The following is a 57,671-nucleotide window of genomic DNA, read 5'->3' as shown; positions in this document are numbered from 1 at the left end:
GAAGATCGTCCAAATGCCACCATCGTTTTCTGGAGCTTCCGTGTCATGGTCGGTTTAGGCATGTTAATGGTCGGACTGTCTTTACTTGCGCTATGGCTACGTAAAACCAATCGTCTATTTGAAGCGTCATGGTTTCATAAATTTGCCATGTTCATGGGGCCGACAGGTTATATCGCGCTTCTTGCAGGTTGGGTGACAACTGAAGTTGGGCGTCAGCCTTGGGTGGTTTATGGTGTATTACGAACTCAAAATGGCTTATCTCACGCTGTTTCAGCAGGTCAGGTTGGTATTAGTCTCATTCTTTTTGTTGTGGTGTATACCATCGTTTTTGGTAGTGGTATCTACTACATCCTTAAACTGGTTCGCAAAGGCCCTTTAACTTTAGAAGAAATCTCTACAACGCCACATCGCCAAGTGCAAACTGCAATGCGACCTTTAAGCACCGTAGATGAACCTATTGACAATCAAAAAGAATCTCAGGAGAAACATCATGATTGATCTTTCTTTAATTTGGGTCGGCATTATTGGTCTGGGCGTATTGATTTACGTCATTATGGATGGGTTCGATTTAGGTATCGGGATTCTATTTCCATTTATTAAAAGCAGCGAAGAACGCGATGTGATGATGAATACTGTCGCACCCGTTTGGGATGGAAATGAAACATGGATGGTTTTAGGTGGTGCAGGTTTATATGCGGCATTTCCTTTGGTCTATTCCACTGTTTTATCAGCATTTTATATGCCGATTATTCTCATGGTTGTTGCCCTGATTTTCCGTGGCGTTGCGTTCGAGTTTCGTTTTAAAGCACATAGAACCAAAGCATTGTGGGACTTGGCTTTTATCTGGGGCTCAATTTTGGCTAGCTTCTTCCAAGGCGTGATTTTAGGTGCATACATTCAGGGCATTAAAACCTCGAATGGTATTTTTGCTGGTCAATGGCTAGATTGGCTGACACCATTTTCACTCTTTACAGGCATAGGCGTCATTATTATCTATGCAGCTCTGGGTTGTGGATGGCTGATTTTCAAAACCGAAAGCCAATTACAACATGAAATGTTTAAACTAATGCCCAAACTGGTGATTGCACTATTGGTTGTGTTTGTTGGTGTCAGTATTTATACCCCAATGACACATCCAGAAATTGCTGCTCGCTGGTTTGCCATGCCAAATCTGATGTATTTCAGCCCCGTCCCCTTACTGGTGTTATTATTCTCTGTGCTGATTATCAAAGACTGTAAAAAAGAGCAACTCAATGACATCACACCTTTTATTTACACATTGGCGTTGGTGTTTCTGGCATTTACGGGTTTCGTGATTAGTTTGTGGCCGAATATCATTCCACCCTCTGTAACGATCTGGCAAGCTGCCGCACCTGAGTCGAGTCAATTATTTGCCTTAATTGGTGCGCTCATACTCATCCCAATCATTATTGGATATACCATCCTGTCCTATTGGATCTTCCGTGACAAAGTCCGTGTTGGTGATGAAGGTTATCATTAATAGGAGTCAACTGATGAAAAAAATGAATATACGCTTAGGTCAAACACAATGGTTTATTGTACTTTGGTTCGCGGGGTTTCTAGGTTTGGGCGTGATTGCAGGTCTGTTTAAGGTATTATTATATTTTGCTTATCCATAAGCGATTTACTCAAACTTACGTCCATGCTACAACATAGCAAAGACCGTTTTTCATCAAAAGATGGGTAGAGAATTCTATCCATCTTTTTTAAAATTTACAGATATCCTCACCAAAACTTGAATATGTATAAATCTGAACAACTTGCACAACAAATCAGACAACAAATTGAAAATGGTTCATGGCATGCACATGACAAGCTGCCATCGTTACGTGAACAAGTACAATTGTCAGGTTTTAGCCTAATTACCGTGATGAATGCTTATCAGGAACTTGAAGCTCAGGGTTTGGTTTATGCAAAAGAAAAATCAGGATATTTTGTCGCAGAACAAATTCAGTCAAAATTACTCGACCATGCATCCATTGTATCTCTCAACTCTAAAGTTGAAATCAATTCACTGGTTTTTCAATATTTAAAGTCAACTCAATCTCCGTCTATTTTGCCTCTAGGTTCAGCTTTTCCCGATAGCCAACTTCTATACACACCAAAACTTTTACAAATTATGGGGCAACATGCACGGCATCGACTCAGTTATGATCAGGTCGGCAGCCTTCCCCCAGGCAATTTTGCCTTAAGACAACTCATTGCCCAGCGTTACCGTATGCAAGGAATTCCAACCGATGCCGATGACATTGTCATTACATCGGGTTGTTTAGATGCGCTTAATCTGGCACTACAAACGGTTGCAAAAGCGGGTGATTATATTTTATTGCAACAAACTATTTTTTATGGCGCATGGCAAGCCGCAGAGCGTTTGGGCTTAAAAGTCATTACCATTCCCGAACATCCAAAGTATGGATTTGACCTTGATGCCTTCACCAAAGTCCTAAAAACCTATCCAATAAAGGTCTGCTGGCTGATGCTCAATAGCCATAACCCGATTGGCTTTACGGTCAGTGACGAAATTAAATATGAAATCGCCAAGTTATTACACGAATATCAGATCTATCTCATTGAAGACGATGTCTATGAAGAAATGTACTACGGCGGTAAAAAACCTTTACCCATGAAATATTTCGATCAACAAAATCTGGTCTTGCACTGCTCTTCTTTTTCTAAGACATTGGGGGCTGGGTTTCGTGTTGGCTGGGTATATGCAGGCAAATTTTCAAACCATATTCAACATTTACAACTCATGAGTACCATTTCGGTAAATGCCTTAGTCCAGCATGCACTAGTAGACTTTTTATCTAGCCATCATTATGAAAAGCATTTACGTAGTTTAAGGCTCATGTTAGAGCGTTGTAAAAAACAGTTTTATCAATTTTTCAAACAAAACCTCCCTGCCGAATGTGAAGTTTATTATTATCCAAGTGGTTATTTTTTATGGTTAAAATTACCTAAAAATATGAATAGCATGCACATTTATGAACAATTATTACAGCAAAATATTAGCGTTGCACCAAGCCCTCTCTTTAATGTATTGGAGTTACAACAACATTTTTTAAGGGTGAATTGTTCTTTTGAATGGTCAGATCAAATTGAAATGGCAATGAATACACTCATTGCATGCATTCGGCAAAACCATACCTCTACCTTAAAGACGATCAATGAATAGCACATCGTCAAAATGTAGATCTTCTTATGAATCTACATTTTGACGTTTTTAATGAGCTGTGTGCTTTTATCTAAAAATTAAATTTAAGTGATAACTGTGCGGTACGAGGTGCACCTAAAAATAAGTAGTCATCACCTAAATAACCACCAGCATCTCGCCAATATTTTTTATTGAATACGTTATCAACATTGAAACGCAACGCCGTGTCATAACCATACAACTTAAAGTTATATGCAACACCCGCATCAAAAATGGTATAGCTAGGTACACTCACCGAACCTTCTTTATTGGCAAACTTTCGGGCACTGTATTGAAAACCACCCAACACACGTAAACCTTCAATTTCAGGTACGGCATAAGAAAGATGCGTTGCGATTCTGAATTTTGGAGAATTTTGTGTTTGATGGCCTGCAAACGCTGCACGGTCAATATCTGTTAATCGAGAGCGTATCCACGCGGCAGAAGACGTAATCGACCATTGTTCTGTCAGATCTCCATTGACCGATAATTCAACACCACGGTTACGTTGTTTACCTTGTGCAATAAAGATTTGTTCTCCATCAGCAAGACTACTACTGTATTGGTTGTCCTGTGTTAAATCATAAACAGCAGCTGTCACTAAAAACTTTTGGATTTGCTGTTTAATACCAACTTCGTACTGTTCAGACTGAATCGGGGCTAAAACTTCATTCACATTATTTTGCGTATACAACGGTGCTTGACCACCATCTGCCAATCCTTTTGCATAGGAAACATATAAGTTGGTATTGTCTACAGGACGGTACATCAGGGCAACTTGTGGTAAAAATTTGTCCATCTGAGTTTTACGGGTCTGGATGCTGTCTTTGTCATATGCTTTTTCATTCACATGCACCCATTTTCCCCCAAGTAATGTCGACCATTGTGTATTGAGCTGGATTTGATCCTGAATACTCAAGGCAGTTTGTTTACTATCAAGTGATTTATAATAAGGGCCTAAATCATTATCTGCTGTTTGATAATCTGGAGTATCTGTGTAAATGCTTCCACTCATTGGATTACCATTGGCATCCAAATTCGTATTCACCCCTTCATATTGTTTCTGCGTTTTATTGGTTTGCGTTAACCCAAGCATGACATGATGCTCAAGCTTGCCTATACTAAAATGTCCCTTCACGACTGCTTTATATTGATCTGTATTGCGTGCATCATCTGGGCTTTGATAATCATAAAGATCATAAGTTCCATCTGCATAATATCCATATGGGAAAGCAGAATAATCATCAATTTTAGCTTTACTGTGCGATGCACTTAGGCTTGCTGTCCAGTCATCATTAAACGTATAGTTATATTTTAAACTGGTATTCAAACTATTGATGGTGACAGGTTTCCCCCAACTTTGATAACCCAGTAATCGTTTCCAACTAACATCAGTTGGTACAGTTTGACCATCTAACAATTGATATCCCGGAACAGAACGCTGGCGTTGGCGTTGCGATTCAAGATCAAACTGTAACTGTGAGTGATCTGACACATTCCAGTCCAATGCCACAGAACCAAATGTTCGCTGACCATTGGTATGCTCTACATAAGGATGTATTTTTTCCTGAGCAATATTCACCCGATAACCAAATTGCTTTTGTGCTCCAACAAAGCCGCCTAAATCTGCCGAAATGGTATTATCACCATAACTATCGACATCAAATCCAATAGCATGAATGTCTTTTGGATGTTTGGTCACAAAGTTCACCACACCACCGGGTGTAGACATATCACTTTGAATAGCAGAAATACCTTTTAAAATTTCAACTCGTTCTTTATTTTCAAGGGCAATATTCTGCTCGCCACGCACCAAATTACCATTAATCAAATAACTCGACGCCAAATCTAGGCTAAAACCGCGTGAAACAAAGTTCGGATAATATCCAATCGGTGCATAACCATCACCCATTGAAGCATCATTTTTGACGACGTCAGTCAAAAGTTTTGCATGCTGATCTGCAATGCGTTCCGCCGTAATCACAGAAACCGAAGCAGGTATTTGAGCAAGTTGCTGTGTGCCAAAACCTGTCAAATCGACTGTTTTTGCAACATATCTTTCTTTTGATACGTCATTGGCATGTACCGTAATGGTCGAAAGTTGCTGTACATTGTCTTCTGCATGCCCTTGGGTTGCAGCTACAGGAGCCAACACAACCAACGCAAGAGATTGATACAAAGCATGTCGCTTGAAGTGCTTAGGTTTCATGAAAACAGGATCAATAAAAAGAAAGAATATTAAAAGGTTAACTTAAAGAAAGCCATAGTCTTTTATATCGGGTTAGCTAATGAGCGATCTGCAAACAACGTATCCATCATTGATTTTAATTTATCACTAAACACAATCCCCTGTGGGCTGCAAAACCATTTTGTATGTCCAAGTAACCAATCATAATAAGCTGCATCTGCATGTTGTTGATTTTGCGTAATCGCAATAAAGTATTCCAGCTCGGAAAACGCAAAATCCACATGAACAATTTTCAATAATTCGGGCACAATTTTAAGTTGTTCTAAATCATCAGACTCAGCTGCATAACCCTGAAGGAATTTTGCCAAACCAGCATAATCAATCACAATTTCAGAGCTTTCAGTTAGCCCAAGCCAATCTATAAAGTTACGTTCAATTGCGACTGCAACATCATAAGCAATCGAAGTTCGGTCACATAATCCAAAATCAATCACAGATGCGACTTCTGCATGTTTTGTATCTGAATGCCAAAGTAAATTGGATGCATGAAAATCGTTATGTGTCCAAATTTTGGGAAACTGGCGTAAAGCATCAACTATTTTTTTATGAACCTGCTTCAATTGATTCAATACAGTTGAATCCATTTTTTTATCAAGAAAATACTGTGTCAAAGCGATACTATTTTTTATTCTGTCATCTAATGTCTGAATAATATCGCCACTTTCCAATAAATCCTGATTGGAAAATAAATAACGTGCTGTTCTTCCTACAACAACGTCATAATCCTTTGCTGCCAAATGAAGTTTTGCAAGCATCTTCCCTGCTTGCAAAGCATGTTCAGCATAAAAAAAAGGTTTCCATGAAGGCGTATTAACATATAAATCTATCGCAGATGAATGGAGATGAATTTCATAACTCCAGTCTCCAATTTCAACAGCCGTCATGCCTGTCTGTGCGGTCAAAACCTGAGGCACATGAACGCCTTTTTTCGCCAAATGTGCAATGAAAAGATGTTCTTGCATTAAATCCTGCGCAGAACGAAATGAACGATGGCTTCGCTTCACAAAAAAAGTCTGCTGTGCAACCTGAATGAGTGCTGCTGAAGAAAATGGTCGGGGGCTATTCCATAAAATAGAAAAATCACCGCTTAATGCCTGATAATATTTTTGTAAATGCTCAATATCCCTTACTATCAAATATTGCCAATCTTTTTCTTCAAGTGCTATGCCCATGCCATGACCCAAGCTAATTTCTGCTGCAAGCATCACCTTTTCCACGCCATCTCACTGTTCATCTATTCAGGCGTCTATTTTAAAAGATAAAAGGACTGACGGGGTTGATTTTCTAAAATAGTTTTCTTTGGTTATTCATTATTTAAACTAGAAACTGATCATGATGCATAAATAAAAGAGACATAAAAGAAAAACGCTCCTTTTGGAGCGTTTTATGTGGCTTAATCAATTAAGATTAGTCAAGAGGCTGAACTGCTTCCGCTTGAAAACCTTTTTGACCTTCAACCACGCTGAACTCAACACGTTGGCCGTCACGTAAAGAACGGTGACCATCACCTAGGATAGCGCGGAAATGTACGAATACATCGTCGCCACCGCTACGTTGAATGAAACCAAAACCTTTAGTATCGTTAAACCATTTAACTACGCCTTGTTCACGTACTGTCATTAGTTAATCCTCAGTGATTCAAATAAAGGATTCCCCCGGTGTTGCAAACAGTAAAGCGAACAAAGTTTAAAAATAGTTATTATTTTTAAGCTTATGACCATTTCTGTAAAACTATTAACAAATTCCGGTTATATCCACGTTATCACAGGAAAATTTCAACAATTACTTGTTATCAACATTCCTGCAATCCGTTCCCGAGATTAGCACGGGTAATATAGAATTGGTAGTAAAATTTTCCCTATTCGGTGGATTTTTTGTTGATAATCATTTCATAAAATCAGTAAACGCCTTGCTCTTTTTTCAATATGCAATTTTTGTTAAAATTTTTGTCCTATAAAAATTCGTGTTTGAAAGATGACTATCGATCAAGTAAAAGATCATTCTGCGATTGAAATTGATGCATTGGGAAAGCCTTGCCCAATGCCATTACTCATGTTAAAAAGAGCCATTAAATCTACAACAGATGCACAATATTTTCACCTCAAGGCATCAGATCCGAACAGTGAAGTCGATATTTTACGTTACTGCCAGCTCAATCATTTAAGTTGCGAAATGACTCAGATTTCAGAGAACGAGTTCCAATATTGGATTAAAATCTAGTCATATGTAATATTAAATATACGCTCTTGCATATTTTTTTACATTTCTCTACCCTTTTTTCCTTAATTATGTAATCTAAGCGGATTATGATTAAAACCAATGGTCTTGATACCAAATATCCTTATAAGGAGTATCCATGAGTGACAGCAGCAATCAATTGATGCCCCTGTCATTGTCTGCGCCTGGTATAAATCTCGGTGCATACATTAGTACGGTCAATCAATTACCTATCCTTACTGCTGAACAAGAGAAAGAACTTGCTGATCGTTATTATTATGATCAGGATTTAGACGCTGCAAAAATGCTCGTCATGTCACATTTACGCTTCGTTGTTCATATTGCACGTAGTTATGCAGGCTATGGACTTCCTCAAGGTGACTTGATCCAAGAAGGTAATTTAGGACTCATGAAGGCGGTGAAACGCTTCGATCCTAATATGGGTGTGCGTCTAGTTTCTTTTGCTGTCCACTGGATTAAAGCCGAAATACATGAATACGTTATTCGTAACTGGCGTATCGTTAAAATTGCAACAACAAAAGCTCAGCGTAAACTCTTTTTTAATCTGCGTAGTTTAAAAAAATCAAGTAAAAGGCTGACTCTTGAAGAAGCCAAATCCATTGCAAACGACTTGAATGTAACACCCGAACAAGTCCTTGAAATGGAAGGTCGTCTCACCGCATATGATGCTGCTTTCGAAGCACAAAATGACGATGATGATGAAGGCTCAGTACATGTTGCACCTGCTTTATATCTTGAAGATAACCGATACGACCCTGCGCTTCTTGTCGAAAATGAAGACTACGAAGAACAAAGTAATGCCGCTTTACATGAAGCGATGAACCAGCTAGATGATCGCTCACGGAATATTTTACAGCGTCGCTGGTTAGATGATGATAAATCCACATTGCATGAGCTTGCGGCTGAATATAATGTTTCTGCGGAACGCATTCGCCAGCTAGAAAAAAATGCAATGGAAAAAATTAAAGTTGCAATGTCATCCAACTAATTGATTTTTATAAAAAGGCTGAATAATCGGCCTTTTTATTTGCAGAGCCATTTTGTTTGTTTAATCCAACTCAAATTTTATGGTAATGTATATGGCAAAATTATGACGGAATATCGCAATGTGGCTTGCAATTTCTGCTATCAATCTGGCCATTGCCGTAATACTTGGGGCATTTGGCGCACATGGGCTTAAAAATACAGCAAGCCTAGAACAGCTGAATTGGTGGCATACTTCAACTGAATATTTCTTCTACCATGCCTTAGGTTTATTGGCACTCTCTATTTTAGCCAAAGCCATTCCCCTATTCCCTATTAAAAGTAGCTTTATCCTCATTCAAATTGGAATTATTTTTTTCTGTGGATCGCTTTATGTTATGGGGCTAGGCTTGCCACGCATTTTAGGTGCAATTACACCAATTGGTGGTGCATTCATGATTCTAGGTTGGCTCACTTTAGCGTGGAATGCATTTCGCTTCAGCAAGTAAGGATACACGCATGATTTCTTTCTTTTTGAATGGACAAGCAACCGAAACAGCTTGTCAAAATCTTTTACAATTGGTTCACTCAATGGGTTTAGAAAATAAACGGTTTGCTGTCGAACTCAATGAAATGATTATCCCAAAATCACGATTGGAAAATACACTTATTCAGCCTAAAGACCGCATCGAAATTATTCATGCTGTAGGCGGTGGTTAATTACAGGTAGTTATCATGCAAAATACATCATTTCAAGATTCACCTTTAATCATTGGTTCACGCCAATTTTCATCTCGTTTACTTGTGGGGACAGGTAAATATAAAGATCTGGATGAAACTGGCGCTGCTATTCAAGCCAGCGGTGCCGAAATTGTCACGGTTGCTATTCGTCGGGTGAACATCGGTCAACATGCTGATCAGCCTAATTTGCTTTCAGTTATACCACCTGAAAAATATACCATTTTGCCAAACACAGCAGGCTGTTTCGATGCCAATAGCGCGATTCGTACTTGTATGTTGGCGCGTGAACTTTTAGATGGGCATAATTTAGTCAAGCTTGAAGTTTTAGGTGATGAAAAAACACTTTACCCAAACATTGTTGAAACATTAAAAGCTGCAAAAACATTGATTGACGATGGTTTCGAGGTCATGGTTTACACTTCTGATGACCCAATTGTGGCGCAAGAGCTTGAAAGTATGGGCTGTGTTGCGATTATGCCATTAGGTAGCTTGATTGGTTCTGGCTTGGGAATTTTAAACCCGCATACAATTTCAATCATTAAAGAAAATGCGAAAGTTCCAGTGTTGGTCGATGCAGGTGTCGGAACTGCCAGCGATGCGGCTCTTGCAATGGAACTGGGTTGTGATGGAGTGTTAATGAATACTGCAATTGCTGCCGCACAACGCCCTATTTTAATGGCATCTGCCATGAAAAAAGCGGTTGAAGCTGGGCGTGAGGCCTTCCTTGCTGGGCGTATGCCACGCAAACGTATGGCAAATGCAAGCTCACCAGAAACAGGTTATTTCTTTAAATAACCCTAAAAGAAAGAGTGCTAAAAAGCACTCTTTCTTTAAACCAGAAAAACTTAAATCAGTCCTTCTTTTTTCATTGCCACTTGTACCGATGGGCGTTCAGCCACTCGACTGCGTAATGCCAATATATGAGAAAAAGCTGATAAATCGTGATGTGTGAGTTGCGACCAGTTTGTAATGACAAATAAATAGGCATCCGCAGGCCCAAAACTATCCCCTAACAAATAGTCTGTATCCGAATTTTTAAGATGCGCTTCAATAAAACCTAATAACTTATCGATATTCTTATGTGCGTCTTTTCTTTGCTCGCTACTAATGTCTTTTGCAAAAAGCGCTGAATATGCAGTATGTAATTCCGAGTTTAAATACCCCAACCATTCCAGAACTTTCGCCAACCCTAAACCCGAAATTGGAATCAAGTTCTGTGATGGGTCATTTTGTGCAATAAACGGTAAAATGGCAATATTTTCAGTTAAAACCAATTTAGGGTCAATTTCCAAAGCAGGAACATAACCTTTTGGGTTAATCTGATAGTAATCGCTCCCTTTTTCTGTCAGATGTGTTCTGATATCAACTTTTTCCAGTTCATAGTCAGCATTAATTTCATTCAGAAGAATATGTGCAGCTAATGAACATGCACCAGGTGAATAATAAAGTTTCATAGGTTGTCTATTTGTCCTTGTCGTTCCTATAGAAAGTTTTAGAGTAGTTAGGCGGTCGATTCAAGTGCTGTTTATTAAGAATTACAAAAATGGTTATTGAAGGCGATTTTTAAATGACAAAAATGATGGCATTAGAAATATTTATGGCTTTTTCTCAAAAGATTTGACTTAGATAACTCAACACTTACAATAACGTCTTTGTAATACAAACTGAATGACTCCAACGTTATGACCAACGATATTATCGAAGAAACCCAAATTGTTGATCTGGACAATTTACATGAACACCGTGAAATTGTGACCTTTATGCGTCGCTCTGCGCCCTTAAATACTTCACAACGGACAGCGTTGGAACAACATCAAGATTTTATTTTAGAATATCCAGTTGGGGATTTACGTCAGCATTTTGCGCATCCTGAACGTCCATTAACTGTCGAAATTGGTTTTGGTATGGGGCGCTCGCTTGTGCTTATGGCTCAGGCGAACCCTGAACGCAACTTTGTTGGTATTGAAGTTCATGTTCCTGGAATTGCCCAATGTGTATATGAAGCAGGTCTGGCAAACTTAGAAAACTTAAAAGTTTTAGATGCCGATGCAATTCAGGTTTTACGTGAAATGCCTGACCAAAGCATCGACTGTTTACAACTTTATTTCCCAGACCCTTGGCAAAAGAAACGCCACTTCAAACGTCGTTTTGTAACGCATGAGCGTATGGCACTGGTCGAACAAAAGCTAAAACTTGGTGGAACTTTCCATTCTGCAACAGATTGGGAACCGTATGCAGAATGGATGCTGGATGTACTCGACAACCGAGAGAATCTAGAAAATTTAGCTGGTAAAGGAAATAGCTACCCTCGTCCTGAATGGCGTCCTCTGACTAAATTTGAAAATCGTGGCATAGAATCTGGCCATAAAATCAATGATTTTATCTTCAAGAAAATCAAATAATTGATCATAAGATTGCTAGAGTCAGTGCTCTAGCAATCTCCAAGCAATGCCCCACATCAACACCCCAATCCCCAAATTCAAATAGCACCATGTCTGTGCTTTTTGAACCCAAGGCAATAAGAACCTTGCACCATACCCCAGTGAAAAAAAGAACATCCACGAAGATAAAATCACGCCTATAGCAAATAGAGCTTTTTGCTGAAACTGAATGGATATTGACCCAATTAAAAACAATGTGTCTAAATAAACATGTGGATTTAGCCATGTAAATGCTAAGCAAATCATCATAGTGCGAAATAATGATTGCGTCTGCTCCGAGCCTAATGCCAATTTATCCTTATTTTGAATCGCTGCAATAAAATGTAATACGCCATAACAAAAAAGGAAAATGACCCCGACATATCTCGCAACCACAACAATTTGAGGAAAATCCGAAACGACTTTTGCCATTCCAGAAACACCCGCGGCAATCAGCAATGAATCAGACAAAGCACAAATGAAACATACCCAAAAAATATGTTGCTGTTTTAACCCTTGCTTTAACACAAAAACATTTTGCGCTCCAATTGCAATAATGAGTGAAAACCCTGTACTTAACCCATAAGCAAAAGCCTGCATAATCTTCTCTATCAAAATAAAATCACTTTTCTTGGAGGTATTATCTGTTTTCTTATTTTTAATTCAGTAAAATTTAAAATATCTTATGGAAACTAAATTATTTTTAGGAAATGCTAGACCATAAACAATCAGATGCTTTTTTAGCAGTCATCGAAACAGGTTCTTTTGAACATGCAGGACTTAAACTTTGTGTGACGCCTTCGGCCATTTCACTTCGGGTTCAAGCATTAGAAAAAGAACTAGGGCAATTACTTTTAATTCGTGGGCGACCTTGCACCCCTACACAGGCAGGTCTTCAGGTTCTAGAATATCTACAACATTGCCAACGGCTTGAACAAAATTTACTCCACCACCTAAAAGGTAAAACCGAACAGCAATTTTTTAAAGTGATTCTTGCCACCAACGCAGACTCTTTAGCAACATGGCTTTTACCACTACTACAACCTGTTATTATTCGTGAAAATATTACGCTAGATATTAAACTAGATGACCAGTCTCGTACCTATAGCTTATTGGAAACTGGCGCTGCAAATGCCTGTATTTCGATAGAAAGTAAACCCATGAAAGGATGTGAAAGCCAGTTACTCGGTATTGTTCGATATAAAATGGTTGCCACACCACAGTTTTATAAAAAATGGTTTAAATCAGGTGTGACACGTCAAGCACTCCGCGCAGCACCTGCTATTATTTTTAATGATCACGATCAAATGCATATCAATATTTTATACAAATTATTTGGTCTGGCAAAAGGCACATACCCCTGTCATTTTATTCCTTCTTCTGAATCATTTACGCATGCTATCCAACTAGGATTAGGTTATGGCATGGTACCCGAATTCCAACTTAAAACCGCATTAGAACGCAATGAATTAATTGAAATTCTCCCTGAAGCACTGACCGAGATGGAGCTTTACTGGCACCACTGGAAACGCCAGTCTGCTCCACTGGCTAAATTGACGGAACATCTTATTCAATATGCTCCCACAGTCTTAAAATAAAGCTTTCAAATTAAGACTGATCAATAAATTAGTCATACCTAAGTTTTTAAACGGTTATTTTTAGGCATGTTTCTCTATGCCCTGACTCATTTGCTGATAAACATCCAGTAAATCTGGTAAATTTTGCTGTTCGAGTAACTGTTGATGTAACGCCAAAATATTTTGGTCATGACGTTTCGCAGGTCCTGTTTGAACCTCTCTTGGCGTAAATTGAGTCGCTTTATTTGCCGTTTCCAAAATCAATGGATGAAGCAGTGAAAAATCAATCTCGGCCTGTTCTGTAATCTGATTCGCCATGTCATAACAATAATTACTAAAATTACAGGCAAATACTGCTGCCAAATGTAGATTTAAGCGTTGCGTTGATGAATAATGATAAATCTTTTTACTTAGGCTATTTGCTAGTGAATGAATATGTGACAAGCCTTGTGTTGTATTTCCCTCAATAAGCAACGGAACATCTGCCCACACCACTTCTTTTTCAAAACTAAAGGTTTGTAACGGATATAACACACCACTATTGGCATGGTGTTCGGTTAATACTTTTAAATCTGTACTACCCGACGTATGCACAACACACACATCTTTAAATGAATCTGGCAATATTTTGATGATGGATGCAATCGCTTGGTCATTGACTGCAATAATCAATACATCTATTTCAGGATCCAACCTTTGAAGTTGATCAATGGCAACAGCATTGACCTTGTGTGCAAGTTGCTGTGCATGATGAGGACTATATATCTGAAAAATCTCATGCCCAACTTTTTTGAAAGCACACGCCAGATGGGTTGCCACACGACCAGAACCAATAAAGCTTATTTTCATTTCTAGGTATTTCCATAAATCCAAACTGAAGCGATAAAAAAAGCGCCTCATTGGCGCTCTCTTTATGTACAAAAATTATTTTGCTTCTGGTGCTGGGCTGTACTGTTCGATTAAAGGTTGTAATTCACCTTTTTGGAACATATCAAGCATGATATCACTACCACCAATTAACTCACCATTCACCCAAAGTTGTGGGAATGTAGGCCAGTTTGCAATTTTCGGTAATGTCGCACGAATATCTTGGTTTTCCAAAATATTCACATAAGCAAATGGACGGCCGATTTGACTGAGCGCTTCAACTGCACGTGCAGAAAATCCACATTGTGGAAATTGTGGTGTACCTTTCATATAAAGGAGTACTGCGTGTTTAGCGATTTGATCACGAATTAATGCTTCAGTATCTCGTGCTTGTTCAGTCATAGATATAAGTCCTCAACGATTATCCGCCTATTATACCTAAATCTTTTCAATATGGTGCGAACTGCTGTAATTTTTCTATTTTTCTTTAATTATTCCTTTCCATCTGGTCAAGATTTTGTTTATATAAAAAGCTTTTGTTCTAACTAGATTCATAAGAGATTGCAATGAACCAATTTACCCTTGCGCCTGTCGAAACTGATCAACCTTCTCATATTATGGCAACTTATGGTCGCCAACCGATCAGCTTCGTCCGAGGACAAGGTTCTTATTTATACACCGAAGATGGCACAGCATATTTAGATGCACTCACGGGCATTGCCGTTTGTGGTTTGGGCCACTCACATCCTGTACTGGCTCAAGCGATTGCTGAACAAGCACAAACCCTCATCCACACCAGTAATTTATTTGAAATTTCATGGCAGACTGCCGCAGCACAAAAACTGGCTGAAGTTTCAGGCATGGAAGAAATTTTCTTTTCAAATAGTGGCGCTGAATCAAACGAAGGGGCGATCAAGATTGCACGTAAATATGGTCATCAACAAGGCATAAATTTCCCTAAAATTATTGTTGCAGAACATTCTTTCCATGGTCGTACTCTAGCTACCCTTTCAGCAACAGGAAACAAAAAAGTTCAGGATGGTTTTGCACCTTTAGTTGAAGGTTTCTTGCGTGTTCCTTTTGGTGATGTAGATGCAATTGAAGAATTGGCACTCATTCACCCTGATATTGTTGCGATTTTAGTTGAACCTATCCAAGGTGAAGGAGGTGTCAACACTGCACCTCAGGGCTTTAAATATCTTGAGCAAATCCGTGAAATCTGTAACAAGCATTCTTGGTTAATGATGCTAGATGAAGTTCAAACTGGAAACGGACGTACTGGTAAATATTTTGCATATCAACACACCGACGCTGTACCAGATGTGCTGACCACTGCCAAAGGTTTAGGAAATGGCTTCCCTATTGGTGCTGTCATGACACAAGGTCGTGCTGTGGGCGTATTACAAGCGGGAAATCATGGTTCAACTTACGGTGGTACACCACTGGGTTCACGCATTGTCTATACAGTCATTGACCAAATCCAGAAAGAAAACCTTGTTGAAAATGCAGCACGAATTGGCAACTATATTGTTGATCAACTCCGCGCACAGCTTGAAGGTGAAAATGTCGCTGTACGTGGTTTTGGTATGATTATCGGGATTGAATTACCAAAACCGTGTGGTGAACTCGTTCACCTTGCACGTGACCAAAAACAATTAATTATTAATGTGACTGCTGGCAATGTGGTACGTTTACTGCCAGCATTGAATCTAACTCAGAAACAGGCAGATGATTTAGTTACACGCCTCGTACCATTAATCAAAAACTTTCTACACGCTTAATCTATCTTGATTAAATGCAATAAAGCCAATCATTTGATTGGCTTTATTTTTGGTTCATATATAAATTATTTTAACTTGCTTCCTTCAAAGCCTTACGTCCTGAAACACGTTCAAAGTAAGCTTTTAATACATCCAAACAGCGTTGAATACGAATTGAATGAGGGTCGCTAACAACAGCGTACAACGTATATTGTGGCAACTTCCAATCTGGAAGCACGACACTCAATTGACCGCTAAACAACTCTCGCTGTACATCTAGAGACAACATTTGTGACAAACCTAATCCATTCAAACACAATGACTTAACCACTGAAATATGGTTTTGAACTTGTCGTTTGGGCATTTCAATATAGGTTTTTTCATCCGAAATCATATGTCTTAAAAATAAAGGCTGAGTACAAAATACAAATGCATCTGGATAAAGCATATGTGACTGTAAATCAGTCGGATTTAAAATATGATGTTGTTGTAGATAGGCTGGCGAAGCGACCAACAATTGCTCTATATCCGCTAATGCAATTTCTCCATCCTGAGGCATCTCATTTTGTAGACGGATTTTTAGACCAATATCAGTGGCTGGATGAAAAGATGGATCGTGCCCATCAACTTCAAATTGAATCTTGAGACTTTGATGAGTTTCCATCCAGTGTGAAAGTGCTGGAATAACATGATGAGCGATAAGATCAGCATTTGCCGCAATTCTTAGATCTCCAACGAGATCATCACGTAGTTCATTAATACTTTTTTTACCACGTTCGGCAGCTTCAAGCATTTCTTTACAACTTAAGAAAAATACCTGACCCGCCTCTGTTAGACTAATTTTCCGTGTCGACCGATACAGTAAGGTTGCTGCTATTTCCTGCTCTAACGAGCGGATTTGTTGACTTACAGCACTTGTTGTTATCCCTAATTCTCTAGCAGCACCACTAAAAGAGTTCTGTCTGACAACACAAGCAAATATTCCCATTGCTCGAAGCTGATCTAACATAACCTTCCCTCGGTATAAAAACATATAATGTAGCCATCATATAGGTTAATACTTAAGGGAAGTATTCAACTTTTGAATTAGATGCACCAATTAAGGGCGTGGAAGAACCAACATCGGATCGATAGGTTTACCATCGGCACGAATTTGGAATTCAAGCATGACCCGATTTACATTCCCTGTTGAACCCATTTCGGCAATTTTTTGACCCGCTGTTACACTCGTACCACTTCGTACCAATAGCTTACTGTTATAAGCATAGGCACTAATGTAGCCATTACGATGCTTGATTAAAATCAAGTTACCATATTCTTTTAACCCATTGTCTGCATATACAACCTGACCATCGGCTGCTGCAAAGACTGGATCACCTTGTTGACCTGCAAAACGAACACCTTTGATATTATTGGCAAGATTAAAGCCTTCAATCATTGCACCATTTGCAGGTTTAACCCATCTTAATGCGGTAGATGGATTTGTGATCCTTGGTGCTGGTGTATTGGAAATCGCACTTGGTGGCGCGGACATCGTATTTCTACTTGGTAACGGAATATGCTGACTTTGCATCGATGGTACATTTTGCATCGGCTGCGTTACAGCGGTGGATGTTGCGGCAGCACCTTTTAACCGCAGTGACTGATGAACATAAATCACATAAGGTGGTGATATGCCATTCATCTGTGCAAGCGTTAAATAATTCAGACCATAACGGTTCGCAATACCACTTAGCGTATCTCCGCTACGAACCGTATAGTAATTCGGTGCTTTCATCGGATGCGTCGTATTGACCTGAGGTTTTGAAGCACATCCTGTCAAGGCGACAAACGCCAATGCTACAGCAGATAACAACAGTGGTTTTAACATCGGAACTCTTTCTTCTTTATTCAAAAAATGCGATTGCGACAATGCCATCCAACATCCTCTCCCTAATAAAATCAAACTTTTGAATCTAGGTCGCTAAGGTTAACAAAATTTTTATTGAACAGCCTGAATTTACGGTCTTTGTCACAAAGTCGCTACACAGGACAACACTTTTCTAACTTTCAGTGCTGATCTGTTGATCTAATTGCTGCAAAATATCGTAATTCGTCGCATCCATTTGAATTGGCGTAATACTCACAAAACCATGATTCACGGCATAAAAGTCCGACTGTAACCCCTGCTGCATTTTTTTAGGTTCTGCAACAGCCTCACCCGACAAACCGATCCAGAAAACCTGATGCCCACGTGGATCCACATGACTTGAAATAGGTTTTGACTGACTGCGTTGACCTTGGTATGTCACCATTGCCCCTTGCAACGTTTTTACATCTGGAATATTAATATTCAGAATATGACGTTCTGGAATACGTGGCAGACCTTGTGCAATAAAGTCATGTACCCATTGCGCGGCAACCTGATAGTCTTGAGGAGATTGATATTGGCGGACATCACTTCCTGCCAGTGAAACCGCAATAGATGGGTAACGCATTAAACGTCCTTCAAATGCAGCTCCCACTGTACCCGAGTACAGCACATCGTCCCCCAAATTTGCACCACTGTTAATTCCACTAACAACCAGATCAAATTCAATATCAAATAAACCATTTAATGATAAATATACGCAATCTGCTGGCGTACCATTCACTGACCATACATCAGGCATAATTTGTACTGGGCGTAATGGTCGATCTAGAGTTAATGCACTTGAAAAACCACTTCGTTCTGCTTCGGGTGCAACAACAATTACTCGACCAAGTGGTTTTAATGCCCGTGCTAGAGCCTGTATTCCCGGTGCAAAAACACCATCATCGTTCGCAATTAATATATTCACAAAAATAACTCTTTTAAATCATTTAGGTAGCTTCATCTGTTTTAATATAACCATGAACTTACGCTGAGCCACTATTACAAATTTGTTAATCCTGAAATCATTTTTTCTAACTTTGTTAAAAGAATACATCTTCATAACAGTTTCCTACTGTTATTCTAGAAAAAACAAGGTAATCTTTCGTAATAATTTTATTTTTATTTAGTTTTATCCGTATGAATCGATTGATTACAAAATTTATGCTTGGCTTATGTAGTGCTTCTATTCTATGTGTTTCGATGGCACAAGCAAAACCCAAAGATGTCGAACCTGCAAATACTGATTCGGAAAATATCGAAGTTACACCAGATCACACTTCTGTTACCTCTGAAGAACTCGCTGCTATTTATGTACTTTCAAAATTATGCAAAAGTTATGGCTTCAAAGATCAGCAATATAAAGATGGATATGCTGCATTAGTCAAAGAAAATTTACCTGACGAACAAGATCCTGTCAGCGCCTTAGAACATCGTGCAAAGCAAAAAGAGTTCAAAAAATATATTACTGAAGCTGAACAGGATGCAAAAAAAGCAGGCGATGCACAAAATAAAGAAATTTGTCAGGAAATTTCTACTCTCAGCAACACTAAAACCTCGTAACTTCGTTACAATACTCATGAGCGTTAGGCTAACAGCTCTATGGCAGTTAGCCTTGCTTTATCCTACAATGCTAGCCCTATAGCCTCTTATAACGATTGGAAATACCACGAATGAGCCGAAAAAGCACCTTTGCTGCCCTATTGCTTCTACCTTCCTTTTCTTATGCAGCAACTGTCCTATCTTCGCCACCAGATTTAAATAACAAATCCTATGCTTTAATGGACTATGACACGGGCCAAATTCTTGCGGCAAAAAATGAGAACGACAAATTAGCCCCTGCTTCAATGACCAAAATGATGACCAGCTACATCATTGAGCAAAAACTATTAAAAGGACAACTCACCGAAGGTGAAAAAGTCCGTATGAATGAATCTGCTTGGTGTCGTGGCAGTAGTACAGAATCGTGTATGTACGTTCCTTTAAATGGCACGGCAACCGTATTAGAAATGCTTCGTGGTATCATTATCCAGTCAGGAAATGACGCATCTAAAGCCATGGCTGAACATATTGCAGGCAATGAAGGCACGTTTGCTTACATGATGAACCAAGAAGCAAAACGTCTGGGTATGAACAATACGCATTTTATGAATGCAACAGGTTTACCAGCAGACGGCCATTATTCATCTGCAAAAGATATGGCAATTTTGGCACAGCATATTATCCATGACAGTGCCAAATATTATCCAATTTACTCTGAAAAATCGTTCTCATTTAACGGCATTAAACAAGGCAACCGTAACCCACTTTTATACACCGACCCAAGTGTTGATGGTTTAAAAACAGGTCATACCAATGAAGCTGGCTACTGTTTAACTGCGTCAAGTAAACGTGGTCCAATGCGCTTGATTACGGTTATCTTTGGTACACCAAGTGTCAATGAACGTGCAAATCAGACGCGTGCATTATTGGCTTGGGGATATGCCAACTATGAAACAGTCAAAGTACAACCGTCAAATCAAACATTAAAAAATGTACGTGTTTGGTTTGGTAAAGACAACGAAGTTCCAGCAGGTTTAGCTGAAGATTTTAATGTGACAATGCCAAAAGGTCAGGCAAGTAACATTAAAACTCAATTCCAAGTTTCACCTGAAGTCAATGCACCTCTACAAAAAGGTCAGGTCATTGGTAAAATGGTCGCAACTTTAGATGGTAAAGTTATTGCAGAAAAACCTGTTGTTGCCTTAAAAGCAGTTGATGAAGCAGGATTCTTCTCACGCATGGTTGACTACGTGAAACAGTTCTTTAGTAAATTATTCTAAGATTAAAGTCTGTTCATTCGGCATTCATACCATTGCGTATGAATGCCTTTTATTTGTTCTCATAAAAATCTATTGATCCTTTATTTATGGTCATGTAAATATATATTTTAAGATAGTACAAACATAAAAGATGAGATTTAATCATCAATACAAATTTCATCCCATCGTTGTAATATACCTTTCTTCTCCCTTTTTATTCTGACCCTCATTATGTCGAACAACATCCGCCCTTATTTAGAACACCATCCTAAAATTGATTCAAGTTGCTATATCGATGACATGTCCGTTGTCATTGGGGATGTAACACTCGCTAAAAATGTCTCTGTTTGGCCTTTTGCCGTGATTCGTGGTGATGTTAATTCGATTCAAATCGGTCAAAACAGTAATATCCAAGATCATTGCATGTTACATGTTAGCCATAAAAATCCATCCAAACCCAATGGTTCCCCACTGGTCATCGGTGAAGATGTAACCATTGGTCATCATGTGACTTTGCATGGTTGTACGATTGGCAATCGAGTTTTGATTGGAATTAACACGGTTGTATTAGATGATGTGATTATTGAAAATGACGTGATGATTGGCGCAGGAAGTCTTGTTCCTCCACGAAAAGTTTTAAAAAGTGGCTATCTTTATGTGGGCAGCCCAGTACAACAAATTCGGTCCTTAACCGAAAAAGAAATGGCCTTTTTACCTTATTCCGCACATCATTACGTCAAAGTAAAAGATCATTATAAAAGCAGTTAAAAGAGATTCTACCGTCATAACTCAAAAAGATGGTTTTCTCACCACAAAGATGCGCCGAAACAGCACCATACTGTAAAGATCACCCATAGCCAAAAACCTGTAAATTTTGTAGAATACGTTTTTTAATGCCTTTGGTGCTTTTTTATGACGGCTTGGACAGCACATGTTACTGTTGCGACTGTTGTTGAAAAAAATGGTAAGTTTCTGTTTGTTGAAGAATATTCGGAAGGAATTAGTCATTCGGTGTTTAATCAACCCGCAGGTCATGTAGAAGCAGGTGAAACATTAGTTGATGCCGCCATTCGTGAAACCAAAGAAGAAACAGGTCACGATGTCGAAATCGACCATCTTTTAGGGGTTTACACTTATACCCCTCCTATGTTTCCAGATCGCACCTACTTTCGCTTCTGTTTTTTGGCACATGTCATTAAAGAACATCCAGATGCCAAGTTAGATACTGGTATTATCCAAACGGTATGGATGAGTTTTGATGAATTACAAAATTCAGCACGCGCCCGAAGCCCTCTGGTCATTAAAGCTTTAGAAGATACGATAAAGGGGCAAAAATTCCCATTATCCCTGATCTACGAACATCCTTTTTATCCTAAACCTATTTCCCAATTGGACGCTTAATCCTATGCAACAACGTGTCATCGTCGGTATGTCTGGTGGTGTGGATTCTTCTGTTTCCGCAGCACTCCTTCTTCAACAAGGTTATCAGGTTGAAGGTCTTTTCATGAAGAACTGGGAAGAAGATGACGGTACAGAATATTGCACAGCTTTGACCGATCTGGCAGATGCTCAGGCCGTAGCAGATAAGCTTGGGATTAAATTACATACAGCCAATTTTGCAATGGAATATTGGGATCGTGTTTTTGAACATTTCCTTGCCGAATATGCCGCAGGTCGTACACCAAACCCTGATATTTTATGTAATAAAGAAATCAAGTTCCGTGCTTTTCTAGATCATGCGCTTACATTAGGTGCAGACTTTATTGCAACAGGACACTACACCCGTCGTGGTCAGACGCAAAAAAATTCAAAGGGTGATGAATATGCACCTTTGTTACGTGGTTTTGACCAAAATAAAGATCAAAGTTACTTTTTACATGCCGTACACGGGCGTGAGATCAACAGAACATTGTTCCCTGTCGGTGAAATCGAGAAACCAGAAGTCCGCCGTATTGCGGCTGAGCTAGATCTTGCGACAGCCAAGAAAAAAGATTCGACGGGTATTTGTTTTATTGGTGAACGTCGTTTTAACGATTTCTTAAAACAATACCTACCTGCTCAACCGGGTAAAATTGTGCTCGACGATGGAAAAGTGGTCGGCGAACATCATGGTCTAATGTACTATACGCTAGGTCAGCGTGGTGGAATTGGTCTTGGCGGCATGCGTAATGCTGAAGAAGGCGCATGGTTTGTTTTACATAAAGATATTGAAGGCAACCGTCTTGTTGTCGGACAAGGGCATGAACATCCTCTTATGCTCAGCACACAACTCTGGAGTGAGACGATTGATTGGGTTGCAGGTGAACAGGACATTCCAGCGCAAGGTCTGCGTTGTACTGCCAAAACCCGCTATCGCCAACCAGATCAGGCATGTACAATTTTCCGTGACGATAGCACTGAAAATGGCGTTCGTGTTGAGTTTGATGAAGCTCAACGTGCAGTAACACCAGGACAAAGTGTTGTATTTTACATTGATGATAACTGTTTAGGTGGTGGTGTGATTCATCATACCAATGCACCTAAACCTGCTTTTTTGTAGGAATAATCAGGCATGGTTGACCTTCCCTTTCAACAGCCTCAACTTCTGACTGTGCGACAAAATCGCGTATTGGCGTTAGCTGGGGTCTTTCAGGCTGCCCAGCTCACCCATATGACAGCCATGAAAGGCTTAAACAGTATTGGCGAAAGTGGTAACTTCTATTTTGAACATCTCATTAAGGCCAGTCTGAATATTCGACCTGTTCAAAATAATGCCTGTAATACCCTCGATTTTTTTCATCAACTCACTGATTTATCGCTTGGTTTAAAAACATTAGAACAAAACATTACCCAACCTTTTAGCCCCTTACCTAAAAGTAAAATTCCCAAGCTTGCTGCAACAAAACTTCCGATGAGTTATGCGATTGCACTGCTTCATTTAGAAAAGAAAGTTTATCGTAATCCTGAATTTGTTAAACTCATTGAACAATCCCAACAAAAAATTCTAAAACAGCTTTCTTTTTTCGATCAGAATTATTTACATCCGAGTATTTTGGCTAATCTGGCTCAAACATACGTCGATACAGCAGGCCAAATTAATCCACGTATTTTGGTTCGTGGAAATGCTGAGGCCTTTAAAGATTCTCAACATACCAATCGCATTCGTGCCTCATTATTTACAGGTCTGCAAATGGCACACCTATGGCGGCAGATGCATGGAAATTCTTTCCAGCTTATTTTTGGTAAACGTAAACTTCTGCAAGATGTTCAGGCACTCGCTCGCCTGCAATATCAAGTCAGTGGATTGTAAATCGGTTTTGTTTTAGGTGTTTTGCACCATATTGAAGGAAACTTTATGAACGCTTTAACTGCACTCTCTCCATTAGATGGACGCTATGCGAGCAAATGCGATGCTCTACGTCCTTATCTGTCTGAGTTTGGTTTAATTCATGCCCGCGTCACTGTTGAAGTACGCTGGTTACAAGCACTTGCAAAACATCCTGAAATTTTGGAAATTCCAGCATTTAGTGATGCCACTAACCAAGCATTAGACGCAATTGTAAGCTCTTTTTCTGAACAAGATGCTTTACGCATCAAAGAAATTGAACGTACAACTAACCACGATGTAAAAGCAGTTGAATATTTCCTTAAAGAAAAAATTGCTCACATCGATGAATTAAAAGATGCAGGCGAATTTATTCACTTTGCATGTACATCTGAAGACATCAATAACTTGTCACATGCCCTAATGCTGAAACAAGGTCGTGAAGTTTTGCTTGCTAACATGAAGCAAATCGTGACTGAAATTGCAGCTTTGGCAACAACACATGCTGAACAACCAATGCTTTCTCGTACACATGGTCAAACTGCTAGCCCAACAACTTTGGGTAAAGAAATGGCCAATGTTGCGTATCGTTTAGCACGTCAAATCAAGCAATTTGAAAATGTTGAACTTCTAGGCAAAATTAACGGTGCTGTAGGGAACTATAACGCTCACCTTTCAGCTTATCCAGAAATCAACTGGCCTGCTCATTCTCAAGCATTTGTTGAATCTTTAGGATTAACGTTCAACCCATATACCACACAAATCGAGCCACATGACTATATGGCTGAATTATTTGATGCATTACGTCGTTTCAATACAATTCTAATCGACTTTAACCGTGATGTTTGGGGTTACATTTCTTTAGGTTTCTTCAAACAACGTCTTAAAGAAGGTGAAGTTGGTTCATCGACTATGCCTCATAAAGTTAACCCAATTGACTTTGAAAACTCTGAAGGTAACTTAGGGATTGCAAACGCTGTACTTGCACATTTAGGCGAAAAACTTCCAATTTCTCGCTGGCAGCGTGACTTAACTGACTCAACTGTTCTTCGTAACATGGGTGTTGGTTTTGCACAAAGCTTAATCGCTTTTGAAGCTTGCTTAAAAGGTGTTGGTAAACTTGAGTTAAATGCAGCACGTTTATTTGAAGATCTTGATCATTCTCAAGAAGTGCTTGCAGAACCGATTCAAACGGTGATGCGTCGTTATAACATTGAAAAACCATACGAGAAATTAAAAGCATTGACTCGTGGTCAGGCAATGACTCGTGAAATGATGGTGAACTTTGTCAACAGCGATGAATTGGCTCAGGTTCCTGCTGAAGAACGTGCACGTTTAGCTAAATTAACACCTGCAACATATACAGGTAATGCTGCTGAACAAGCAAAACAAATCAATGTCTTAATTGAAAAAATCTAAGCATTGAGAATAAGAAGGCGGGGTTACTTACTCCGCTTTCTTATATCTAGGTATCTAAAAAAAGACTTTATAACAGAACTTACCTAAAAACACATTCTCAGTTTTAGACGACTTTCGATTGTCATTTATGCCATGCATTAGCACTTGATAAAAAAGAAAATTTTCTATTTCTCACCCCTCAAGCTAAAAAAGGAAATAAATCATTCTTTCTGCTTAATTCCTATTACACAGCTTACATCTATAAAATTTATTAGAATGAGCCAATAAATTTTTGTATAGACAAATTAAACTGTTCAGGTTGTTCAATATTGGAATATATGTAACGTAATGCCAACCTAGACTTTAAAACCGAATTTACTATCGCGGTGGCGACATGGATATCGCCCCGTTGAACAGGGAGGCAAGGAAGCCTCCTCTGTTCAACAAAGGATTGTTGTTACTTTTTATCCCTAAAAAGTAAAGTATTGCCTATACAACAAACTTTTGCTTTAGCCCCTAATTTGTGGCTGTGCAAACTTAACCTTGTGTTGCATCAATCAACTTAGCACCTGTCAAATCTTGTAACTCGTCAAACGATAGTCCTTCAACCTTCTCTATCACCTTCAAACCATCCTTGGTCACATCAATCACACATAAATCAGTATAAATTCGGTCTACACAATGTTTTCCCGTCACTGGATAGCTCAGTTCAGTCACAATCTTCGGTTCACCTTGTTTTGTAACATGGTCTGTGGTGATAAAGACTTTCTTCGCACCTACCGCCAAGTCCATCGCACCGCCAACAGCGGGTATCGCATCCGCTGCACCTGTATGCCAGTTGGCTAAGTCTCCATTGGCTGCAACTTGAAAAGCACCAAGTACCGCAATATCAAGATGACCGCCTCGCATCATGGCAAATGAGTCACCATGATGGAAAAAAGCACCGCCTTGTAACATGGTCACAAATTCTTTGCCTGCATTGATCAGCTCTGGGTCTTCTTCTCCTTTGGATGGTGGTGGGCCAAAAGCCAAGAGACCATTTTCTGAGTGTAAGAATACTTCTTTGTCTTTGGGTAAGTAGCTCGCTATTTTTGTCGGTAAGCCAATCCCTAGGTTTACGTATGCGCCATCTGGAATGTCTTGTGCCACACGTTCGGCAATCTGGTCACGGCTGAGTTTTTGGTAGCTCATGTTCATTTCCTTATGTTGTTATTGCGCTGGTTGTACTTGAATAACGTGTTGTACAAAGATGCCCGGAGTGATGATGTGTTCTGGGTCAAGTGCACCGAGTTCTACTACGTCAGTGACCTGTGCAATTGTAATGTCCGCTGCCATCGCCATAATCGGACCAAAGTTTCGCGCAGATTTTCGGTAGACCAGATTGCCCCAGCGGTCGCCTTGTTGGGCTTTGATTAAGGCGATATCTGCTTTGATTGGATATTCTAAAACGTAGTCTTTTCCATCTATGTGACGGGTTTCTTTGCCTTCTGCAAGCAAAGTACCAAAACCTGTAGGGGTAAATACTGCACCTAAGCCCATGCCTGCCGCCTGAATCCGACAGGCCAAGTTGCCTTGTGGAACAAGTTCCAGTTCGATTTTTCCAGCTCGGTATAATTCGTCAAATACCCATGAGTCAGACTGGCGTGGGAATGAACAAATAACTTTTTTAACCGAACCTGCTTTAAGTAGCTTTGCTAGACCATAGTCCCCATTGCCTGCATTGTTGCTTACAATGGTTAGGTCTTTTATGCCAAGTTCAATTAAACCATCAATCAGTTCTGCTGGTTGTCCGGCTGTACCAAAACCTCCGATCATAATCGTCATCCCATCTCGAATTTGAGATACAGCCTCTATGAGTGACGTCGAAATTTTGTTTACCATATTCTGCCCTTACCAATATAAAATCGTATTCAGTACCAACCATGTAGTCATCAAAACTACTTAAACTCATGATAGGGTCCAGCTATCCCTGATCACCACCACCTACAGGTATTACGCTCCCAGTTATATAAGAAGACTCGTCTGAGGCGAGAAATAAAACCGCATTCACCTGTTCATCAATCGTGCCATAACGCCCCATAAATGAACGATCTTTGGTTTGATCCACCACTTGCTGCATCCATACGTTTTCATTTGCAGTTAAAGCGTGATCATTACGGGGGATTTTTCTTGGTGGAGCTTCTGTTCCACCTGTTGCAACTGCATTCACACGGATCCCATCTTGGGCATGTTCAAAAGCAAGCGATGCCGTCAAAGCATTTACCCCACCTTTCGATGCAGAATATGGAATACGGTTAATACCACGTGTGGCAACAGAGGAAATATTTACAATTGTTCCCTTCTGATTCTTCATCATCTCAGGCAAAACAGCGTGACAGCACCATAAGGTTGGGAACAGAGAGCGATTTACTTCCTTGATGATTTCTTCTTCAGAAAATTCTTGAAAAGGTTTCATCCAGATCGCACCACCTACATTATTAATCAGGATATCAACCCGACCATAGTGTTCAATGGCTTTTGCAACAACGGCTTTTGCACCTGCATAGGTTTCAAGGTCTGCGTTAATGGTGATCGCATCACCACCAACACTTTGAATTTCTTTGAGCACTTCTTCAACATATTCAGAGCGGTCAGCCATGATGACTTGTCCACCCTCAGACGCGACTTGTAGGGCAACACCACGGCCAATGCCTTGTGCGCTACCTGTAACAATTGCCACCTTATCTTTAAATCGGAGTCTTTGTGTCATTTCTACTTTCTCCACTTTAATTCGCAGAGAATTTTTCAAACAAGAAATTAGCCGGTTTGATATTTTCTGTTTCTAACCAACCACGTACTGCTTCTACCATTGGCACTGGACCACATAGATAAACATCAACATCGCCAGCATTTAACCATTCAGTTTCAATATGACCAGTGACATAGCCTTTGCGTTCATGGTTGCTTTCAGGGCTTGCAACCACAGTACGATATTCAAACCACGGGAATTTTGCTTGTAATTCATTGAGTTTTTCTAAGGCAACCAAGTCAAAATCATTGGTTACGCCAAAGACTAAACGAATAGGCTGTTCTGAACCTTTTTCTTCGAGTACTTGTAGCATCGACATAAATGGCGCAATACCTGTACCACCTGCGAGCATCAATACAGGTTTTGTCACATTACGGAGATAGAAACTTCCAAAAGGCCCAGTAAATGTCATTTTGTCGCCAGCTTGAGCATTTTTACTCAAAAACTCACTCATTTTGCCGTTCGGTACGTTACGTACTACAAAGCCCGTTAAGCGGTTGCCCGGTTTGGAACTAAATGAATAAGAACGTGTTTCTGTGGTATTTGGAATCCCTACATTGACATATTGCCCTGAAAGGAAATGAATCTCAGGCTGCCCTTCATCTAACTGAATATCAAATGTAATGGTTGAGTCTGAAAGATTTTCAACACGTACCAATGTCCCCTGAAATTCATGAATCTTGGTTTTACATACTTCAGAAGATGCCTGAATTTGAAAGACCGCGTCTGAAGTAGGCTTGCACTGGCAGGCTAAAATATAGCCTTTCTCTGCTTCTTCTTGGCTTAACGCATCTTCAATATAATTGTCTGCTGGCATGTCATAACTGCCTGACTCGCAAAATGCACGACATGTACCACAAGCACCTTCACGACAATCAAGTGGAATATTTATTTGTTGACGATAAGCTGCATCAGATAAAGTTTCACCATCGGAAACGCGAATAAAACGAGTAACACCATCTTCAAATTGAAGTGCGACATTATGGTTTGACATAGCAGAAGTCCTATAAAATTATTTGAGCTTGATCCCTCAGTCAATCATCCATTTAACTAAGGTGGGTACAGACTAGATGTGATAAACATCAATCACTTGGTTGATGTAGTCATTTTTCAAAACGACATACTTGCTCAAGATTTTTGGTTGATCACCTGAAAAATCAATTACATAACGTGACATACCAAAATAGCTGTAATTGGTTTTGTAACGGAAACTTAATGTGTTCCAGTTAAATCGCACAGCAACTTGCTCACCATCTACAGCTTCAATCTCAACATTACTAATATTATGTACAGTACGAGTGTCAGGCATGGTGGCAGATGAACGCTCTGTTTTAATCCGAAATACACGATCTTCAAGTCCTTGACGGTCAGGATAATAGATCAATGAAATTTCGGTTTGTGGATTTTCAGTCAACTTGTCATCATCATCCCAAGCAGGCATCCAGAATGTTGCCTCTTGTGCATAGCACTGTAGCCAATCATCCCATTGCTCATCATCCAAAAAACGTGCTTCACGATAGAGAAATTGCGTCACACTTTCTAAACTGATTTTGTCCAAAATCATCGAAGCATTCATACCGTTTCTCCTTGATCTTGAGCAACTTGTTTTTCTGACTGAATCGCATTTTTCATGGTTCTTAACCAATACTGATGTTGCGCAAGATACAACCCCTCATCTTCCGTTTTAACACCACTGATCATCGGTTTTAAACCAATTTCATTGGCAGCTTCATCAGCGCCAAAAATCCAGTGTTTTGAACCACGACACATATCATTCCATTCAAGGTCAATCCCTGCGTAACCTGCCTGACAAGCACGAAATTCTTCAAGATCATCGGGTGTTGCCATACCTGAAGCATTAAAGAAATCTTCATATTGGCGAATACGGCGCGCGCGGGCTTCGGGTGCTTCACCAACAGGTGCAATACAGTAGATGGTCACTTCCGTTTGGTTCACTGAAATTGGACGCAAAATACGAATTTGTGAACCAAACTGATCCATCAAGTAAACATTTGGATAAAGACATAAATTTCGTGAACGCTCAATCATCCATTTCGACATCGCCGCGCCATATTTTTCTGTATATTCTTCGGCATTTGGATAATTTGGACGATCTTCTGGATTTGCCCACTGTGTCCAAAGCAACATATGTCCATGCTCAAACCCATAGGAACCACCTCCTTGTTTCCCCCAAGCACCCGCACTCATGGCACGAATATTATCGCCTTCCTCTTTTTCTTTACGGTGCTGGGTTGTTGCAGCATAGTTCCAGTGTACCGCTGAAACATGATAACCATCTGCACCATTTTCAGCCGTTAATTTCCAGTTTCCTTCATAGGTATATGTTGATGAACCACGCAAAACCTCAAGCCCTTGCTCAGACTGATCAACAATCATGTCGATAATTTTTGTGGTTTCACCTAAAAATTTTTCAAGCGGTTCAACATCTGGATTTAAGCTACCAAACAAAAAACCTTTATAACTTTCAAAACGGGCAACTTTCTTGAGATCATGCGATCCATCCTGATTAAAACAATCCGAATATCCCGCATCTGATGGGTCTTTTACTTTTAACAACTTACCAGAGTTATTAAACGTCCAACCATGAAATGGACAAGTATACGTTGCTTTATTACCCCGCTTATAGCGGCATAGCTGTGCACCACGGTGTGAACATGCATTAATCATTGCATTAAGTTCACCGTTACGATTACGTGCAACAATAATCGGCTGACGACCAATATAAGTCGTGTAATAATCGTTATTACTTGGGATCTGGCTTTCATGTGCCAAGTACACCCAGTTACCTTCGAAGATATATTTCATTTCGAGGTCAAATAAGGCTTTATCCGTAAAAACTGAGCGATGAAGTTTGAACTCGCCTGTATCAACATTATCAACAAGCAGCTCGTCAATACGGTCAAGATGGCTAATATTAATGGCAGATATACGCGACATATCCTTTCTCCGACTTTTCTTGAACCGAGGAAGTCACCAAACCGTTTTTCTTTTACAACACGGCTTGGCCTCCTAATTTATTTGAATTAAGCGCTTGCCCGACGACGATCAACTTCAGAAGAAGTGGCATTTGCTTTTTCATGAACAAGAGCAGCATTAAATGTAATGTGCTTAAATGGTTTATTTAAACCTTGGCGTTCAATTTCAGCGGCATCTGTGACATCAACTGCCGTCGCAACCAAGCCATCACGCGTAGCAAAAGCAAAGTCATCCCAAAGATATTTATCACCCTCAATATTAAACTGAGTCGTTAATTTGCGATAATTTGGTGCTGAGATAAAATAATGAACATGTGAAGGTCGGTTTCCATGACGCCCCAATTTGTTCAATAAGAACTGGGTTGTACCTTCTGGTGGACAACCATAACCCACAGGCATCGTAGTTAATGCCACATATTTACCATCTGTATCGGTAAAAATAGTACGGCGCAAGTTAAAGTCAGATTGAGTCTTGTCAAAGAATGAATAATTTCCTAATCCATTAGCATGCCAAATTTCAACTTTGGCATTTGGTAGAATATTACCTTCACTATCAGTCACCGTACCTTCAATAATTAAAGTATCAATTTTGTCAGACTCAGAACCGTCATCCATACGCGCAAAACCGACTGATTCAGGCGCACCAGCAACATAAAGAGGCCCCTCAATAGTACGAGGTGTTCCGCCTTTAATCCCTGCTTTTGCATCGGCTTCATCCGAGCGTAAATCTAAATAATGTTCAAGTCCTAAACCTGCTGCAAGTAAACCCAACTCATTGGCTTTTCCTGCATCAGTAAAATATTCAATCCCTTTCCAAACTTCCGATGGCTGAATATCTAATTCTTCAATCGCATGGAAAAGATCCCCTAAAAGGCGAACGACAATTTGTTGCACACGTTCATCGACAGGGCTAGTAGCAGTGTCTACGTTCATTTTTTTTACGAGTGCATCGATTTCTTGACGGTTCATACTATTACTCCTTAAGTATGTATTCGACGATGTGGCAAGCGTCACCTTGAATTATTTGTGCTGGCATCCTCTGCTGGCCACATTCCTTGTTTATTTATGTCCTGCTCTATTTTTCACTGCGAACAAACAGTGCTTTTAGGTGTCATCATCTCGGATTGAAGATGGATGACGATTGAGTGGCATCACTTCAATATCCATATAGGGATAAAGCGGTAGCCCCTGTAAAATCGTGTGTAATTCTTCATTACTCGCAACATCAAAAATACTGATATTTGAGTATTGACCTGTAATTCGCCAAATATGTCGCCATTTTCCCTGACGTTGTAAATCTTGCGAATAGGCTTTTTCGATTGCTTTAATCTCGTTGGCTTTTTCCACGGGTAAATCAAGTGGAATATGCACATCCATACGAACCTGAAATAACATTTAAGAATCTCCTTATTCTGTTTAGCGACGGCGCAATTGATCTATTTTGTCTTCATCAACTTCTATACCCAGTCCAATCTCATGCGGTACGACCAACTCAAAATTTTCATATTGAAGCGGTGTTTTTAAGATTTCTTGCGTAAGTAGCAATGGACCGAACAGCTCTGTACCAAAAGCCAAACTTTCAAATGTAGCAAATGCATGAGCCGAAGCAATCGTACCCACTGGACCTTCTAACATTGTTCCGCCATACAGGTCGATACCTGCTAATTTGGCAATGTTTGCAACTTCACAGGCCTCAATCAAACCACCTGATTGTTCGACCTTCACAGCAAAAACATCAGCACCTTGAACTTTAGCTAAACGGTATGCACTATCAGGACCAGACAAAGCTTCATCTGCCATAATTGCAACATCAAAACGACGTGTTAAACGTGCCATTGCATCAGTGTTTTCAATTGCACAAGGTTGCTCAATGAGGTCAATTCCTCCTTCTTGCAGCTGCTGAATTCCTTGAACAGCTTCACGCTCAGTCCATGCACGGTTAACATCCACACGAATACTGACCTCTGAACCTAATGCTTTTTTAATCGCAATAACGTGATCGACATCCTGTTGTAATGGATTCGCACCAATTTTTAGCTTGAATATATTGTGACGTTTCAATTCAATCATTTTCTTTGCTTCGGCAATATCTTTCTCGGTATCACCAGAAGCTAAAGTCCATAAAACAGGTAAACGATCTCTTAAACGCCCACCAAGCAATTCACTTAAAGGCACACCTAAACGTTTCGCTTGAATATCAAGTAAAGCCGTCTGAATCGCACACTTAGCAAAACGGTTTCCATTAATCGTTTTACAAATAAACCGGAGTGTTTGTGCAATATTTTGGTTTTGGATAGACTTTAACAATGGTGCAAAATAAGTATCAATATTGACTTTGACACTTTCAGGGCTTTCCTCACCATAATTCAATCCAGCAATGGTTGTGGCTTCCCCCCAACCTTCAAAACCGTCCGTGGTTGTCACTTTGACTAAAACCAAGGTTTGTGTTTGCATCGTTGCAACGGATAACTTATGTGGGCGTATTGTTGGAATATCAACAAGTATGGTTTCTACTGATTTATACATCGTTCCATCTTCGAATCAGCTATTTCTTGTTTATACCTTAAAAGAATGATTTAATAATATCCAACACATTATTCGTATAATAAAATACCTTTGGAGTATTTTAAATGGAAATTAGACATCTCCGATATTTTGTCGCAGTCGTAGAAGAACAAAGTTTTACCAAAGCCGCAGATAAACTTCACATTGCCCAACCTCCTTTGAGTCGTCAAATTCAAAATTTAGAAGAAGAATTAGGTTTGCAACTACTTGAACGTGGAAGTCGTCCAGTAAAGACCACTACAGAAGGACTGTTCTTTTATCAACATGCGGTTAAACTTTTGTCGAATGCTGACCAAATGGTGTCCATGACAAAACGTATCGCCGCAGTTGAAACTACCATTAAAATTGGTTTTGTCGGATCTTTATTGTTTGGCTTACTACCAAGAATCATCTACTTATATAAACAGGCACACCCCAATTTAAAAATTGAGCTCATCGAACTTGGAACAAAAGCTCAAATTGAGGCACTGAAAGATGGGCGTATTGATGTTGGATTTGGTCGTTTAAAGATCAGTGACCCCGCTATAAAACGTACACTTTTACGCAATGAACGCCTGATGGTTGCTGTCCATGCCAGTCATCCACTTACTCAGATAAGCGAGATAGGTATTCATCTTGCCGATGTAATTAATGAAAATATCTTGCTTTATCCATCTACGACCAAACCCAGCTTTGCCTCTCATATTCTTTCTATGTTCTCCGAACATGGTCTAGAACCGACCAAGTTCAGCGAAGTAAGAGAGGTACAACTTGCATTAGGGCTTGTTGCAGCTGGTGAAGGCATTTGTATTGTTCCTGAGAGTACACAAAGCCTGCAACTTACAAACCTTTGTTATATTCCTCTACTTGACCCAAGTGCTATCAGTTCTATTTTTCTTGCAGTACGAAATATGGAGCAAAGCGCGTATATCTATTCATTATTTGACACTATTCGTCAAATTTATGACTACGAAGGCTTTACCGAGCATCATTTTTAACAAAAGAGTATCCATATCCAATGGGTTTACCCACGTTCATTTAAGTCAACAAAAACCATAAACCAAAACCGGTCATCAGGCCAATCACACCCCCAACAATTCCCCATTCTTTCCAAGAAAAAGGCTGATTTCCCCAGAACATTTTTTTAAACATGATTTGTTTAGTCACAAAACTATTGATCAGGATTGCTGCCAAATGCCCAATCACCACAGCGAGAAAGAAATTAGCAAAGAAGTCATGTATTTCTTTTATGTCATCTCGCCCTGTGGTTTCAGTGATATAACCTAAAATAACGGTGACTGGTAATACCGTAAAAATCAGTAGAATACTCAGTTGTAGTAGTGCACCACTCAAAAACTGAAGCGCTTTTTGAGACTGTATAGGTTGCTGTTTTCCAAGTTTAAAAAAATTCAGACCAATCTGCTGCCGCTTTACCCAACTAAACGGCTGTGACTGCACCAGTTTCATGGCTAAAAACTGCCAAAGAATCCGTATGCCTAATGCGATTGCCAATAAATATCCAAAAAGCATATGAACTTGATGTAACTCGAATACATCGCCTGTAAAATAAGCACCCGTAAAGCTCACCAAAATCACAAGGTGAAGAAAACGAATCATTCTATCTATATTTGTTTTTGCAATAACCGTTTGCATACAAGCCCTTATCTCATTATTTTCCATTCATTGTGCATATCATGGATTAAGACTTTATTAGGTTTTTCTTTAAAACATCATCATGTTAAAATTAGAACGATATAGTGTTATTTTTAAAGTTTAACCATATTTATAACATGATAATATTGACCTCAAGAAAGAAATACCCTCTTGTAGGAGAAATAAAATGACGACAACTTATTTACACCGCAGCGAAGACCGTGGACATGTAAAAGGCGGCTGGTTAGATACTTACCATAGCTTTTCTTTTGGCAGTTGGTATAACCCTAAATATATGGGTGTAAGTGTTTTACGTGTAATTAATGATGACACCATTGCCGCACATAATGGTTTTGGTACACATCCACATGACAACATGGAAATTTTGACCTGTGTGTTAAAAGGAAGTATTAGCCATAAAGACACTATGGGCAATGAAACTCGTATTTGTGCTGGTGAATGGCAGTTGATGAGTGCCGGTACAGGTATTCAACACAGTGAAGTTAACAACGGCGATGAAGCTGTCCACATGTTACAAATCTGGATTCATCCCAATGTACGAGATGCTGAACCGACCTATCAGCAAATTAAACTTGACCCGCGTGAACAACCGAATCAATGGCTTTTGATTACTGGCCCAAATGCGAATGCACCTATGACCATTCGTCAAAATGCTGAAGTAAAATCAGCTTATCTTGAAGAAGGTAAAACATTGACAGCTGAAGCAACGCAGACCTTAAACTATGTACATGTGATTTCAGGTAAAGTGTTAATTGGGAATGAAATTGTCAGTGCTGGCGATGCACTCCTGTTTGGTGATAAATCAGAAATTCAGGCATTAGAAGATAGCCAAATGATCTGGTTCGATTTACCTGGCATTAAACCATAAATAAGTGTATTGAACTAAAAGCGAGGGAGGTCATGACTTCCCTCGCTTTTATTATTTGGCAGACTCCTCATCTGAATCCGACTGCCAGCCACCGCCCAATGTTTTATATACATTAAGCATATTGTTGGCCTCTGCCAAATGCCCAATGACGGCTTTATCCTGTAAATCTTGTGCATTAATCTGCGCCAATAGCACTTTATCTAAAGTAATGTTGCCATATTTAAACAATTGATTGGCCTGACTCACCTGATGATTGGCTTGCTGTACGGCTTGAACCAAATCACGATTTTGCCGCTTTAAACTGATTTGGAGCTGATAAGCACTGTCTACTTCTGCCAGTGACTTTAAAACCAGTTGATCATAATTCGCAACAGCCGCTTGCGTTTGAGCATCATGCATTTCGATGTTGCGTTTGATTCTTCCCGAAGTAAAAATAGGTAAGCTCACCCCTGCACTAATCAAACCACCCAAACCTTTTAATTCAGGTAAATTACTGTCAAGGCGGATCTGCCCTGTTTGTCCTAAAAAATGAAGATCAAAACGTGGTAATAAATCGGCTTTAGCACTGGCAAGTTGCGCACTTGAGGCCTGAATAATAGCGTGTTGCTGCCGTACATCTGGACGACGATTTAATACAGATAAAGGTGTTTCACCTGATGGTAAAGCAGGTATCCGATTTAAAATATCAACTGACGTGCCTAAATGAAATGATTGAGGGCTCTGTCCCGTCAAAACTGCAATATTACGTTCCAATGCGTCTTTTTGTGCCTGCAATGTTGCAAGCTGCGCCTTCAATGTACTGCGCTTAATTTCAATGTCTTGAACATCATAACCTGTCACTTGCCCTGCCTTAAAACGACCATCAACATAACGCCGCAAATGGTCTAAACTAGACAAAGTATTTTGCCCAATCTGAATCCGTTTTTGTAAACTGCGTACTGTAAAATAGTTTTCTGCAATATCGGTAGCTAGCAACATTTGTGCCCCATACCACTGCTGCATAACCGCAATGCTGGCATATTTTGCAGCATCTGCATCGCTACGTTTTCCACCAAAAATATCAGGTTCCCAACTTGCTGCAAATGCCACATGTTCACTATGTCCAGACACATCTAGTGTTTTATCTCCCAGTGGAGAGCCAGAATGAGATAAAGCTGAACGATATGAACCATCTATAGGGTTATCTATTCTAGCCTGATGTGCACTTACACCTGCCGATACACCTGCGGTTGGCCCAAGATTCGCCAGTGCTAAAGCGGCATTGGCCCGTGCTGCTTGTAAATTGGCGCGAATAGCAGCCAAGTTATGGTTCGCTTGTAACCCTTGTTCAATTAACTGGGTCAAAATAGGGTCATGCCATGATAACCACCAACGTGATAAATCAGTTGAATTTGCCATTTGAGGCATTTGTTCAAAGCTTGCAGGTACACCAACCTTTGAATCTACTTTCACTTGCAACGGCGAACATGCTGCGACAAAAAGACTGACTATGGAACAGCTTAATATTATTTTTTTCATTTCTAACCCTAACCCTGACTTGCCAACATTGAACGGAAACGTTTTAAAGCAAATGCTAAAAATGCCGCACCCATCATGCTCATAACAAGTAATCTTTTCCAAACAATGTCGAATCCTGCGTTTCTAAATAAAACCTCTTGTCCAAACTGCATATATTGTGTGACAGGCGAATACATAGTGATATGTTGAATCCAGTCTGGCATGCTTTCAATAGGTGATTCAGAACCAGACAATAGACGTGACACCATATAAATCGGTAAGCACAACAGTCCGAATTGAGGCATGGTCGGTGCAACCGTTGCCAAACAAATCCCCAATGATGCAACTGAAAATAAGTAAATACTGGTTCCCAATACATACAAACCAATTGAGCCATTAATTGGGACTTGTAACCATGTATGCACCACCAACCAAAGTGATAATAATGCAGCAATGGTAATCACCAGACCATTGGTCAAAATTTTTGAAATCGCAATTTCACTGGCACGAACAGGCATAACCAGTAAATGTTCAATCGTGCCATGCTCTTTTTCCCGAATGACTGCTGCACCAACTAAAATCATTGCCAATAATGTAATGTTATTCAGCACCTGAGCAACGCCCGTGTACCAATGCGTCTGAGTGTTTGGGTTATACAGCACTTGTACAACAGGATTTACAGGTAACAATGAAGCGGTAGATTGATGACGAAACTGACCAATTTCATTTTGCACAATCTGATTTAAGTACATCGTCCCTATACCTGCTTGTGTCACCGCAGTTGCATCCGCTAAAACCTGTATGGAAACAGGTCGATTAGCCAAAACATCTTTTTCAAAATTGATAGGAATGGTGATGACAAAAACATAATCACCCTTGTCCATCGCTTCATCGACCTGATCAGGCAAAATAGCAACAGGTTTTTTAAAATAAGGTGTTTGCAAGGCGTCACGGATGCGGAATGAAAGCTGAGATTGATCTTCATCAATGATTGCAACCGAAGCATTACGAACTTCTGTGGTAATCCCTTTAGCTACGGTATAAACCGCAACCGATAAAAACACCACAATTAATACCAATAAAGTCGGGTCACTGAATAAACTTTTCAGTTCTTTTAGACTTAATACCCAGACATTTTTAAACCAACGTCCCATTTAGACCTCCTGCTTTTTCAGCACAAGACCCGCAACAAAAACATAAAAAATTGCGAAGCTAAATAAAACAAGGTAATACGGCACAAAGTTATGAAAACCCAGCCCTTTGGTAAAACCACCAATACTAATCAATTGAAACCATGCTGTTGGGAAACACCATCCAAGCCAGTACTCAACACCCGTTAACGTAGACAACGGATAAAGTAAACCTGAAAAATTCAGTGCAGGAATCATCGATAAAATGGCTGAACCAAAAATGGCAGCAACTTGCGATTTTACAAAACTTGAAATAAGCAAACCAAAAGATGTGGCAGCACAAATCAGCGCGAAACCACCCAACACCATTGCAAAGAAGCTACCCTTTACAGGCACACCCAACGCCACAATGGCTAACCAAATCAGACACAAATAACTGACCATCGCCATTGCAATATAAGGTAACTGTTTTCCAATGAGAAACTGTCTGACAGAAGCAGGAGATGTATACAAATTGGTAATTGAGCCAATCTCACGTTCGCGCACTACTCCCAAAGCCGTCATCATCACAGGAATCAACATGGTCGCGAGCATAATCATGCCGGGTGCAATGGCATTAATACTTTTAAAGTCCTGATTATAAACATAACGCGGTTCTATCGTGACAGTATTCCCCATATCAAGCGGGTAACCACTGGCTTTGATTTTATCTTGCAGATAATTGCCCATAATTCCCAAGATAAACCCTTTGGTATTTTCAGCAATAAATGGCATAGAACCATCAATATAAAAACCAATTTCAGGCTTTTCGCCTTTGACCAGTTTCTGTCCAAAATATGGCGGGATTTCGATGACCAGTCGTGCATCTGAACTTTGTAAAGCATGATTAATCTCATGATTACTGTCTAAATATCGAGTCAGAGTAAAATAATCCGATGCAGCAAAATTTTGCACCAGTTCACGACTTTCAATGGTCTGATCTCGATCCAACACTGCAAATTTGATTTTTTTTACATCAAACGAAACCCCATACGCTGCGGTTACCATTAAAATGATTGGCCCAAACAAGGCAAAAAATAACCGAATTTTATCCCGAAATAATTCTTTCCCCTCACGAATGGCAAATGTCCACACTGTCGCAAACCAATATTGAAATCCCTGTGCCTGAGCTGAATCTAAAATTGCCAGATGGGGTAAAGTAATGGTGTCCTCTTTTTCAGGTTCATTTTTCAAATCTGATTGTGCTGTTGCTTCTTTATCTACAACCGAAGCCTCTTCTAAATAGGCAATAAAGGCAGTTTCCAGATTGGTTGTATTCTTTTGCTGGCAAAGCTGCTCAGGTTCACCTATGGCCAAAACCCGACCACGATGCATAAATGAAATCCGATCACAACGTGCGGCTTCATTCATAAAATGCGTTGAAACAAAAATCGTAATTCGATCATTTCGGGACAGTCGCAATAAATGCCGCCAGAACATATCTCGGGCTGCGGGGTCAACACCCGAGGTGGGTTCATCTAAAATCAACACCTCAGGATGATGCAAACATGCTGCTGCAAGTTGTAACCGCTGACGCATTCCCAATGAAATATCGCTTGGGTTGGTATCGGCAATTTCTGCTAAGTCAAATTCCTGCAATGCAGATTCAATCCGTTTAGGAATATCTGCTTCAGGCATTTGATACAATTTGGCATGTAAAATCAGGTTCTGACGAACAGTTAATTCTTCATATAAAGAAAAGGCCTGAGACATATAGCCCACACGCAATCGTGTTTGCATATCTGTACTTTTTATTTCCGTTCCTAATAGTTTTGCACTGCCTTCAGACGCTTCAAGTAGACCCGTAAGCATTTTCATTGTGGTTGATTTACCACAACCATTTGAACCTAAAAAACCAAAGATTTCTCCACGTTCGATGGTGAAATTAACATGATCTACTGCAACGAAATCACCAAACTGCTTGGTTAGGTTCACAGCTTCAATTGCAGGTGGCGAGTTCGGATCTTTTTTAAATGGCGTAAGTTGCAAACCTTCCTGATCCGTTTTTTTATTATCAGGTAACAGTTTAATATAGGCTTGTTCTAGGGTTTGACTTTGAGTCTGTTGCAAAACCTGTTTAGTCGGTGCATTGGCTAAAATTTTGCCATCATCCATCGCCAGCAAATATTCAAAACGCTCAGCTTCATCAATATAGGCCGTTGACACAATTACGGTCATGCCCTCATTTTCGGCACGTAGACTATCGACTAAACTCCAGAATTGACGTCTGGACAAAGGATCAACCCCTGTGGTCGGCTCATCTAAAATCAATAACTCAGGTTGATGAACCAATGCACAGCACAGGCTCAACTTCTGCTTCATTCCACCCGATAATTTCCCCGCTGGGCGATCAACAAATGGTGCAAGCCCTGTTGCCTGTAATAACCGTTGAATTTGCTGGGTTCTTTGCTGTGACTTTAATCCAAACAAACGCGCATGGAAGTCAACATTTTCATAAACAGATAAAGTCGGATACAGGTTATGCCCCAATCCTTGTGGCATAAAGGCAATTTTATGCGATAGTATCTCTCGGCATTTTTTCTGTGCGATATCTTGCCCAAAAATACAGACTTTCCCCGTCTGAATAATTTTAATCCCTGCAATCAGACACAATAAAGTCGACTTTCCCACACCATCTGGTCCAATCAGACCAACCGTTTTTCCTTTTGGAATTTGAATATTGACCTGATCTAATGCCATCTTTTTCCCATAATGATGGGAAACAGCCTCTACATGAACCGCAAGGTCTGACGTATTTTCTTGTTGTTTTGGCATCATACTGTCCTATCATCTAGATACATTTGGAAGTTGAATTGCCCATTGCTGTGGCCATTGTTTTGTTGTATCCAAACGCACATAACCATTGCCTGTCATGCCACCTTTTAGCAACTGGTTATAACGAACAGCAATATTTTCAGGAATCGTCAATTTCACTTTATACATGAGCTTTTCGCGCTCATCTACAGTTTCAACGTATTTCGGAGTAAACTGTGCCTGATCTGCAATAAAGGTGACTTTTGCAGGCCAAACAGCATTTAAACCATCTAAAATAATCCGTGCTTCATCTCCAACCTTGAGTTTACCAACCATATTCGTTGGCAAGAAAACCATCATACTGACATCTGTCGGATCCAGTAAAGTAATCACCTTACTGCCTGCTCCCAAAACATTACCCACTTCAGCAATCCGATACTCCACGCGCCCCGCTTTGGGTGCACGAATGAACATATCCTTTTGTGTTGAATCTGCGGCATGAATTTGCGCCTGTGCCTGATTGACACCTGCTAAAGATTCGGCTTTTGCGGCTTCTGCAGCTTGAACTGCTGCCACAGCGCCATCATAAGCTGCCTGACGGCGATCTAATTCAGCTTTAGAAACCAGTGTTTGTTGATAAAGTTGACGTGTATTGTCAAGGTCAAGTTTTGCAACTTTCACTTGCTGTTGCTGTGCGTGAATTTCTGCATCGGCACGGGCAACGGTTTCCTGTGCTCGTGTTTTGGTGGCTTGCGCTGCCATCACCTGACTATTACTTTGCTCAGAAGACAAGGCTGCCAAAACAGTATTTGCCTGAACACTATCTCCTTCATTCACAAAAATTTGGCTGACACGTCCCGCATATAAGGTCGCAACATCTAAACGCTGTAACTCAAGACGACCATTTGAAGTGGCAAAACCATCGGGAAGCTGACCTTTACTTTTATAATTTATCCAAAGTGCGATACCAACCAACGCACAAACCACAACAACAGCCAACCCTTTTTTTAGCATCTTTTGATCACCTATTATTCTATTTACTATGGGTTAAAATATATCTATATATTTCAGTCTAGTCGTAATAATGATCAATTATAAATGAATAAAATTGATAACCAATAAAAATAAAATCATAAAAATCGATAATAAAATTCTTATAATTTTATTATTATTCAATAACTTAAAAATATTACAACTTATAAAAATGAAATCAGTACATGATTAGATTTATCATATCCAACTTTGTTTTTATTTTTTAAAAACAGTTCAAATTAGACACAAGACACTCACTCAAAGTGAGTGTCTACTTACAGCCATACTTACCACTTCATTTCACCAGTATTCACTTTAGCGCTGATTTCTAAAGAATTCTCTTCAGCCAAATGCGGGTATTTTGCTTTCATCACTGCAATAACTGCCGCTGAACTCGAATTCGTTTTTAAGATTTTTTCAAAATCAGTAAGATATTGATAGGTAAACTGAATTGCAGCTGTGCCTTTTGGAATATCACCTACGTAATGCCCAGGAATCACATTTTTAGGGTGCAATGCTTGCATATTTTTTAATGTATGCAGCCATTGTGAACGCTCCTTTTTAGTTTGCGTATCCGCAGACCACACATAAATACCCGAAGATACGCCTACACCACCTAATATTGTACGGTCTTTAGGAACCCATAAATAAGCTGCATAAGAATTTGTATCTTTAAACTGAATTTTTTGGTTCTCTAATGTCAACGTTTTTAACGTCGTTGCTTTGGGTACAAACAGTTGTGTTGGCGCACCATCTTTTAAGATAGGACTCCAATATGCCAGTTTTTCTGCTTTGGTCTGTTCAATATGTTCTACTACTTTAGGCGTTGCAATAATTTTTGCTTTTGGAAATGCTTTTACAATCGGTTCTAAACCAAAGTAAAAATCTGGGTCACCTGCTGTAATCACGATATATTTTAAATTTTTACCACTTTTTTGGATGATATCCACCAATTGCTCGCCATCTTTCACACTAAATTGTGCATCAACGAGTACGGCATCATGCTGTCCAGTAATCAACGTTGAAGACACTGGAAAAACTGCATTTCCTTGAGGATTATACGTTTGATATTCTAAAGGCGCGGCAAATGCTGTTACGCTCAATAAGCCCATACCCGTTAAAAGTAATAATTTTTTCATTTTTAGTTTCCTACATTAATTTTCATTCATAATTAAAATAAAGCCTAACTTTAGTTACTCATCTCAGCGCTTTAAAAGCCAAAATGAGCTCGACAAAGCGGGCTTTTTTATATATCAATTATCTTCATTTCAAAACAAACATTAGGTAAGCAATAACCTAAAAAGTTAGTTTATGATTTTATATAAATTTTATTCAAAATTTAAACAATTAAAGTTTATCTTAAACAATTAAAATTTCAAGCACATCATATTCTATTTTTTTAATATATTTTTATGTAAAAAATTATGTGTCTGTTTATATTATATATTCGCTAAAACTGATATCTTGTTGATCTTTTAGACCACAATCATTGGTATACTATCGCAGTTGAATGGGTTAAATAAAAAGCCATACTATCTTTATAATTTCACACTTATTTTAGGGCATTTGTAATGAATCAAGAATATATCTCGATGCTGGCACAGCAATGGGAGGACTTTTGTAATCGATATTCAACAAATGACTTAGATTTTATCTCCAAATTTATTCATCAACATACAGTCGACCTTGTAGATGTTTTTTATGCAAACATGATTCAAGAAAAAGAAGCCAGTAAATTTTTAAATAATGAACTTATACAAAACAGATTAAAATCTTCGCTTAATCAATGGATGAAAGAAACTTTTGATGCGCCATTCAAAAAAAACTTTGAAGAAATTGTTCAAAAACAGCTTAATATCGGCAAAGTTCATGCGCGTATTGGCATTCCTTCATGGTTAATTATTCGAGGTATACGCCAAATCGAAGATAAAATTTATCCTCTACTAACCGAAGAAAAAGAAGGAAATTACTTTTTTGTCCTCAACCATGTCATGAATATCATGAGCTTTTCTGCTGAGCTGATGTGTAAATCTTATGAGCATAGTGTCGATGAAAATAATAATACTAAACACTCCTATCGTTTATTTTCTGCCATGCAGGATATTTCAGTTCAAAAAGACAAACAACGTAGTTCGCTACTTGATTGGGAAAATGAACTGATGTTTAAAGTGTTTTCAAATGGGGTTAACATTACGCATCCGACTTTATCTAAATCTGAATTTGGGCTTTGGTTTATTCATAAAGCAGCCTATGTTTTTACGGGTTCAGACCAAGTAAATATCATTATTGACACTATTCATGAAGTTGACCAACTAAATCAGCAGATTTTACAAAGTGCCAATCAACAACAAGCCATCAAATTAATTCAAATCATTCGAGATAAAAATCGGGAAATCACGATTTTAATGAATCAATTATTCCAACTTGCTGAATATATTGATTCAGGCAATGATCCATTGACCCAATTGCTTAACCGTCGTTATTTAAATACGATTTTAACCCGCGAAATTACGCTAGCTAAATCAGGAAATACGCCTTTAGCAATGCTTGCACTTGATGTAGATTATTTTAAAAATATTAATGACCAATATGGTCATGCTGTAGGTGATACAGTACTGAAACATATTTCTTCAATTATTCTAAAATACACCAGAGCAAGTGATTATGCCTTTCGTATAGGTGGTGAAGAGTTTTTATTATTACAAATTAATTGTGATGAAAAAGCCGCCCATAGTATTGCAAATCAAATCCGCCATGAAGTTGAAAATTCAAACCTTATTTCCCAAAATGGTAATCCAATCTGCTTTACTGTTTCAATTGGGGTCACATTATATGATGGGCACCCAGACTATCAACGCTTCATTGATGCCGCCGATATGGCATTGTATTCTGCAAAACAAAATGGTCGAAACAATGTTGTCTTTTCTGATTAACACACAGTCAATATAAGTTTTAATTAAAATGAGATGAGTTTTAAATTAAACTCACCTCATTTTAGATACATCAATTCGCGAACAGCTTGCGATAGATTCTTTAGGCTTATCTATGTTTATTTCATAAGGCAAATACATCTTTTTCTATCAAGATCGTTTATCCTTTTTTGTCTTTTAAAAGAAGAAGTATATTTTATTGTTACTTAAATATACCAAAAATAAACTATGAAATATTGTTTATATATAAATGTTAACTGATTCTATAGTTAAGTAAAATCTCTAATGGCTGATTTTTAATTGGTATTATTCTCTAAAATAAAAAATATAACTATTGAGAGCATCGTATTTCCAATTTTAAAATTTCATTACTCAGTTCAGATAAAATAGATCTTCAAATTTTGTTTAATCGACTTTTCATTACTGACTATTTTTAAAATATCAGTCAATCCAATCAAATATACGCTACATCCATGCTTGATCAAATGCGTCAATTAGTCTTTGGTTCAACTGTTTTTGTGCCACTTGCCACAAGGCAATATCATGAGAGACAGCTTCACTTTGCCCATCCGACGCACTAAGAAAACGCTTAAAATAACTTTGATAATGATATGCAGAAACATCTCCCGTAATATCAGCACCGATTAACTTTCCTTCACTATGGCGAATCAGATCCTGCAAATGATGTTCAAGAAAATGTCCTTGATCCCAATTGGTCATCACAACTTCTTTGGATAATACATCCTTATCAATCGATAAATACATCGGCAAATGAATAGAAGAAATTTCTGCTAAAAATGCTTGCATTAAATCATCAGCATTTTGAAAACTATGCCAAGCAGAAGATGCGCCAATATATTTGGTCCAACTGGCATCTTGCTGAATGCTCCAATAATGAAGTTTACCATTACGCAATGGCGACCAATGATTTTCCCAAGCATGTTTTAAACTAATATCATTCGAGCCAATACCAATCACATCAATACGTGCGACTTGTGGTAACAAACTTGCCCAATATACCCATGAACCACAATGAATTCCAAATGGATAACGCATATTATCAGGGTGATTATCACACACAATTAAATGAAATGACTGAGTATCGTCAAATCGATTTAAAAGATATTGTGTAAGATGGTGATAATCACCGCTACCGATTAATACACAGCCTAACTCTGTATTTAAAGGCAACTGATGGTTTAAATATTCTGATAATTGATTAAATTGATTCCATTTACATCCAAAACGAATGGTTTCTTGCCATGAACTTAGATCGAGATTGAGCGCACCTTCAGGAATACCCGTAGAGTCATCAAAATTCAGAACAACAGTTTGACGTAATGGTTCCATATTCATGATTTTGACTCCTGTGATTGCGTATACCAATGTGTATCTGATTCAAATAAATGACGCAGTCGTCTTAGGATAAAGCGTAATACAGGTTGCTTAATCCAAACCAAATGGCGCGTAAAGGTAAAGTTCGCCCCCAACTTTGATTTCACTTCAGGGTCTGTCCAACCTGCAACATAAAATTTTAAATTTTGTTGTTTCGCATAATCCAAATTGACAAACCAGCTAATAAAATACAAATTATATTCCATCGCCAAGTCATAATTTAGACCAATATATTTATCAATTAAATTATTTTTATATTCATAACATATATTATAACCCACTAAAGTAGTGTCTTTCCAATATAGAAAAACTCTTCCTCCACTGTGCTCATTTTGTAAAATCTCATCAAAAAAATCTACCGTTAATAAATCAAAATGGATTTCACTTTGTTGATAAACCGCCAAATAAAGTTGATATAAATGCTGTCTAAAGGCATTGTCTTTAAAAAGTTCAGCACCTGTATCAACAATCTCTAAAGTTAATTCATCTAAGCTTTTTAACTTTCGCTTCAAGTTTTTTCGACGACTTTTAGAAAGCCTAGACAGATAATCTTCACGATCTGTAAAGTCAATGGGTACATAAGCTAAGGCTTGTCCTTCTACAGAAAGAAAACCTGCTTTTTCCGCTGCATTGATTAAGTCTTGACTAAATTGGTTTTCAAAATCTGTAAGCAAAGGAGAATTTAAAGGTAAATCTTTAATAATAGTTAATGTATTCTTCGCAGCACTTTTTTTTAATTTCTCGACAATTTGCTGGACATTAAAATCTTTTGATAAAACAGTATATTCAGTAACGGTTGTACCAATAAAACAGGTTGAAAGATGTAACAATTTACCCCAATGCTGGTATCCAATGATCGACTCAATTTTTTTACGAACAGGGATATCTAGTGTCGTTAATAAATTAAACTGCGTTGTAAAATATGATAATTTTTCGTTGGAATCTTGTACATTGAAGGTGTCAGGAGGATATTTTAAAAAAGCATCAATCAAAGATTGTGGTTCTAATTGATTTAAATTTGTTTTTACATTCATATTGGCTCAATTCGTCACAATCCAGCATCAATACATCCTCGGCTCTTAATGATGTATCAAAACGAAACTAATTAACTTAATATATTATCATTCATGATAAAAAGGAATAGCCAAATAAATTCAGCTATTCCAGATAATAGCGACCTTTTGACTTCACCATTCATCGAATATGATGAATAGCGAAATAAAGCGGTTAGTTCATTTCTTTTTTCGCACGTACTAACACTTGCTCTAACAATACCATTGCTTGATCAATTTCAGCTCTTGAGATTTCAAGACTAGGTGCAAAAGTAATGACGTTTTTATAATAACCACCAACATCTAGAACTAGACCACATTGGTTACCTTGATATTCAAGCGTACCAGACAAACCAATATCAACCATTTTGTCTAAAAGATCTTTGTTTGGTGTAAAGCCATCTGTTTGACAGATTTCTGCACGAAGTGCCAAGCCTAAACCATCCACATCACCAATTTCAGGATGACGTGATTGAAGATCTTTTAAGCCTTCAAGGAAGTAAGCACCGCTTTCCATGATTTGTTTTTCATAATCTTTTTCAGCAAGCATTTTCATCACTTCCAAACCAACAGCTGTACCCAATGGGTTTGAAGCGAAGGTTGAATGTGTAGAACCTACAGGGAAAACTTCTGGGTTGATCATTTCTTCTTTCGCCCAAACACCTGCAAGTGGGTTTAAGCCATTGGTCAATGCCTTACCAAATACAAGTACGTCTGGTGTAATACCGAAATGTTCAAATGACCATAATTTACCTGTACGGTAGAAGCCCATCTGAATTTCATCGACAACAAGCAGAATACCGTGGTCATCCAGTACTTTTTTCAATTCAGGATAGAAGTTCATTGGTGGAATGACATAACCACCTGTACCTTGAATGGTTTCAATATAGAATGCCGCAAATTCGCTTTCACGTACTTTTGGATCCCAAACACCATGGTATTCGTTTTCAAATAAACGGCGGAATTCTGCAACAAGTTTGACTGCATATTCTTCAGGTGTCATTCCTTTTGGACGACGGAATGGATATGGGAAAGGAATAAATTGCGCACGTTCACCAAAATGTCCATAACGACGACGGTAGCGATAACTAGAAGTGATCGATGAAGCACCTAATGTACGGCCATGATAACCACCTTCAAAAGCAAACATACGACTTTTGCCTTTACAGAAGTTACGAACTAGCTTTAGAGAGTCTTCAATTGACTGAGAACCGCCCACGTTATAGTGAATACGCCCTTGAACACCTGTTTTTTTCAACATATCTTCAGCAAGAATCTTGCTGAGTTCAATTTTTGTTGGGTGTAAATATTGGCTCGCAATTTGTGGGAGTGTGTGAATTTGATCAATTAATGCTTGGTCTAATCGTGGATTTTTATAGCCGAAGTTTACAGCTGAATACCACATTTGTAGATCTAGATAAGGTGTACCATGATCGTCAAAAACATAACTTCCTTCACAATTTGTAAAAATTTTAGGCGGATTTACGTAGTGAACAGTATCTCCATGGGAGCAATACTTTGCTTCATCCGCCAATAGTTGAGCTTCATTAATTGTCATTAAAACTATCCTTTTTTAGATAAGTTATGTACTGCCATCGTTACAATATAATTAAATAAATTTTAGTCGTTTTTACTCAAACCAATTAAAAACGACTTCCTTTATTTCACGGTTGCCCAGTTAAAAATAATTTTCTGAAATTAATCTTAAAATTTAAAGATGAATCCCAAAGATGGTGAAATATCAAGACGATTTTTTACCATCGGGCTATTATATTGTTGTTTGGATAAATAATTTATATCCACCCCACCCACAATATTCCATGTTTTTGTCAAGTCATAGCTAAAATTTAGACTCGCATAAGGCTGTATACTGTCTTTCGGTGTATAAACAGACAAACCACTATTTTCAGCTTCAGACTGACTGATGCCATAGTAATATTGATTATATTTTCGATCATTCCATTGATAACCAATTTCTGGATATATCGACCATTTATCAATATCGAGTTCCGCCAGATAAGATAACGTAGCGACTGTTCCCTTACTCCGCGAAAGAATATCTGTGCCAATTTGGGCTTTAAAACCACCAAATGGTGTGATCCGCATGTAACTTGCTCCAGACATCACAGACCATTTTCTGGTTTTTAATGCACTGACAGCACCCGATGGTTCAAAATAACTTCCATCATAATAAGCATTTAATCTAAGTTGGTTTTTATCATCATTTAATAGATAAAGTCCTAACTCACTACCTTCAATATACTGTTTTTGATTATCATAGAACACAACAGGTAACAAACTCGATGTTGTCTTTTTACCTTTATATTGTTGAAAATCCAACGAATAATTGAGCCCGACTTTTAATTTCTCTGAATCGCCTGCATAGCTGATAATCGGACTGAATGACACAATAACAAGTAAACTTATTTTTATGTTTCTTAAGCTTTTTTTAGTCATATGCAACTATCTCATTTTAGGTAAAAATAGAAATATTCCTATTTGTTTAAATTTTACAAGCATTAGCTGCACATTATATACAACAAGCTTTTTTATTGTAAATTGTATAGAATACTTTTCAATGCTTTTCCTTAAAAGACATTCTTTATTCTGATATATTCAGCAGTCAAATTATAGAAACTGCTTTTATTTTATCCAGCCTATGTCAATAAGCTAAGCTTTGTTTAATATTCAAACAATATTATTCGCCCATATTCTTCGGAAAACGAAGAAAACTTGTTTTAAGATAACCCGTGAGGCTTTTATGTTTCTGATCAGTCACGATATCCCCCCTTCAGTTCAATGGCATATTTTATGTGACTTTGATGGTACAATCAGCCTAAAAGATACAACAGATCACCTTCTGGAAACTTTTGCCAAGTCAGGTTGGGAAGAAATCGAACAAGAATGGGAACAAGGAAAAATTGGTTCCAGAATCTGTATGCAGCGCCAAATTGAGCTGCTTGACATGTCTGAAAAGCAATTACATCAATGTTTGGATGGAATTGAAATTGATCAAGGTTTTCTTGAACTGGTGAAATTAGCCAGCAAGCATCATATTCCATTAACCATTGTCAGTGATGGCCTAGATGTCGTAATTCGTTACATCCTAAGAAAATATAATTTGACGCATTTGCCAATTATTGCCAATCGACTTGTTCAAATTGATACCCAAAGTTGGACACTTGAATTTCCAAATGCAAATCCACGCTGTATTAGCCAAAGCGGCACATGTAAATGCAAAGTTGCAGAACAACATTTTCAGGAACAAATCATTTTAATTGGTGATGGTCGTTCTGATTTTTGTCTTGCAGAAACTGCCGACTATGTATTTGCTAAAAAATCATTAATTCAGCATTGTCTGCATAAAAATATCCAACATGTTGCTTTTGAATATTTTTCCGATATTCAAAAACCGTTAATGAAACTACTTCGTAGTGACCTAGAACCAAATAATGCAGATATGGTGATCGCATGATTTCCGATAATACTTTTTTTCTTTCAGGGAATCGTATTGGTATTTTGCTGGTTCATGGTTTAACAGGTACACCGAATGAAATGCGTGGCATTGCCAGATCCTTTCATCAGGCAGGTTATAGCGTTTATGGCGTTCAACTTGCAGGACATTGTGGTGATATTGAAGATCTTGTTCAGACACGTTGGGAAGACTGGTACGCCAGTGTTTGTGATGCTGCAGAAAAGCTAAAACAACATGTCGATGAACTCTATGTTGCAGGCTTATCTATGGGCGCGCTCCTTGCTTTAAAATATGCATCGGAGCATCCAGTCAAAGGCGTTATCAGCTACAGCCCTACTTTCAAATATAACGGCTGGAGTATCCCACTCTGGTCAAAAGTTGCAGCACCTATCGCACTGCCACTGGTTTATCATTTGAACATTGGTCGCCACAAAACATTTGATGAAGCAGAACCTTATGGTATTCGCAATGAAGCTTTACGTGCCCGTATTGTCAATGCAATGAATAGTGGTGACAGTAGCGAAGCAGGTTTACCTGGAAATCCTTGGCATTCGTTATATCAGCTACAACGTCTCTCTCGTGATGTTCGTAAAAATTTGCATAAAATTACTGCACCATCTCTATCACTTCATGCTTACGATGATGATATTGCACACCGTCGTAACAGCCAACTGGTCTATGATCGGGTTTCTGGCACAAAACAACTCATCTGGCTTGAAAATAGCTACCATATGATCACCATTGACAATGACCGCAAAAAAGTCATTGATGAATCATTAAAATTTATTCAGGATACACATCAAGATCCAGAAAAAAATCCAGTTGCATGTATGGCTGAGTCGGCTGAACTCGACAAAGAATTGGGTCATTCAGTATGAGTCTATTGGTTTTTGGTGCATGGATTTTAACAATTCTGATCGACACGATTGGTCAATTGGCCTTTAAAGCAGCCGCATCTGAAAATACCGAGCATTCGGGACTTAATCATTGGAAATCCATGATTAAACGTCCTTGGTTATGGATTGGTATTGTCAGCTATGTGTTTGAATTTGTCGCTTGGCTAGCATTTTTATCTTTAGTTCCTCTGTCTGATGGAATCATGCTAGGAAGTATCAATATCGTCGTGATCATGATTGCTGGTCGTTTCTTCTTTAATGAAAAACTTTCAAGAAATCGATTAATCGGCGTTATTTTAATTTCTATTGGCGTGACTGTTGTAGGATTAGGCGCATGAGATCCTTTTATATTATTGGTTTTTTAGTGCTGATGGCGTTTGATACATTGGCGCAAATCAGTTTTAAGTTCGCCTCAATACATGCGATGCCACTTTCATTTGATTTACCTTGGCTGATTCGGGTATTTTCCCACCCATGGATTTATGGTGCATTTGTTGGCTATATTGGTGCTTTTTTTACGTGGATGAGTTTACTTAAACACGCACCTGTGGGCCCTGCTTTTGCTGCATCGCATCTTGAATTGATTAGTGTCACAATATTGTCTATGTGGTTATTTAACGAACCTTTAACTTTAACCAAAATTATTGGCGCTCTATTTATCATTTGTGGTGTGTTCTTTTTAGCCAAAGATGAATCGCAAATGGATGCTGAACAAATTCCTCACAATATTCATTCCTAATGCTACGCAAAGAAATCCCACCAACAGATGGCTTGCCGATTTTATGGAAAGATCTTCTTCCTTGGCAGCATAAAACCAATTTGGCAAATGCACTAGCACATCTGTTACATATTCCTGTGCCTGCCCTGACCTGTTCAGGGACAGTAGCACTGATTATTGCATTAAAAACCTTACAATCGATACACCCTGAAAAAAAACAGGTCATTATTCCAGCTTGGACATGTCCTTTAGTCCCTTTAGCAATTGAAAAAATTGGACTGACTGTTGTTTTGTGTGATGTGAAAAAGAATAGTTTTGATTTTAATCTGACCGAATTAGCCGCAAAAAGTTCTGCCAATACTCTTGCAATTTTGGCAACACATATTGCAGGTTTGGTGTGTAACTTAGAAGCGATTAAACACATTGCCGATCAACATCGGGCTTTTATCATTGAAGATGCCGCCCAAGCAATGGGGGCTCAATTTCAAGGCCAAAGTGTCGGTTTATATGGTGATATTGGTTTCTTTAGCCTTGCCTTCGGTAAAGGATTAACCAGTGCTGAAGGTGGTGTGTTATTCAGTAAAGATCCTGAGTTACATCAAAAATTAAACAAAGCCAGCCTAGATTTACCAGTGCTTAAACACTGGGAAATTAAACGTACAGTCGAGTTATTGGGATATACCTTTTTATATCATCCCTCCACTTTAGGTTTAATTTACGGACATTCTTTACGTGCTGCACTAAAAAAACATGATGACATTGCCGCAGTAGGTGACGATTTTGATCAGGATGATATTCCTGTACATCAGCTTGGTCTATGGCGAAGCCGAGTTGCGGCGGCGGCTGTATCTCGCTTACCTGAACATTGGTTAAAAGCACAAACTCAGGCCAAAAAGCGCATTGAACGGTTGAAGCAATTGCCACATATTCGTGTTTTTGAAGAAAGTACCGACCATCTTTCAAATTTTCCGTTTTTATTACTCCTGACAGACCAAGCAGAAATAACAACCGCTATTTTAGATGCGTTATGGACACATGGTTTAGGGGTCACTAAGTTATTTGTTCGAGCTATTTCTCAATACCCAGCTTTAAGTCATTTAAAGGAAAATACACCCGAAGCCAACAGTTTTGCCCAAAGAAGTTTGAGTATTTCAAATTCGGCTTGGTTAGATGATGATACTTTTGACATCATTTACACCACCATTAAAAAGATTGTAGAAACAGATAAATAGAGTTTTTACTCTACAATTTTATTTCACCCTAAGTCTATTTTCTTGTTTTTTCTTTCATAAAAAAAATTGCCAGAACATCATTTCGATATTCTGGCAACCTTTTAGCCTAGATAAAAATAATCTTTAAATTATTTTTTGTCAGGTAATGCATATGCAACAACATAGTCACCGTGGTCTGGCGATTGACGTGCTCCACCCGCAGAAATCACAATATATTGTTTTCCTGTTTTTGGTGAAACATAGCTAATCGGTGTACCTTGGCTACCAACTGGTAAGCGCCCTTTCCAAAGCTCTTTCCCTGTTGAGTTATCAAATGCACGGAGATAGTAATCTTGTGTTGCAGCAAAGAAGACCAAACCACCTTGTGTTGCCATTGGGCCACCAATTGTTGGCATACCAATAGGTGCTTTCAAGCCCATCTTAATACCAAATGGTCCAGTGTCTTGAACTGTACCCAATGGAACTTGCCATGCAATTTGACGTGTTTTCATATCAATTGCAGTCATAGTACCAAATGGTGGTTTTTGACACGGAATACCCAAGACAGACATAAAGCGGTTTTTGTTCACTTTGTATGGTGTACCTTGCATCGGCACAGCACCCATACCCGTATTCACTTTCTCGCCGCCATTGGCCTGAATTTTGACATCTTCTGGTGTTTGTTTCTGCAATTGAATCCATAGACCTAAGCGCATGTCATTCACAAACATATAGCGATGTGTTGGATCAAATGCAATTGAGCCCCAGTTCATGCCCCCTAAAGAACCTGGGAAGCTGAGTGAAACATCAGTACCTGGTGCAGTAAACAGACCATCATAACGCATTGATTTAAAGCTGATACGACACATCAATTGGTCAAATGGAGTTGCGCCCCACATGTCGGACTCTTTTAAAGTCTGGTTACCAATTTGTGGCATTTCAACTGAACGTGGTTGAGTTTTTGAATACTGTTCACCTTGAATGTCTGCAAGTTTTACAGGTTGTTCAATCACTTTGGTTAATGGCTTACCTGTTACACGATCTAGGACAAAGAATTGACCTGATTTTGTACCAATGACAACAGCAGGTTTAGTTGCACCGTCTTTCATTGGGAAATCAACTAGACTTGGCTGCATCGGTAAGTCAAAGTCCCAAAGGTCATTATGAACCGTTTGATAGACCCATTTTTCTTTACCTGTGGTCGCATCTAGCGCCAATACTGAAGTATTGTATTTATGGTCTAATGCTGTACGGTTACCACCCCAAACGTCTACAGATGAACTTCCCATTGGCAAGAACACAGTATTCATTTTTGGATCATAAGACATTGGCGCCCAAGAGTTTGCCGAACTGCGTTTATAAATTTCACCCGGTTTTAACACGTAGTTTGGATTTGGATTACGCGCATCAAATGCCCAGCGTAATTTACCTGTAATCACGTCATAACCACGAATTACACCGCCCGGCATATCTGCTGCGACGTTATCGGCAATACGGCTACCTACAACCAGCGTTGTTCCTGCCAATGTCGGCGCAGACGTGACTTCAAAGCGTGGCGCTTTGGTTCCATCACCCATGCCTTCTAGCAAGTTCACTGTACCGTGGTTGCCAAAGTCTTCACAGCGTTGACCATTATCTGCATTGACTGCAATTAAACGACCATCTGGTGTATTGGTATAAACACGGCGTGGGCAACTTGTATTCGTTGCAACCGCAGTCACCGCTGTTGCACCTGCTAGTTTTGGTTGCTCAAGTGCTTTAGTTGAGTCAAAGTAAGCAACACCACGGCAACGTTCCCATGCATCTGCTTTAGAATTAATTTCAGCTTTCCAGATTTCTTTACCAGTGTCGGCATCCAGCGCAATCATATTATTATGTGGTGTACATAAGAATACTTTATTGCCCACTTGTAGTGGTGTTTCCTGATCTTCAGCGCCATTTCCCGAACCTGTACTTGCATCTCCAGTACGATACGTCCAAGCAACTTTCAAATCTTTAACATTGGTTCGATTAATCTGATCCAAGGCAGAGAAACGACTGCCACCAGCATCATTACCATAATGATCCCAGTTCACTTGTTTTTGTGCAGCACTAACAGGAATTAATGGTAATTCCTGACCTGCAGCTTCTACAGTGGCATGTGGAATAAACATTCCATATAAACCGCCAAGCATCCCCAAAACGGTCAAACCACCCAATGTATAGGCAGGTGCAGCCGAGGTTGCTGTCTGGTTTTGAGCTTTACGAATGGAAGGTAAAGTAAATAATACCGCAGCAAATAACCCTGCTGGGAACATCAAACGCGAGTGTAATGCCCAAAAGTCAAAACCAGCATCGGCAATTGCCCAAATGACAGTACACACAAAAGCTAAAGCATAGAGCGTAACGCCCAATGCTTTTCGTTTAAAAATAAAAATGGAAGATGCTGTGATCAGTAAACCTGCGAGTAAGAAATACCATGATCCACCAAGACCAATGAGCTTACCACCAAGCACGACAAAGAATAATCCCGTTAGCAATAATGCTAACCCTAATACAAAACACCATATTTTAAATATGGGGTTGAGTTGAGTATGTGAATCCGACATACAACTCTCTCCAGTTCCGTGTCAAATTAGTTTCTGCTCTGATACAGAAAACAGCACCTAGAATACTGTAACCAATTTGTACTATGTGCCAAAAATCCTGTATTGGCTTTATCTTTTCAAAACAATAAAACCAACGCTAATCCCTTGATTATAGTGACAATGATTCCTTCATCTTTATACCAATCTGACTATTTGCATAATTGGTGTATTGAAAGCATTTTTATCAATGACTCGTGACCGATCATCTCGCTCACAAGTCATAACTTTTAACATAATGCTATCATCAAATCCTGATTAATTTCATCTTAGAAATTTACACGAACACTCACGCCCGCAGTCCAGACATCATCTGCTTGTTTATTACCGAGTGGTTGGTAGATATATTGAATGTTTGGTCGCAACATAATGGCAGGAGACCATTGCAACGTGTAATTGAGCTCAAAATCGATTTCATCATCACGGTTCTGGTTAGCTGCAACTTTATCATTGTACTTATAACGACCTGCACCTAAACCAATCTGGTCATTTGGACGTGATTCAAATGCACCTTTGTACCACATCGCAACCTGTTGGGTACTTTCAATAGTTGCCGTGTGGTCATTGTTAAAGACCAAATTTACAGCACCATATAAACCTCGATTTGGATTATCATCACTTGATGT

58 protein-coding genes (2 of these 58 running past the window's edge) are annotated in these 57,671 nt (G+C 39.0%); 27 read left to right on the top strand and 31 right to left on the bottom strand.

Going from position 1 to position 57,671, the window contains the following annotated elements:
- From ABDV70_RS06035 to ABDV70_RS06020, 4 genes are all read left to right on the top strand, one after another.
- Positions 1 to 498, top strand: the final stretch of a protein-coding gene (locus ABDV70_RS06035) for a cytochrome ubiquinol oxidase subunit I (RefSeq protein ID WP_343596241.1). The gene continues 942 nt to the left of window position 1, outside the view; 498 of the gene's 1,440 nt are visible here — the last part of the coding sequence; its start codon lies beyond the left edge, outside the window; its stop codon occupies positions 496 to 498.
- Positions 491 to 1,501, top strand: a complete 1,011-nt coding sequence (cydB, locus tag ABDV70_RS06030; protein WP_343596240.1) for a cytochrome d ubiquinol oxidase subunit II — start codon at positions 491 to 493, stop codon at positions 1,499 to 1,501. Before ABDV70_RS06035 ends, cydB begins: the two co-directional genes overlap by 8 nt.
- 13 nt (positions 1,502 to 1,514) lie before the next feature.
- Complete coding sequence (locus ABDV70_RS06025; protein ID WP_343596239.1) at positions 1,515 to 1,640, top strand: DUF2474 domain-containing protein; 126 nt, start codon at positions 1,515 to 1,517, stop codon at positions 1,638 to 1,640.
- A 122-nt stretch (positions 1,641 to 1,762) separates the two neighbouring features.
- Entirely contained in the window at positions 1,763 to 3,196 is a 1,434-nt protein-coding gene (locus tag ABDV70_RS06020; RefSeq protein WP_343596238.1) for a PLP-dependent aminotransferase family protein, read from the top strand.
- Between the two features lie 70 nt (positions 3,197 to 3,266).
- On the opposite strand, the gene ABDV70_RS06015 is transcribed toward ABDV70_RS06020, so the two are convergent.
- The 3 genes from ABDV70_RS06015 to ABDV70_RS06005 form a co-directional block, all read right to left on the bottom strand.
- A complete protein-coding gene (locus tag ABDV70_RS06015) occupies positions 3,267 to 5,423 on the bottom strand; it encodes a TonB-dependent siderophore receptor (RefSeq protein WP_343596236.1) in 2,157 nt (718 codons plus the stop codon).
- A 62-nt stretch (positions 5,424 to 5,485) separates the two neighbouring features.
- Positions 5,486 to 6,679 (bottom strand): aminoglycoside phosphotransferase family protein, encoded by a 1,194-nt coding sequence (locus ABDV70_RS06010; protein WP_343596235.1) that lies wholly within the window; start codon positions 6,677 to 6,679, stop codon positions 5,486 to 5,488.
- A gap of 190 nt (positions 6,680 to 6,869) precedes the next feature.
- The gene (locus ABDV70_RS06005; protein ID WP_343596234.1) at positions 6,870 to 7,082 is read right to left on the bottom strand and encodes a cold-shock protein; all 213 of its coding nucleotides are present in this window, start codon (positions 7,080 to 7,082) and stop codon (positions 6,870 to 6,872) included.
- Positions 7,083 to 7,436: 354 nt separating this feature from the next.
- Between ABDV70_RS06005 and ABDV70_RS06000 the strand changes: the two genes are divergently transcribed.
- From ABDV70_RS06000 to ABDV70_RS05980, 5 genes are all read left to right on the top strand, one after another.
- Positions 7,437 to 7,682, top strand: a complete 246-nt coding sequence (locus tag ABDV70_RS06000) for a sulfurtransferase TusA family protein (protein WP_343596233.1) — start codon at positions 7,437 to 7,439, stop codon at positions 7,680 to 7,682.
- 136 nt (positions 7,683 to 7,818) lie between these two features.
- On the top strand, positions 7,819 to 8,688 hold the full coding sequence (rpoH, locus tag ABDV70_RS05995; RefSeq protein ID WP_343596231.1) for an RNA polymerase sigma factor RpoH: 870 nt from the start codon (positions 7,819 to 7,821) through the stop codon (positions 8,686 to 8,688).
- Positions 8,689 to 8,806: 118 nt separating this feature from the next.
- Entirely contained in the window at positions 8,807 to 9,172 is a 366-nt protein-coding gene (locus tag ABDV70_RS05990; protein WP_343596229.1) for a DUF423 domain-containing protein, read from the top strand.
- A gap of 13 nt (positions 9,173 to 9,185) precedes the next feature.
- A complete protein-coding gene (gene thiS, locus ABDV70_RS05985) occupies positions 9,186 to 9,383 on the top strand; it encodes a sulfur carrier protein ThiS (protein ID WP_343596436.1) in 198 nt (65 codons plus the stop codon).
- Positions 9,384 to 9,398: 15 nt separating this feature from the next.
- Positions 9,399 to 10,199, top strand: a complete 801-nt coding sequence (locus ABDV70_RS05980) for a thiazole synthase (protein ID WP_343596228.1) — start codon at positions 9,399 to 9,401, stop codon at positions 10,197 to 10,199.
- A 50-nt stretch (positions 10,200 to 10,249) separates the two neighbouring features.
- Here ABDV70_RS05980 and ABDV70_RS05975 read toward each other — a convergent pair whose 3' ends face one another.
- The gene (locus ABDV70_RS05975) at positions 10,250 to 10,858 is read right to left on the bottom strand and encodes a glutathione binding-like protein (protein ID WP_343596226.1); all 609 of its coding nucleotides are present in this window, start codon (positions 10,856 to 10,858) and stop codon (positions 10,250 to 10,252) included.
- Positions 10,859 to 11,086: 228 nt separating this feature from the next.
- Here ABDV70_RS05975 and trmB point away from each other — a divergent pair, with 228 nt between their 5' ends.
- The gene (trmB, locus tag ABDV70_RS05970; RefSeq protein WP_343596224.1) at positions 11,087 to 11,806 is read left to right on the top strand and encodes a tRNA (guanosine(46)-N7)-methyltransferase TrmB; all 720 of its coding nucleotides are present in this window, start codon (positions 11,087 to 11,089) and stop codon (positions 11,804 to 11,806) included.
- A gap of 21 nt (positions 11,807 to 11,827) precedes the next feature.
- On the opposite strand, the gene ABDV70_RS05965 is transcribed toward trmB, so the two are convergent.
- Positions 11,828 to 12,424: a LysE/ArgO family amino acid transporter gene (locus ABDV70_RS05965; protein ID WP_343596222.1), complete on the bottom strand. Its 597-nt coding sequence runs from the start codon at positions 12,422 to 12,424 to the stop codon at positions 11,828 to 11,830.
- 110 nt (positions 12,425 to 12,534) lie between these two features.
- On the opposite strand from ABDV70_RS05965, the gene ABDV70_RS05960 reads away from it, so the two are divergent.
- The gene (locus ABDV70_RS05960; RefSeq protein WP_343596220.1) at positions 12,535 to 13,422 is read left to right on the top strand and encodes a LysR family transcriptional regulator ArgP; all 888 of its coding nucleotides are present in this window, start codon (positions 12,535 to 12,537) and stop codon (positions 13,420 to 13,422) included.
- A gap of 60 nt (positions 13,423 to 13,482) precedes the next feature.
- On the opposite strand, the gene ABDV70_RS05955 is transcribed toward ABDV70_RS05960, so the two are convergent.
- Both ABDV70_RS05955 and grxD read right to left on the bottom strand, forming a co-directional pair.
- Positions 13,483 to 14,250: a Rossmann-like and DUF2520 domain-containing protein gene (locus tag ABDV70_RS05955; RefSeq protein ID WP_343596218.1), complete on the bottom strand. Its 768-nt coding sequence runs from the start codon at positions 14,248 to 14,250 to the stop codon at positions 13,483 to 13,485.
- 75 nt (positions 14,251 to 14,325) lie between these two features.
- Positions 14,326 to 14,670 (bottom strand): Grx4 family monothiol glutaredoxin, encoded by a 345-nt coding sequence (gene grxD / locus ABDV70_RS05950; protein WP_343596216.1) that lies wholly within the window; start codon positions 14,668 to 14,670, stop codon positions 14,326 to 14,328.
- Positions 14,671 to 14,834: 164 nt separating this feature from the next.
- Between grxD and ABDV70_RS05945 the strand changes: the two genes are divergently transcribed.
- On the top strand, positions 14,835 to 16,049 hold the full coding sequence (locus tag ABDV70_RS05945; protein WP_343596214.1) for an aspartate aminotransferase family protein: 1,215 nt from the start codon (positions 14,835 to 14,837) through the stop codon (positions 16,047 to 16,049).
- 70 nt (positions 16,050 to 16,119) lie between these two features.
- Here ABDV70_RS05945 and ABDV70_RS05940 read toward each other — a convergent pair whose 3' ends face one another.
- The 3 genes from ABDV70_RS05940 to surE form a co-directional block, all read right to left on the bottom strand.
- Positions 16,120 to 17,037 (bottom strand): LysR family transcriptional regulator, encoded by a 918-nt coding sequence (locus ABDV70_RS05940; RefSeq protein ID WP_343596212.1) that lies wholly within the window; start codon positions 17,035 to 17,037, stop codon positions 16,120 to 16,122.
- Positions 17,038 to 17,127: 90 nt separating this feature from the next.
- Entirely contained in the window at positions 17,128 to 17,946 is an 819-nt protein-coding gene (locus tag ABDV70_RS05935) for a peptidoglycan DD-metalloendopeptidase family protein (protein ID WP_343596210.1), read from the bottom strand.
- A gap of 124 nt (positions 17,947 to 18,070) precedes the next feature.
- Positions 18,071 to 18,847 (bottom strand): 5'/3'-nucleotidase SurE, encoded by a 777-nt coding sequence (surE, locus tag ABDV70_RS05930; protein WP_343596208.1) that lies wholly within the window; start codon positions 18,845 to 18,847, stop codon positions 18,071 to 18,073.
- Between the two features lie 212 nt (positions 18,848 to 19,059).
- Here surE and ABDV70_RS05925 point away from each other — a divergent pair, with 212 nt between their 5' ends.
- From ABDV70_RS05925 to purB, 7 genes are all read left to right on the top strand, one after another.
- Positions 19,060 to 19,482: a hypothetical protein gene (locus ABDV70_RS05925; RefSeq protein ID WP_343596206.1), complete on the top strand. Its 423-nt coding sequence runs from the start codon at positions 19,060 to 19,062 to the stop codon at positions 19,480 to 19,482.
- 110 nt (positions 19,483 to 19,592) lie between these two features.
- A complete protein-coding gene (gene dacC, locus ABDV70_RS05920; protein WP_343596204.1) occupies positions 19,593 to 20,741 on the top strand; it encodes a D-alanyl-D-alanine carboxypeptidase PBP5/6 in 1,149 nt (382 codons plus the stop codon).
- 210 nt (positions 20,742 to 20,951) lie between these two features.
- Positions 20,952 to 21,488, top strand: coding sequence for a gamma carbonic anhydrase family protein (locus ABDV70_RS05915; RefSeq protein WP_343596202.1), 537 nt, complete (start codon positions 20,952 to 20,954; stop codon positions 21,486 to 21,488).
- A 144-nt stretch (positions 21,489 to 21,632) separates the two neighbouring features.
- A complete protein-coding gene (locus ABDV70_RS05910; RefSeq protein ID WP_343596200.1) occupies positions 21,633 to 22,121 on the top strand; it encodes an NUDIX hydrolase in 489 nt (162 codons plus the stop codon).
- Positions 22,122 to 22,125: 4 nt separating this feature from the next.
- Entirely contained in the window at positions 22,126 to 23,259 is a 1,134-nt protein-coding gene (mnmA, locus tag ABDV70_RS05905; RefSeq protein WP_343596198.1) for a tRNA 2-thiouridine(34) synthase MnmA, read from the top strand.
- A gap of 12 nt (positions 23,260 to 23,271) precedes the next feature.
- On the top strand, positions 23,272 to 24,009 hold the full coding sequence (gene hflD / locus ABDV70_RS05900) for a high frequency lysogenization protein HflD (protein WP_343596196.1): 738 nt from the start codon (positions 23,272 to 23,274) through the stop codon (positions 24,007 to 24,009).
- A 45-nt stretch (positions 24,010 to 24,054) separates the two neighbouring features.
- Complete coding sequence (purB, locus tag ABDV70_RS05895) at positions 24,055 to 25,443, top strand: adenylosuccinate lyase (protein WP_343596194.1); 1,389 nt, start codon at positions 24,055 to 24,057, stop codon at positions 25,441 to 25,443.
- Between the two features lie 516 nt (positions 25,444 to 25,959).
- On the opposite strand, the gene ABDV70_RS05890 is transcribed toward purB, so the two are convergent.
- From ABDV70_RS05890 to ABDV70_RS05850, 9 genes are all read right to left on the bottom strand, one after another.
- Complete coding sequence (locus tag ABDV70_RS05890) at positions 25,960 to 26,613, bottom strand: 3-oxoacid CoA-transferase subunit B (RefSeq protein ID WP_343596192.1); 654 nt, start codon at positions 26,611 to 26,613, stop codon at positions 25,960 to 25,962.
- Between the two features lie 18 nt (positions 26,614 to 26,631).
- Positions 26,632 to 27,303, bottom strand: a complete 672-nt coding sequence (locus ABDV70_RS05885) for a 3-oxoacid CoA-transferase subunit A (RefSeq protein WP_343596135.1) — start codon at positions 27,301 to 27,303, stop codon at positions 26,632 to 26,634.
- Positions 27,304 to 27,385: 82 nt separating this feature from the next.
- Positions 27,386 to 28,171, bottom strand: coding sequence for a benzoate diol dehydrogenase BenD (gene benD / locus ABDV70_RS05880; protein ID WP_343596190.1), 786 nt, complete (start codon positions 28,169 to 28,171; stop codon positions 27,386 to 27,388).
- Between the two features lie 16 nt (positions 28,172 to 28,187).
- On the bottom strand, positions 28,188 to 29,204 hold the full coding sequence (gene benC, locus ABDV70_RS05875; RefSeq protein ID WP_343596189.1) for a benzoate 1,2-dioxygenase electron transfer component BenC: 1,017 nt from the start codon (positions 29,202 to 29,204) through the stop codon (positions 28,188 to 28,190).
- A gap of 72 nt (positions 29,205 to 29,276) precedes the next feature.
- Complete coding sequence (benB, locus tag ABDV70_RS05870; protein WP_343596188.1) at positions 29,277 to 29,786, bottom strand: benzoate 1,2-dioxygenase small subunit; 510 nt, start codon at positions 29,784 to 29,786, stop codon at positions 29,277 to 29,279.
- Positions 29,783 to 31,168 carry a benzoate 1,2-dioxygenase large subunit gene (benA, locus tag ABDV70_RS05865; RefSeq protein ID WP_343596187.1) on the bottom strand — a complete coding sequence of 462 codons (1,386 nt, stop codon included), beginning with the start codon at positions 31,166 to 31,168 and terminating at the stop codon, positions 29,783 to 29,785. The genes benB and benA overlap by 4 nt, the downstream gene beginning before the upstream one ends.
- Positions 31,169 to 31,254: 86 nt before the next feature.
- The gene (gene catA, locus ABDV70_RS05860) at positions 31,255 to 32,175 is read right to left on the bottom strand and encodes a catechol 1,2-dioxygenase (protein WP_343596186.1); all 921 of its coding nucleotides are present in this window, start codon (positions 32,173 to 32,175) and stop codon (positions 31,255 to 31,257) included.
- A gap of 135 nt (positions 32,176 to 32,310) precedes the next feature.
- Positions 32,311 to 32,601, bottom strand: a complete 291-nt coding sequence (catC, locus tag ABDV70_RS05855) for a muconolactone Delta-isomerase (RefSeq protein WP_343596184.1) — start codon at positions 32,599 to 32,601, stop codon at positions 32,311 to 32,313.
- A 21-nt stretch (positions 32,602 to 32,622) separates the two neighbouring features.
- On the bottom strand, positions 32,623 to 33,732 hold the full coding sequence (locus ABDV70_RS05850; RefSeq protein ID WP_343596182.1) for a muconate/chloromuconate family cycloisomerase: 1,110 nt from the start codon (positions 33,730 to 33,732) through the stop codon (positions 32,623 to 32,625).
- 104 nt (positions 33,733 to 33,836) lie between these two features.
- Here ABDV70_RS05850 and ABDV70_RS05845 point away from each other — a divergent pair, with 104 nt between their 5' ends.
- Entirely contained in the window at positions 33,837 to 34,748 is a 912-nt protein-coding gene (locus ABDV70_RS05845) for a LysR family transcriptional regulator (RefSeq protein ID WP_343596181.1), read from the top strand.
- Positions 34,749 to 34,788: 40 nt separating this feature from the next.
- On the opposite strand, the gene ABDV70_RS05840 is transcribed toward ABDV70_RS05845, so the two are convergent.
- On the bottom strand, positions 34,789 to 35,403 hold the full coding sequence (locus ABDV70_RS05840) for a cytochrome b/b6 domain-containing protein (protein WP_343596180.1): 615 nt from the start codon (positions 35,401 to 35,403) through the stop codon (positions 34,789 to 34,791).
- A gap of 187 nt (positions 35,404 to 35,590) precedes the next feature.
- On the opposite strand from ABDV70_RS05840, the gene ABDV70_RS05835 reads away from it, so the two are divergent.
- Complete coding sequence (locus tag ABDV70_RS05835; RefSeq protein ID WP_343596179.1) at positions 35,591 to 36,292, top strand: pirin family protein; 702 nt, start codon at positions 35,591 to 35,593, stop codon at positions 36,290 to 36,292.
- Positions 36,293 to 36,343: 51 nt separating this feature from the next.
- Here ABDV70_RS05835 and ABDV70_RS05830 read toward each other — a convergent pair whose 3' ends face one another.
- From ABDV70_RS05830 to ABDV70_RS05810, 5 genes are all read right to left on the bottom strand, one after another.
- A complete protein-coding gene (locus ABDV70_RS05830) occupies positions 36,344 to 37,810 on the bottom strand; it encodes a TolC family protein (protein WP_343596177.1) in 1,467 nt (488 codons plus the stop codon).
- A gap of 8 nt (positions 37,811 to 37,818) precedes the next feature.
- Complete coding sequence (locus tag ABDV70_RS05825; RefSeq protein WP_343596175.1) at positions 37,819 to 38,943, bottom strand: ABC transporter permease; 1,125 nt, start codon at positions 38,941 to 38,943, stop codon at positions 37,819 to 37,821.
- Complete coding sequence (gene rbbA, locus ABDV70_RS05820; protein WP_343596173.1) at positions 38,944 to 41,736, bottom strand: ribosome-associated ATPase/putative transporter RbbA; 2,793 nt, start codon at positions 41,734 to 41,736, stop codon at positions 38,944 to 38,946.
- Positions 41,737 to 41,745: 9 nt separating this feature from the next.
- Positions 41,746 to 42,726 carry an HlyD family efflux transporter periplasmic adaptor subunit gene (locus ABDV70_RS05815; protein WP_343596172.1) on the bottom strand — a complete coding sequence of 327 codons (981 nt, stop codon included), beginning with the start codon at positions 42,724 to 42,726 and terminating at the stop codon, positions 41,746 to 41,748.
- A 305-nt stretch (positions 42,727 to 43,031) separates the two neighbouring features.
- Positions 43,032 to 43,883: a Vmh family MBL fold metallo-hydrolase gene (locus ABDV70_RS05810; protein WP_343596170.1), complete on the bottom strand. Its 852-nt coding sequence runs from the start codon at positions 43,881 to 43,883 to the stop codon at positions 43,032 to 43,034.
- Between the two features lie 432 nt (positions 43,884 to 44,315).
- On the opposite strand from ABDV70_RS05810, the gene ABDV70_RS05805 reads away from it, so the two are divergent.
- Positions 44,316 to 45,677: a diguanylate cyclase gene (locus ABDV70_RS05805; protein WP_343596168.1), complete on the top strand. Its 1,362-nt coding sequence runs from the start codon at positions 44,316 to 44,318 to the stop codon at positions 45,675 to 45,677.
- 462 nt (positions 45,678 to 46,139) lie between these two features.
- On the opposite strand, the gene ABDV70_RS05800 is transcribed toward ABDV70_RS05805, so the two are convergent.
- From ABDV70_RS05800 to ABDV70_RS05785, 4 genes are all read right to left on the bottom strand, one after another.
- The gene (locus ABDV70_RS05800; protein ID WP_343596166.1) at positions 46,140 to 47,030 is read right to left on the bottom strand and encodes a hypothetical protein; all 891 of its coding nucleotides are present in this window, start codon (positions 47,028 to 47,030) and stop codon (positions 46,140 to 46,142) included.
- Positions 47,027 to 48,103, bottom strand: coding sequence for a GNAT family N-acetyltransferase (locus tag ABDV70_RS05795; RefSeq protein ID WP_343596164.1), 1,077 nt, complete (start codon positions 48,101 to 48,103; stop codon positions 47,027 to 47,029). The genes ABDV70_RS05800 and ABDV70_RS05795 overlap by 4 nt, the downstream gene beginning before the upstream one ends.
- Before the next feature lie 193 nt (positions 48,104 to 48,296).
- Positions 48,297 to 49,679, bottom strand: a complete 1,383-nt coding sequence (locus ABDV70_RS05790) for an aminotransferase class III-fold pyridoxal phosphate-dependent enzyme (protein WP_343596162.1) — start codon at positions 49,677 to 49,679, stop codon at positions 48,297 to 48,299.
- A 146-nt stretch (positions 49,680 to 49,825) separates the two neighbouring features.
- The gene (locus tag ABDV70_RS05785; protein ID WP_343596161.1) at positions 49,826 to 50,578 is read right to left on the bottom strand and encodes a MipA/OmpV family protein; all 753 of its coding nucleotides are present in this window, start codon (positions 50,576 to 50,578) and stop codon (positions 49,826 to 49,828) included.
- A gap of 304 nt (positions 50,579 to 50,882) precedes the next feature.
- Here ABDV70_RS05785 and ABDV70_RS05780 point away from each other — a divergent pair, with 304 nt between their 5' ends.
- From ABDV70_RS05780 to ABDV70_RS05760, 5 genes are read left to right on the top strand one after another with little or no spacing between them, the layout of a single operon-like run.
- A complete protein-coding gene (locus tag ABDV70_RS05780; protein WP_343596160.1) occupies positions 50,883 to 51,596 on the top strand; it encodes an MtnX-like HAD-IB family phosphatase in 714 nt (237 codons plus the stop codon).
- Positions 51,593 to 52,474: an alpha/beta fold hydrolase gene (locus tag ABDV70_RS05775; protein WP_343596158.1), complete on the top strand. Its 882-nt coding sequence runs from the start codon at positions 51,593 to 51,595 to the stop codon at positions 52,472 to 52,474. Before ABDV70_RS05780 ends, ABDV70_RS05775 begins: the two co-directional genes overlap by 4 nt.
- Complete coding sequence (locus ABDV70_RS05770) at positions 52,471 to 52,830, top strand: EamA family transporter (RefSeq protein ID WP_343596156.1); 360 nt, start codon at positions 52,471 to 52,473, stop codon at positions 52,828 to 52,830. The genes ABDV70_RS05775 and ABDV70_RS05770 overlap by 4 nt, the downstream gene beginning before the upstream one ends.
- Complete coding sequence (locus ABDV70_RS05765; RefSeq protein WP_343596154.1) at positions 52,827 to 53,231, top strand: EamA family transporter; 405 nt, start codon at positions 52,827 to 52,829, stop codon at positions 53,229 to 53,231. Before ABDV70_RS05770 ends, ABDV70_RS05765 begins: the two co-directional genes overlap by 4 nt.
- A complete protein-coding gene (locus ABDV70_RS05760; protein WP_343596153.1) occupies positions 53,231 to 54,442 on the top strand; it encodes a DegT/DnrJ/EryC1/StrS family aminotransferase in 1,212 nt (403 codons plus the stop codon). The genes ABDV70_RS05765 and ABDV70_RS05760 overlap by 1 nt, the downstream gene beginning before the upstream one ends.
- Before the next feature lie 128 nt (positions 54,443 to 54,570).
- Here the strand turns inward: ABDV70_RS05760 and ABDV70_RS05755 are convergent, their stop codons facing one another.
- Together ABDV70_RS05755 and ABDV70_RS05750 are read right to left on the bottom strand one after the other, a co-directional pair.
- On the bottom strand, positions 54,571 to 57,009 hold the full coding sequence (locus ABDV70_RS05755; RefSeq protein WP_343596152.1) for a glucose/quinate/shikimate family membrane-bound PQQ-dependent dehydrogenase: 2,439 nt from the start codon (positions 57,007 to 57,009) through the stop codon (positions 54,571 to 54,573).
- A 305-nt stretch (positions 57,010 to 57,314) separates the two neighbouring features.
- Positions 57,315 to 57,671, bottom strand: the final stretch of a protein-coding gene (locus tag ABDV70_RS05750) for a carbohydrate porin (protein ID WP_343596151.1). The gene runs 885 nt beyond the window's last position; the window shows 357 of its 1,242 coding nt (coding positions 886-1,242); its start codon lies beyond the right edge, outside the window — the gene reads right to left on this strand; it ends in the stop codon at positions 57,315 to 57,317.

Source organism: Acinetobacter sp. (genome assembly GCF_039596015.1).
Classification (GTDB): Bacteria; Pseudomonadota; Gammaproteobacteria; order Pseudomonadales; family Moraxellaceae; genus Acinetobacter.
This window is presented reverse-complemented; position numbering and strand designations above follow the sequence as displayed.

Coding starts and splice junctions, on each gene's coding strand:
- ABDV70_RS05915 (WP_343596202.1), top strand. CDS start 20,952: ATGTCGAACAACATCCGCCCTTATTTAGAACACCATCCTAAAATTGAT.
- hflD (WP_343596196.1), top strand. CDS start 23,272: ATGGTTGACCTTCCCTTTCAACAGCCTCAACTTCTGACTGTGCGACAA.
- ABDV70_RS06025 (WP_343596239.1), top strand. CDS start 1,515: ATGAAAAAAATGAATATACGCTTAGGTCAAACACAATGGTTTATTGTA.
- ABDV70_RS06000 (WP_343596233.1), top strand. CDS start 7,437: ATGACTATCGATCAAGTAAAAGATCATTCTGCGATTGAAATTGATGCA.
- rbbA (WP_343596173.1), bottom strand. CDS start 41,736: ATGATGCCAAAACAACAAGAAAATACGTCAGACCTTGCGGTTCATGTA.
- catA (WP_343596186.1), bottom strand. CDS start 32,175: ATGAACCGTCAAGAAATCGATGCACTCGTAAAAAAAATGAACGTAGAC.
- ABDV70_RS06005 (WP_343596234.1), bottom strand. CDS start 7,082: ATGACAGTACGTGAACAAGGCGTAGTTAAATGGTTTAACGATACTAAA.
- purB (WP_343596194.1), top strand. CDS start 24,055: ATGAACGCTTTAACTGCACTCTCTCCATTAGATGGACGCTATGCGAGC.
- ABDV70_RS05760 (WP_343596153.1), top strand. CDS start 53,231: ATGCTACGCAAAGAAATCCCACCAACAGATGGCTTGCCGATTTTATGG.
- ABDV70_RS05810 (WP_343596170.1), bottom strand. CDS start 43,883: ATGAAAAAATTATTACTTTTAACGGGTATGGGCTTATTGAGCGTAACA.
- benB (WP_343596188.1), bottom strand. CDS start 29,786: ATGAATGCTTCGATGATTTTGGACAAAATCAGTTTAGAAAGTGTGACG.
- ABDV70_RS06015 (WP_343596236.1), bottom strand. CDS start 5,423: ATGAAACCTAAGCACTTCAAGCGACATGCTTTGTATCAATCTCTTGCG.
- ABDV70_RS05975 (WP_343596226.1), bottom strand. CDS start 10,858: ATGAAACTTTATTATTCACCTGGTGCATGTTCATTAGCTGCACATATT.
- ABDV70_RS05790 (WP_343596162.1), bottom strand. CDS start 49,679: ATGACAATTAATGAAGCTCAACTATTGGCGGATGAAGCAAAGTATTGC.
- ABDV70_RS05780 (WP_343596160.1), top strand. CDS start 50,883: ATGTTTCTGATCAGTCACGATATCCCCCCTTCAGTTCAATGGCATATT.
- ABDV70_RS06020 (WP_343596238.1), top strand. CDS start 1,763: ATGTATAAATCTGAACAACTTGCACAACAAATCAGACAACAAATTGAA.
- grxD (WP_343596216.1), bottom strand. CDS start 14,670: ATGACTGAACAAGCACGAGATACTGAAGCATTAATTCGTGATCAAATC.
- ABDV70_RS05890 (WP_343596192.1), bottom strand. CDS start 26,613: ATGAGCTACCAAAAACTCAGCCGTGACCAGATTGCCGAACGTGTGGCA.
- ABDV70_RS05765 (WP_343596154.1), top strand. CDS start 52,827: ATGAGATCCTTTTATATTATTGGTTTTTTAGTGCTGATGGCGTTTGAT.
- ABDV70_RS05840 (WP_343596180.1), bottom strand. CDS start 35,403: ATGCAAACGGTTATTGCAAAAACAAATATAGATAGAATGATTCGTTTT.
- ABDV70_RS05850 (WP_343596182.1), bottom strand. CDS start 33,732: ATGTATAAATCAGTAGAAACCATACTTGTTGATATTCCAACAATACGC.
- ABDV70_RS05990 (WP_343596229.1), top strand. CDS start 8,807: ATGTGGCTTGCAATTTCTGCTATCAATCTGGCCATTGCCGTAATACTT.
- ABDV70_RS05830 (WP_343596177.1), bottom strand. CDS start 37,810: ATGAAAAAAATAATATTAAGCTGTTCCATAGTCAGTCTTTTTGTCGCA.
- mnmA (WP_343596198.1), top strand. CDS start 22,126: ATGCAACAACGTGTCATCGTCGGTATGTCTGGTGGTGTGGATTCTTCT.
- ABDV70_RS05775 (WP_343596158.1), top strand. CDS start 51,593: ATGATTTCCGATAATACTTTTTTTCTTTCAGGGAATCGTATTGGTATT.
- ABDV70_RS05960 (WP_343596220.1), top strand. CDS start 12,535: ATGCTAGACCATAAACAATCAGATGCTTTTTTAGCAGTCATCGAAACA.
- ABDV70_RS05825 (WP_343596175.1), bottom strand. CDS start 38,943: ATGGGACGTTGGTTTAAAAATGTCTGGGTATTAAGTCTAAAAGAACTG.
- ABDV70_RS05815 (WP_343596172.1), bottom strand. CDS start 42,726: ATGCTAAAAAAAGGGTTGGCTGTTGTTGTGGTTTGTGCGTTGGTTGGT.
- catC (WP_343596184.1), bottom strand. CDS start 32,601: ATGTTATTTCAGGTTCGTATGGATGTGCATATTCCACTTGATTTACCC.
- ABDV70_RS05885 (WP_343596135.1), bottom strand. CDS start 27,303: ATGGTAAACAAAATTTCGACGTCACTCATAGAGGCTGTATCTCAAATT.
- ABDV70_RS05955 (WP_343596218.1), bottom strand. CDS start 14,250: ATGAAAATAAGCTTTATTGGTTCTGGTCGTGTGGCAACCCATCTGGCG.
- ABDV70_RS05835 (WP_343596179.1), top strand. CDS start 35,591: ATGACGACAACTTATTTACACCGCAGCGAAGACCGTGGACATGTAAAA.
- ABDV70_RS05965 (WP_343596222.1), bottom strand. CDS start 12,424: ATGCAGGCTTTTGCTTATGGGTTAAGTACAGGGTTTTCACTCATTATT.
- benA (WP_343596187.1), bottom strand. CDS start 31,168: ATGTCGCGTATATCTGCCATTAATATTAGCCATCTTGACCGTATTGAC.
- ABDV70_RS05755 (WP_343596152.1), bottom strand. CDS start 57,009: ATGTCGGATTCACATACTCAACTCAACCCCATATTTAAAATATGGTGT.
- ABDV70_RS05940 (WP_343596212.1), bottom strand. CDS start 17,037: ATGTTAGATCAGCTTCGAGCAATGGGAATATTTGCTTGTGTTGTCAGA.
- ABDV70_RS05910 (WP_343596200.1), top strand. CDS start 21,633: ATGACGGCTTGGACAGCACATGTTACTGTTGCGACTGTTGTTGAAAAA.
- trmB (WP_343596224.1), top strand. CDS start 11,087: ATGACCAACGATATTATCGAAGAAACCCAAATTGTTGATCTGGACAAT.
- ABDV70_RS05770 (WP_343596156.1), top strand. CDS start 52,471: ATGAGTCTATTGGTTTTTGGTGCATGGATTTTAACAATTCTGATCGAC.
- ABDV70_RS05805 (WP_343596168.1), top strand. CDS start 44,316: ATGAATCAAGAATATATCTCGATGCTGGCACAGCAATGGGAGGACTTT.
- dacC (WP_343596204.1), top strand. CDS start 19,593: ATGAGCCGAAAAAGCACCTTTGCTGCCCTATTGCTTCTACCTTCCTTT.
- ABDV70_RS05945 (WP_343596214.1), top strand. CDS start 14,835: ATGAACCAATTTACCCTTGCGCCTGTCGAAACTGATCAACCTTCTCAT.
- ABDV70_RS05925 (WP_343596206.1), top strand. CDS start 19,060: ATGAATCGATTGATTACAAAATTTATGCTTGGCTTATGTAGTGCTTCT.
- rpoH (WP_343596231.1), top strand. CDS start 7,819: ATGAGTGACAGCAGCAATCAATTGATGCCCCTGTCATTGTCTGCGCCT.
- cydB (WP_343596240.1), top strand. CDS start 491: ATGATTGATCTTTCTTTAATTTGGGTCGGCATTATTGGTCTGGGCGTA.
- benC (WP_343596189.1), bottom strand. CDS start 29,204: ATGTCAAACCATAATGTCGCACTTCAATTTGAAGATGGTGTTACTCGT.
- ABDV70_RS05800 (WP_343596166.1), bottom strand. CDS start 47,030: ATGAATATGGAACCATTACGTCAAACTGTTGTTCTGAATTTTGATGAC.
- ABDV70_RS05935 (WP_343596210.1), bottom strand. CDS start 17,946: ATGGCATTGTCGCAATCGCATTTTTTGAATAAAGAAGAAAGAGTTCCG.
- ABDV70_RS05795 (WP_343596164.1), bottom strand. CDS start 48,103: ATGAATGTAAAAACAAATTTAAATCAATTAGAACCACAATCTTTGATT.
- ABDV70_RS05980 (WP_343596228.1), top strand. CDS start 9,399: ATGCAAAATACATCATTTCAAGATTCACCTTTAATCATTGGTTCACGC.
- benD (WP_343596190.1), bottom strand. CDS start 28,171: ATGACACAAAGACTCCGATTTAAAGATAAGGTGGCAATTGTTACAGGT.
- ABDV70_RS05785 (WP_343596161.1), bottom strand. CDS start 50,578: ATGACTAAAAAAAGCTTAAGAAACATAAAAATAAGTTTACTTGTTATT.
- ABDV70_RS05845 (WP_343596181.1), top strand. CDS start 33,837: ATGGAAATTAGACATCTCCGATATTTTGTCGCAGTCGTAGAAGAACAA.